Annotated in this window: 48 protein-coding genes, 1 tRNA gene and 2 pseudogenes (1 of these 51 running past the window's edge); 22 read left to right on the forward strand and 29 right to left on the reverse strand. The window is 41.6% G+C overall.

Annotated features, from left to right (window positions below; genetic code table 11):
- Window positions 1-467 precede the first annotated feature (467 nt).
- The 7 genes from V7L12_RS23120 (at window position 468) to V7L12_RS23155 (ending at window position 7,239) form a co-directional block, all read left to right on the forward strand.
- The gene (locus V7L12_RS23120) at window positions 468-740 is read left to right on the forward strand and encodes a hypothetical protein (protein WP_012410874.1); all 273 of its coding nucleotides are present in this window, start codon (window positions 468-470) and stop codon (window positions 738-740) included.
- A gap of 13 nt (window positions 741-753) precedes the next feature.
- Window positions 754-1,431: an ABC transporter ATP-binding protein gene (locus V7L12_RS23125; protein ID WP_292857778.1), complete on the forward strand. Its 678-nt coding sequence runs from the start codon at window positions 754-756 to the stop codon at window positions 1,429-1,431.
- Between the two features lie 259 nt (window positions 1,432-1,690).
- Entirely contained in the window at window positions 1,691-2,239 is a 549-nt protein-coding gene (locus V7L12_RS23130; RefSeq protein ID WP_335087883.1) for an NYN domain-containing protein, read from the forward strand.
- 147 nt (window positions 2,240-2,386) lie between these two features.
- Window positions 2,387-2,458: transfer RNA gene (locus V7L12_RS23135), tRNA-Asn, on the forward strand.
- A 663-nt stretch (window positions 2,459-3,121) separates the two neighbouring features.
- Window positions 3,122-4,195, forward strand: a complete 1,074-nt coding sequence (locus V7L12_RS23145; protein ID WP_335087885.1) for an AAA family ATPase — start codon at window positions 3,122-3,124, stop codon at window positions 4,193-4,195.
- 2 nt (window positions 4,196-4,197) lie between these two features.
- Entirely contained in the window at window positions 4,198-6,762 is a 2,565-nt protein-coding gene (locus V7L12_RS23150; protein WP_335087887.1) for an ATP-binding protein, read from the forward strand.
- A 141-nt stretch (window positions 6,763-6,903) separates the two neighbouring features.
- Window positions 6,904-7,239, forward strand: coding sequence for a hypothetical protein (locus V7L12_RS23155; protein ID WP_335087889.1), 336 nt, complete (start codon window positions 6,904-6,906; stop codon window positions 7,237-7,239).
- Here the strand turns inward: V7L12_RS23155 and V7L12_RS23160 are convergent.
- The gene (locus V7L12_RS23160; RefSeq protein ID WP_335088004.1) at window positions 7,236-8,075 is read right to left on the reverse strand and encodes a M56 family metallopeptidase; all 840 of its coding nucleotides are present in this window, start codon (window positions 8,073-8,075) and stop codon (window positions 7,236-7,238) included. The genes V7L12_RS23155 and V7L12_RS23160 overlap by 4 nt on opposite strands.
- A complete protein-coding gene (locus tag V7L12_RS23165; RefSeq protein ID WP_292721488.1) occupies window positions 8,075-8,494 on the reverse strand; it encodes a BlaI/MecI/CopY family transcriptional regulator in 420 nt (139 codons plus the stop codon). The genes V7L12_RS23160 and V7L12_RS23165 overlap by 1 nt, the downstream gene beginning before the upstream one ends.
- Window positions 8,495-8,958: 464 nt before the next feature.
- Here V7L12_RS23165 and V7L12_RS23170 point away from each other — a divergent pair, with 464 nt between their 5' ends.
- Window positions 8,959-9,699 carry a 2-phosphosulfolactate phosphatase family protein gene (locus tag V7L12_RS23170; RefSeq protein ID WP_335087891.1) on the forward strand — a complete coding sequence of 247 codons (741 nt, stop codon included), beginning with the start codon at window positions 8,959-8,961 and terminating at the stop codon, window positions 9,697-9,699.
- An 87-nt stretch (window positions 9,700-9,786) separates the two neighbouring features.
- Here the strand turns inward: V7L12_RS23170 and rfbD are convergent, their stop codons facing one another.
- From rfbD to V7L12_RS23245, 17 genes and pseudogenes are all read right to left on the reverse strand, one after another.
- Complete coding sequence (rfbD, locus tag V7L12_RS23175; RefSeq protein WP_335087893.1) at window positions 9,787-10,677, reverse strand: dTDP-4-dehydrorhamnose reductase; 891 nt, start codon at window positions 10,675-10,677, stop codon at window positions 9,787-9,789.
- 209 nt (window positions 10,678-10,886) lie between these two features.
- Entirely contained in the window at window positions 10,887-11,432 is a 546-nt protein-coding gene (gene rfbC / locus V7L12_RS23180; RefSeq protein ID WP_335087895.1) for a dTDP-4-dehydrorhamnose 3,5-epimerase, read from the reverse strand.
- Window positions 11,433-11,546: 114 nt separating this feature from the next.
- On the reverse strand, window positions 11,547-12,623 hold the full coding sequence (locus V7L12_RS23185; RefSeq protein ID WP_335087897.1) for a glucose-1-phosphate thymidylyltransferase: 1,077 nt from the start codon (window positions 12,621-12,623) through the stop codon (window positions 11,547-11,549).
- A 91-nt stretch (window positions 12,624-12,714) separates the two neighbouring features.
- Entirely contained in the window at window positions 12,715-13,809 is a 1,095-nt protein-coding gene (locus tag V7L12_RS23190) for a glycosyltransferase family 4 protein (RefSeq protein WP_335087899.1), read from the reverse strand.
- Window positions 13,809-14,990 (reverse strand): glycosyltransferase family 4 protein, encoded by a 1,182-nt coding sequence (locus tag V7L12_RS23195; protein WP_335087901.1) that lies wholly within the window; start codon window positions 14,988-14,990, stop codon window positions 13,809-13,811. Before V7L12_RS23195 ends, V7L12_RS23190 begins: the two co-directional genes overlap by 1 nt.
- A gap of 8 nt (window positions 14,991-14,998) precedes the next feature.
- A complete protein-coding gene (locus V7L12_RS23200; RefSeq protein WP_335087902.1) occupies window positions 14,999-15,973 on the reverse strand; it encodes a GDP-mannose 4,6-dehydratase in 975 nt (324 codons plus the stop codon).
- Window positions 15,970-16,158, reverse strand: a pseudogene (locus V7L12_RS33320) (GtrA family protein); the annotation flags it as partial. The pseudogene V7L12_RS33320 and the gene V7L12_RS23200, both read right to left, overlap by 4 nt.
- Window positions 16,159-16,296: 138 nt before the next feature.
- Window positions 16,297-18,705, reverse strand: coding sequence for a glycosyltransferase family 4 protein (locus tag V7L12_RS23205; protein ID WP_335087904.1), 2,409 nt, complete (start codon window positions 18,703-18,705; stop codon window positions 16,297-16,299).
- A 75-nt stretch (window positions 18,706-18,780) separates the two neighbouring features.
- Window positions 18,781-19,092: a glycosyltransferase gene (locus V7L12_RS23210; RefSeq protein ID WP_335087906.1), complete on the reverse strand. Its 312-nt coding sequence runs from the start codon at window positions 19,090-19,092 to the stop codon at window positions 18,781-18,783.
- Window positions 19,093-19,212: 120 nt separating this feature from the next.
- The gene (locus V7L12_RS23215) at window positions 19,213-19,860 is read right to left on the reverse strand and encodes a class I SAM-dependent methyltransferase (RefSeq protein WP_335087908.1); all 648 of its coding nucleotides are present in this window, start codon (window positions 19,858-19,860) and stop codon (window positions 19,213-19,215) included.
- A 32-nt stretch (window positions 19,861-19,892) separates the two neighbouring features.
- A complete protein-coding gene (locus tag V7L12_RS23220) occupies window positions 19,893-20,936 on the reverse strand; it encodes a glycosyltransferase family 4 protein (RefSeq protein WP_335087910.1) in 1,044 nt (347 codons plus the stop codon).
- Window positions 20,937-20,961: 25 nt separating this feature from the next.
- Window positions 20,962-22,515, reverse strand: coding sequence for a class I SAM-dependent methyltransferase (locus V7L12_RS23225; RefSeq protein WP_335087912.1), 1,554 nt, complete (start codon window positions 22,513-22,515; stop codon window positions 20,962-20,964).
- A gap of 129 nt (window positions 22,516-22,644) precedes the next feature.
- Window positions 22,645-23,943: an ABC transporter ATP-binding protein gene (locus tag V7L12_RS23230; RefSeq protein ID WP_335087914.1), complete on the reverse strand. Its 1,299-nt coding sequence runs from the start codon at window positions 23,941-23,943 to the stop codon at window positions 22,645-22,647.
- 155 nt (window positions 23,944-24,098) lie between these two features.
- Window positions 24,099-24,944: an ABC transporter permease gene (locus V7L12_RS23235; RefSeq protein ID WP_335087916.1), complete on the reverse strand. Its 846-nt coding sequence runs from the start codon at window positions 24,942-24,944 to the stop codon at window positions 24,099-24,101.
- 396 nt (window positions 24,945-25,340) lie between these two features.
- Window positions 25,341-25,463, reverse strand: coding sequence for a hypothetical protein (locus V7L12_RS33325; RefSeq protein WP_334820196.1), 123 nt, complete (start codon window positions 25,461-25,463; stop codon window positions 25,341-25,343).
- Between the two features lie 124 nt (window positions 25,464-25,587).
- Entirely contained in the window at window positions 25,588-25,740 is a 153-nt protein-coding gene (locus tag V7L12_RS33330) for a hypothetical protein (RefSeq protein ID WP_442947914.1), read from the reverse strand.
- A gap of 202 nt (window positions 25,741-25,942) precedes the next feature.
- On the reverse strand, window positions 25,943-26,101 hold the full coding sequence (locus V7L12_RS23245; RefSeq protein WP_442947915.1) for a hypothetical protein: 159 nt from the start codon (window positions 26,099-26,101) through the stop codon (window positions 25,943-25,945).
- Window positions 26,102-26,258: 157 nt separating this feature from the next.
- On the opposite strand from V7L12_RS23245, the gene petP reads away from it, so the two are divergent.
- The 4 genes from petP to V7L12_RS23265 all read left to right on the forward strand — a co-directional run bounded on the left by petP (window position 26,259) and on the right by V7L12_RS23265 (window position 29,331).
- A complete protein-coding gene (gene petP / locus V7L12_RS23250; RefSeq protein ID WP_292777446.1) occupies window positions 26,259-26,450 on the forward strand; it encodes a cytochrome b6f subunit PetP in 192 nt (63 codons plus the stop codon).
- A 121-nt stretch (window positions 26,451-26,571) separates the two neighbouring features.
- Complete coding sequence (locus V7L12_RS23255) at window positions 26,572-27,672, forward strand: Get3/ArsA fold putative tail anchor-mediating ATPase NosAFP (RefSeq protein ID WP_335087918.1); 1,101 nt, start codon at window positions 26,572-26,574, stop codon at window positions 27,670-27,672.
- 214 nt (window positions 27,673-27,886) lie between these two features.
- Window positions 27,887-28,933: a chlorophyll synthase ChlG gene (chlG, locus tag V7L12_RS23260; RefSeq protein WP_335087920.1), complete on the forward strand. Its 1,047-nt coding sequence runs from the start codon at window positions 27,887-27,889 to the stop codon at window positions 28,931-28,933.
- 110 nt (window positions 28,934-29,043) lie between these two features.
- Window positions 29,044-29,331, forward strand: a complete 288-nt coding sequence (locus tag V7L12_RS23265) for a hypothetical protein (RefSeq protein WP_292865929.1) — start codon at window positions 29,044-29,046, stop codon at window positions 29,329-29,331.
- A 122-nt stretch (window positions 29,332-29,453) separates the two neighbouring features.
- On the opposite strand, the gene V7L12_RS23270 is transcribed toward V7L12_RS23265, so the two are convergent.
- The 4 genes from V7L12_RS23270 to V7L12_RS23285 all read right to left on the reverse strand — a co-directional run bounded on the left by V7L12_RS23270 (window position 29,454) and on the right by V7L12_RS23285 (window position 33,612).
- A complete protein-coding gene (locus tag V7L12_RS23270; RefSeq protein WP_335087922.1) occupies window positions 29,454-30,407 on the reverse strand; it encodes an MDR/zinc-dependent alcohol dehydrogenase-like family protein in 954 nt (317 codons plus the stop codon).
- A gap of 108 nt (window positions 30,408-30,515) precedes the next feature.
- Window positions 30,516-31,088: a hypothetical protein gene (locus V7L12_RS23275; protein WP_335087924.1), complete on the reverse strand. Its 573-nt coding sequence runs from the start codon at window positions 31,086-31,088 to the stop codon at window positions 30,516-30,518.
- Window positions 31,089-31,301: 213 nt separating this feature from the next.
- Window positions 31,302-32,108, reverse strand: a complete 807-nt coding sequence (locus V7L12_RS23280; RefSeq protein ID WP_335087926.1) for an inositol monophosphatase family protein — start codon at window positions 32,106-32,108, stop codon at window positions 31,302-31,304.
- A gap of 70 nt (window positions 32,109-32,178) precedes the next feature.
- Window positions 32,179-33,612 carry a BCD family MFS transporter gene (locus V7L12_RS23285; protein WP_335087928.1) on the reverse strand — a complete coding sequence of 478 codons (1,434 nt, stop codon included), beginning with the start codon at window positions 33,610-33,612 and terminating at the stop codon, window positions 32,179-32,181.
- Between the two features lie 275 nt (window positions 33,613-33,887).
- On the opposite strand from V7L12_RS23285, the pseudogene V7L12_RS23290 reads away from it, so the two are divergent.
- The 4 genes and pseudogenes from V7L12_RS23290 to V7L12_RS23305 all read left to right on the forward strand — a co-directional run bounded on the left by V7L12_RS23290 (window position 33,888) and on the right by V7L12_RS23305 (window position 37,088).
- Window positions 33,888-34,682 (forward strand): annotated as a pseudogene (locus V7L12_RS23290) (Rpn family recombination-promoting nuclease/putative transposase).
- A gap of 223 nt (window positions 34,683-34,905) precedes the next feature.
- A complete protein-coding gene (locus tag V7L12_RS23295; protein WP_335087930.1) occupies window positions 34,906-35,331 on the forward strand; it encodes a hypothetical protein in 426 nt (141 codons plus the stop codon).
- Window positions 35,332-35,678: 347 nt separating this feature from the next.
- Window positions 35,679-35,903, forward strand: coding sequence for a hypothetical protein (locus V7L12_RS23300; RefSeq protein WP_335087932.1), 225 nt, complete (start codon window positions 35,679-35,681; stop codon window positions 35,901-35,903).
- Window positions 35,904-36,140: 237 nt separating this feature from the next.
- A complete protein-coding gene (locus tag V7L12_RS23305; protein ID WP_335087934.1) occupies window positions 36,141-37,088 on the forward strand; it encodes an aldo/keto reductase in 948 nt (315 codons plus the stop codon).
- A 10-nt stretch (window positions 37,089-37,098) separates the two neighbouring features.
- On the opposite strand, the gene V7L12_RS23310 is transcribed toward V7L12_RS23305, so the two are convergent.
- The 3 genes from V7L12_RS23310 to rimO all read right to left on the reverse strand — a co-directional run bounded on the left by V7L12_RS23310 (window position 37,099) and on the right by rimO (window position 41,030).
- Complete coding sequence (locus V7L12_RS23310; RefSeq protein ID WP_335087936.1) at window positions 37,099-37,677, reverse strand: Uma2 family endonuclease; 579 nt, start codon at window positions 37,675-37,677, stop codon at window positions 37,099-37,101.
- A 222-nt stretch (window positions 37,678-37,899) separates the two neighbouring features.
- Window positions 37,900-39,429: a DEAD/DEAH box helicase gene (locus V7L12_RS23315; protein WP_335087938.1), complete on the reverse strand. Its 1,530-nt coding sequence runs from the start codon at window positions 39,427-39,429 to the stop codon at window positions 37,900-37,902.
- Between the two features lie 281 nt (window positions 39,430-39,710).
- The gene (gene rimO / locus V7L12_RS23320) at window positions 39,711-41,030 is read right to left on the reverse strand and encodes a 30S ribosomal protein S12 methylthiotransferase RimO (protein WP_334820229.1); all 1,320 of its coding nucleotides are present in this window, start codon (window positions 41,028-41,030) and stop codon (window positions 39,711-39,713) included.
- Between the two features lie 755 nt (window positions 41,031-41,785).
- Between rimO and btpA the strand changes: the two genes are divergently transcribed.
- The 3 genes from btpA (at window position 41,786) to V7L12_RS23335 (ending at window position 46,562) form a co-directional block, all read left to right on the forward strand.
- Complete coding sequence (btpA, locus tag V7L12_RS23325; RefSeq protein ID WP_322670041.1) at window positions 41,786-42,634, forward strand: photosystem I biogenesis protein BtpA; 849 nt, start codon at window positions 41,786-41,788, stop codon at window positions 42,632-42,634.
- 112 nt (window positions 42,635-42,746) lie between these two features.
- A complete protein-coding gene (locus V7L12_RS23330; RefSeq protein WP_335087940.1) occupies window positions 42,747-43,730 on the forward strand; it encodes a vitamin K epoxide reductase family protein in 984 nt (327 codons plus the stop codon).
- A gap of 627 nt (window positions 43,731-44,357) precedes the next feature.
- Entirely contained in the window at window positions 44,358-46,562 is a 2,205-nt protein-coding gene (locus V7L12_RS23335) for a CHASE2 domain-containing protein (RefSeq protein ID WP_335087942.1), read from the forward strand.
- 1,125 nt (window positions 46,563-47,687) lie between these two features.
- On the opposite strand, the gene nadB is transcribed toward V7L12_RS23335, so the two are convergent.
- The 3 genes from nadB to V7L12_RS23350 form a co-directional block, all read right to left on the reverse strand.
- Complete coding sequence (gene nadB, locus V7L12_RS23340; protein ID WP_335087944.1) at window positions 47,688-49,364, reverse strand: L-aspartate oxidase; 1,677 nt, start codon at window positions 49,362-49,364, stop codon at window positions 47,688-47,690.
- Window positions 49,365-49,513: 149 nt separating this feature from the next.
- Complete coding sequence (gene psbU / locus V7L12_RS23345; protein ID WP_334720788.1) at window positions 49,514-49,942, reverse strand: photosystem II complex extrinsic protein PsbU; 429 nt, start codon at window positions 49,940-49,942, stop codon at window positions 49,514-49,516.
- 568 nt (window positions 49,943-50,510) lie between these two features.
- Complete coding sequence (locus V7L12_RS23350) at window positions 50,511-51,290, reverse strand: DUF3120 domain-containing protein (RefSeq protein ID WP_334821606.1); 780 nt, start codon at window positions 51,288-51,290, stop codon at window positions 50,511-50,513.
- Window positions 51,291-51,737: 447 nt separating this feature from the next.
- Here V7L12_RS23350 and V7L12_RS23355 point away from each other — a divergent pair, with 447 nt between their 5' ends.
- From V7L12_RS23355 to V7L12_RS23365, 3 genes are all read left to right on the forward strand, one after another.
- Window positions 51,738-52,562, forward strand: coding sequence for an undecaprenyl-diphosphate phosphatase (locus tag V7L12_RS23355; protein ID WP_335087946.1), 825 nt, complete (start codon window positions 51,738-51,740; stop codon window positions 52,560-52,562).
- Window positions 52,563-52,845: 283 nt separating this feature from the next.
- Window positions 52,846-54,171, forward strand: a complete 1,326-nt coding sequence (locus V7L12_RS23360; protein ID WP_335088006.1) for a TIGR03279 family radical SAM protein — start codon at window positions 52,846-52,848, stop codon at window positions 54,169-54,171.
- Between the two features lie 1,109 nt (window positions 54,172-55,280).
- A protein-coding gene (locus V7L12_RS23365; protein ID WP_335088007.1) for a family 10 glycosylhydrolase crosses the window boundary here: on the forward strand, window positions 55,281-57,671 show its 5' portion. The gene runs 441 nt beyond the window's last position; the window shows 2,391 of its 2,832 coding nt (coding positions 1-2,391); the start codon lies at window positions 55,281-55,283; the stop codon falls past the right edge of the window.

Here is a 57,671-nt window from a genome sequence, read left to right on the forward strand (position 1 = left end):
ACGAATACGAAGCGATCGCGCTTGAGCCAGTCGTCGAGAACGTCAAACCACCCTCTACTGGGGGCGCGTCCAACTGCGATGGTCATTAGAGCAAATCTCCAAATGTTTATAAGTACAGGTTGTATCTCTATTATAGACGACCATAAAAAAGCCTTCTATAAGCAGAAAGTTAACCGGGTTGTTAACCTAGTTTACAATTTTTTACACACCTTTAATCATATTAGGTGTAAATTGCTAATTTTTCTAGGGGTTTTCTCATAAAAATTAATTTTTGATTCAGATGAGGTGATAAATGAGGAGCAGAGGAGCAGTGGAAGAAATAACTAATGCCCAATGACGGCAGTTGCTCCACTTGGGAAACCCCAAGACCGCACTGCCTCCCTCATTCCCCATGCCCAATCCTCATTTCCCTACAATCACTCAGCTGACGCTAAAATGAGTCCACAGTTAAATTTGATTATTGCTAAATGTTTACCATCGATTTAAGCATCAGAAACACTGCTTTCCCGATCTCAGTACAACGTAAGTCAGCAGAGGATGCTGAGGCTGTCTATCAGCTAATTTTGGCAGCAATCCGTTCTGGGAACCCTGACATTGTAGAACTCAAGTGCGAGGGCAAGACAGAGAAAAAAATTGCTGTCCGCGCTAGTGAAATTTCTGGGGTGCAGATTGTTCAGAAAGATGGTACAACCCCTGGTGGCGGCAGACCACCTGGCTTTTTCGCTGTAGCTGCTGAGTAACCAAGGTTGACAAATGGCTCAAGTGGGCATTGAGGTCAAGGATTTAAATTTCAGTTGGCCTAATGGAGAAAAAGTTATCAAATCTTGCTCTTTAGAAGTACCCAAGGGTGAGTTTTGGATGCTCTTGGGTACAAATGGCAGCGGAAAATCTACTTTACTGAGACTGCTGGCAGGGTTATTAGCTCCTGAATCTGGCGAAATTCGGCTTTTGCACCCTGTTGGCTTTGTCTTCCAAAATCCGGATCATCAACTGGTGATGCCAACGGTTGGTGCTGATGTGGCTTTTGGATTGGTAGAAGAAAAGTTGCCACCTGCTGCTACTAGAGCCAGGGTTGAGGAGGCGTTAGGGGCGGTAAATTTGCTTACCCTGCAAAGACGCCCTATCTATGCACTCTCTGGGGGACAAAAACAACGAGTCGCGATCGCAGGTGCGATCGCCCGTCGCTGTGAAGTTCTATTATTAGATGAACCCACTGCCTTATTAGATCCAGATAGCCAGTTGGATTTAGTTGCTGGTGTGCGTCGCCTTGTGAAAAGTCGAGGTATTACAGCCCTTTGGGTGACACATCGATTAGATGAGTTAAATTACTGTGACGGCGCTTTCTTGCTAGAAAAAGGCTCTCTGGTTGATAGTGGTGAAGCCCAACGTCTCAAACAACGTCTGATGGAGGTACACAGCGAAGCCTCTTAATTGAGTGCTGAGTGCTGAATAAATAAGTAAATAAGTAAAATTCATTGCATTCAGCACTCCTGAAGACTACTAAAAAAGAACTGTAACGCGCCTTTTAAACAAAGGCGCGTTTGAAGTTGGTACGTCTAATCTGAGGTTTGAGTTTTGTGAGGCTACGGTATTTTTTATTTTGTGTAACATAATGTTACATACAATGCATCAACTATTATAAAACTTATGAATGAATTTTGTTAACTCTAGAAAATTGTGATTAAAAACCATGCCCCGTTCCTTACTCCAAGCCGTTTTATTAGTGGACGGCTACAATATCATAGGCGCTTGGCCTTGCCTTAAAAAAACGCGTGATAGCGTTGGATTAGAGGCAGCACGGGGTGAACTTGTGGAAGCGATGACTAGTTATAGTGCGTTTCAAGGTTACACAACTCAGATAGTTTTTGATGCTCAATATCAGAACACCTCTAGTAATAAAGAAATTATTACTGAGCTTTTATCTGTTTATTACACTGATTTTGGGCAAACAGCAGATACTTATATTGAAAAATCCTGCGCTTGTTTTCGCCAGCAAATAGCTCAATCTTTGATTTCTCGTGTGATTGTTGCTACATCAGATCGGGCACAGCAGTTGATGATACAAGGCTATGGGGCTGAATGGTTGTCAGCACAACAACTCTGTGGGGAAGTGGAAGCCACTGTCTGCCGGATGCGACAAAAGTATCATACGCGCAAACAATCTAAGAGTAGGTTTTTAGCTAATGCCATTGATGCAAAGGCGCGGCAGCGTTTGGCTGAATTACGAATGGGATTGTAGTAGATATTTAGTATTTAATAGTCTCTGCTTAATTTCCTGAATAGATTTTGGCTGTAAAAATTATCTAAATTAAATATCTAAAAAAAATATTGGCGAAACTACTTGCCAAATCCTATTTTTAGCCCTAAGATTATAAATCGTGAGTGATCCTCAGTAGCTCAGTGGTAGAGCGATCGACTGTTAATCGATTGGTCGCTGGTTCGAATCCAGCCTGGGGAGTTTAGCAATTTTGGATTTTAAATTTTGGATTCTAGATTATCCATCAGAGATTTATGGTCGCTTGACTCGGCTGTGAGGTTTCTGAATCATGGGTCTTTTGGTGCTTGTCCTCAAAAAGTGCTGGAGTTTTAACAACGTTTGCGTAGACGCAAAGCGGCTTGTCGTTAGATATCGCAGCTCGAACAGGAACCCTTATGCTTTTTTGGTAGAGGGTGGAAACCCCTGTTGGATAATGCTAGAAGCAAGCTAGCAGTGTTTGTGGGTGCTGATGTCCAGGATTTAGTATTTTTATGATATTCAAGTACAGTGATGCCGTGACAGGAAAAACCTCGGCTGTTGGTAAGGATTTCGGCGCAAATTTACAATACTTAATAAATATTTTTCTCAGATACCACGTTTAAGGCAAGAGACGCGATGAATCGCCGTCTTTACAAATTGGTCTTTCGTAGAGACGGCGATTTATCGCGTCTTTGTGATATTTATCGCATCTTTAGGAATCTAGAATTTTCATCAAAAAACCTTAACTGAACTGTATTGAATGTGGCTTGTCATAATATGGCAAAAGCACATACCCAAGAAGCAGATCGCAAGGACATTATCGGGCTAGTGGTATTCTTTTAGGTGATTGCACTTAAATTGCTGAAACTAGGATAAACGCTTTACATGACTTCTGGAGCGCCGCCTGTCAATCCTTTTGTGGCTGCGGGGATGATTGAAGATCCCAGGCTGTTTGTCGGTCGTAAAGATGAATTACACGCGATCGCATCTCGGATGAAGGGCGATCAGCCTACAAGTATAAATATAGTTGGTGAGAAGCACATTGGTAAATCTTCGTTGCTGCATTATTTTGTTCTGACTTGGCAGCAGCGAGTATTAAACAACAGCAGTAGTTATGTGGTAATTTACCTAGCGTTACGGGGTGTAGATTGCCAAACTGAAACGGGTTTCTATGAGGCTGTAGCTGAAGGTTTACTGAGTCACGTTCCGGGATGGCAACTACAACTGCGAAATCCTTGGAAGACTAAACCGCTTAATCGTCAAGCATTTTCAGATGCGGTTAAGCAATGGAAACAGCAAGGAAAGCTACCTGTCCTCTGTTTGGATGATTTTGAAAGCCTTTTGAAATATCCCGATAAATTCGATAATGGATTTTATGACAATTTGCGATCGCTGATGGATAGCAACGCCTTGATGCTAGTGGTGGCTTCCCGTAAACAATTGGATGTTTATGCTAACGAGCATCGGTTTGTCTCTAGTTTTTTCAATATTGGTCATACGATTTCTTTGAAAGAACTAACTACAGATGAGGCTATTGAACTGTCGCGCTTACCAACTCGCTCTACAAATGGTGCAGCTTTGAGTGTAGATGAACAGAGTCATGCCCAGCAATGGGGCGATCGTCATCCTTACAAGTTGCAATTGGCTGGTTACTATTTGTGGGAAGCACGTCAACAAGGCAAGGCAATCAAGTGGGCAAAACAGCAGTTTAAACAACAGCTTACTAAAGGTACATCTAAAACAAAAGGAGAGCGGTGGCAATTATTACTAGGTTGGTTATGGGATATACCTTTGCGTCTCGGTCGTTTAGCCACATTCATTGGCACGAGTTGGGATGATGTTCAAAACAGAATCATCGGAATAGTGATTCTGGTTGTGATTGGTTTGGGTCTGGTGCGTGTGCTGACCCTACCTCAAGTACAGGAGTGGTTGGGAAAAATTTTTAACTTTGTGAAATAGTGATGAGTAACACGCCTTCAACATCAGGCTTTTGGAATTATGTGGCTGAATGCGTGCGCCTTTTGTATTGGAGTTATTTCAAACCTTTTACCTTTGAACGCTGGCTGCGAAATATTCATCCAGAACTGAAGCGGACAGATAACCCTTTTGCTAAACGAGTTGAGTTTCGCACTAACCCCCGCCTGCATTGCTATGCTGGGCAAGTTTGGTGGCTAACTGCTGTAGTCCCAATGTTTGCTGTGTTACTGGTGGCACCAGTTTACATTCTGATTAGTGGTGAATCATTTAACTGGTTTAAAAGCTGTGTTTTTTTGGTGGGCTGGTTTATAGGAAGGTTTGTAGACCGTGGTGGTAATAAAAATAGGCTAGTTCTTTTCCTTATTGCTGTCCTTAGTATATTTTTGGCATCTCAATTTTTCTCAGAGGTCGCGTTAGTCGTGGTGTTTGGCGTCGCGTTAGGCGCGGCGTTCGGCATGGCATTCGGTGCGACGTTCGGTGTGGCGTTAGGCGCAGCCATAGGTGTGGTGTTCGGCGTAGGAGTAGGTGTGGCGGTAGGTGTGGCGGTAGGTGTGGCGGTAGGTGTGGCATTCCGGGTGATCTTAGGCGTGGCGGTAGGTATGGCGTTCGGTGTAGGGGTAGGTGTGGCGTTAGGTGTGGCGGTAGGCGCGACTTTCAGCATGGCGTTAGGCGTGGGCGTGGGGTTAGGCGTGGGGTTAGGCGTGGCGGTAGGCGTAGTAGTAGGCGTAGTAGTAGAAATGGCGGAAGGCGTGGCGGAAGGCGTGGGGTTAGGCGTAGGGTTAGGCGTGACGGGAGGCATGGCGGTAGGCATGGCGGTAGGCGTGGTGGGAAGTCTGGCAGGAGGCGTAGCGGGAGGCATGGCGTTGATTTTGGGTGTGTTGCGTGTTTACTTCTGGTTGCCAGAATTACTGTGGATACTCACATTGTTCTTATTGTCTCCCAATGAAAAACGGGTAAATTGTTTGCGATATTTGCCCCCTCGCTTTGATGAATTGATTATTTTGCCTCTGCCTTTCATGGATGTGATGATTGTAGAAGCTTATCGAAAGAACCCAAATGCTGCCTGTGAAACTATTAATTATCTAATTACATCCACTAATCAGCAAAAAGTTGCAGCACAGGCAATTTCTGGTATTGCTGTAGATATTCTCAATATTTGTCAGAAGTTGAGCGATATTGTGGAGATTGCCAACCAACTAGCGTGGATTCCCTCACCACCACCAAAAGAACTTGGCGTTGTACTGCCCCAATTTTTGGAAATCAGCCAGGATGTACGGGCATCAGAGGAAGCAACTTCACCTTATCGTAAATATGAGTTATTGAACATTCCCATCAATGCATTACGCCAACTGGGGCAAAGTCTAGCTTTTGATGCTCGCGTTGCTGTCTCTTTTGGCAACACTACACAAAGCTGGCTGACTATATTAGAAACGGCGCAGCGCACTTTAAATGAACAAGCACAGCAATCAAAAGAAATTCGACAAGTTTATATTGCTGGTAACTCACTAGACTACGAAACAGCGAAAGATCGTTTCAAAGGGCGAAAGGACATATTTGAGGAAATAGAATCTTTGACACTTTCTGAGCAACCGCCAGTGTTGTTACTCTATGGAGGGCGGAGGACAGGAAAAACTTCAGCGCTGAAATATCTACCTTACAGAGTACAAGCAAATATTGTACCTTTGCTAGTAGATTTACAAGGAGCAGCAGCAGCTACAACGTTAAAAGGATTGGCTGAAAATTTATCTCAACAAATTATCGAAGCTGCACGGCGATTACCCCGCAAAATATACTTGCCTAATCCAGATGCCAAGAAACTAGCTGAAGATCCATTTCCAGCGCTGCAAACTTGGCTAGCAGAAATAGAACGCAGCAACTCTGGTAAGCAATTTCTCCTCTGTTTGGATGAATATGAACGCCTGGGTGAGGTAGTGAAAGCAACAAGCAGCCGTGCGCCACTAAATTTTATCCGTAACTTGCTGCAATATCAACGCAAGTGGATTTTACTTTTTAGTGGTTCACAGGAGTTATCTGAACTTGATGATTACTGGAGTGACTATCTAATTAACACCCGCGCTTTGCGAATGACTTACTTGCACGAGTTAGAAGCCCGCGATTTGATTCTACAGCCAGTAGAAAACTTCCGTGATATCTATGAACCAACTGCTGTAGATGCAATTATCCAAGTTACTCGCTGTCAACCTTTTCTCGTTCAGTTGGTGTGTTATGAGGTGGTGGAGTTGCTAAACCGCGATATCAGAAGAAACAGGCGAGAAGCACATACAGCAAAAGCTACTGCACAGGATGTTAAAGAAGTTATACCTGTTGTGCTGGAGCGAGGCAATCAGTATTTTCGGGAATTATGGACCAGTTTAGCAGATAGCGATCGCTCTCTCCTGCGCCGGATAATCCACGGCGAAACTCCCACACAGCAAGACAAAGGCGTTGTCCGCAAACTAACGCGAAAAGAAATCTTGACTCAAGAAGGCAATGCCTTTCAAGTGCCTTTGGTGCAAAAATATATAGAACAGTTGCTAGAAGAAGAGTAATATAACAACCCTATAGTGGTTCTCGCTTGGGTGCAGTACAGTTTTTACCTCTCTCCAAACCTCTCTCCTAAAAAGAGAGAGGCTTTGAATCTTACTCCCCAACGCTAGAAGGGAAGGGGCTGGGGGTTAGGTCTGTATTCCATGCAATTGGGAACCGCTATATTCAAAATTTTCATCGCTACAGGGACAACGGATATCGCTACAGGGACGACGGATGTTGCTACAGGGATGACGGATGTCACTACAGGGATGACGGATGTCACTACAGGGATGACGGATGTCACTACAGGGATGACGGATATCGCTACAGGGATGACGGATGTCACTACAGGGATGACGGATATCGCTACAGGGACAACGGATGTCACTACAGAGACGACGGATGTTGCTACAGGGACAACGGATGTCACTACAAGGATGACGGATGTCGCTATAGTCGCAGTTTCGTGCTATCGCAACTGGCTAAATCCAACTTAACTATGAAATATCACAGACAGTAGAGGCAGGAACGCCAACAAAAAGCCATGCCAGGATTGCAATTGAGCTTCTGGGGTTGTTTCTGGTGGTGCTAATAAAGCTTCTACTCTTTGTTCTAAGCGATCCGCACCAGAGGAACCTAATGCAGCACAGCAAATTTCCGATAAGACGGGACTGCTACTAACTACTAATAAAAGTGATTCTGCTAACACCAGAGGGTCTACCTGCAATGCTGCATAACCGTCAGCACGGAGTTCGCGCAAAGCTAACAATTCTTCCCACAAAGGCTCTGTATTCGGCAACCATGCTGTGCAAGAACGCACCCAACCCAGCCAAAAAAACCAGAACGTATCCCTATAATAGTGATGCCCTTGCTCATGGGCCAAGACGCTTTCTAAATGAGCGGGTGAGAGAGTTTGCACTAATCCTTGGCTAACCACTAGTTCTGGTTGCCAAAAACCGATTTGACCTGCAAATAGCGCCCCCGTTTGCAACAGTCTGGCTCGTCTATCGCCAATATTCACTAAGGGGCAGTTACGCGCAGATTCTACAGACTGCCAACCTTGAAAAGCAAGTTTAATGCATGAAATGGCAAAAAATGCCAAATAAATTAATGCTAGTAAATAGCTAATTGAGCCTGTATACATTCCGCCCATTTGTCCTTGAGGCCCCATGAACAGCACAGCGATCGCAGTCATGAAAATTAGCAAAGGCGGAAAGAGAAACAAAAATAGCGATCGCTGCCACCGTAGACTCCAATTAGCTTGGCGTTGATTCCAGGAGGATCTTAACCACCAGGCAACTGCCAAAGCATTCAAAATCATTATTAGATGCATCATTGTTCCTCCCTGGCTTGGCGTGCAGATTGAATGCGTTTAGCGATCGCTGCTATTTGCTCGCTAGCGGCTTCATCCAGACTATCAGCAAAAGCAGCAACAACATCGGGATTCCCCACCGCCAAAAATCGCTGTAACTGCTCGTGAGCTTTGATGACTTCTGATTGCTGCTTACTCAGCATTGGCCGCCAATAGAATGCCCGCTCTTTCTTGTCACAAGCCAGCCAACCTTTATCAGTGAGACGACGTAAGACGGTGGTGACAGAAGTATACGCTAATTCGCGGTTGGGATCGGCGAGGATGCGATCGTGTACATCCTTGACTGTGGCTGAACCAAGTTCCCAAATGATATTTAAAATTTCCGCTTCCAACGGCCCTAAAGATAGTTGTTTCGGGCGGTAGTCGGGTAAAGGTGCCATAGCAATTTCAATGGGGAGTGGGGAGTGGGGAGTGGAAGAGACGCGATTAATCACGTCTCTACTGGGGAGTAGGGAATGAATCAATATTTGTCCCTTTGGGCTGTAACCTTGAAACTGTAACTTTTTCCCCATTTAGAAGGTTTGTTCTTGTTTTAGATTACAAGATAGTGCACCAAGTCTGAAAGTCTAAAATCATAAAAATGGGCTTTTTGAATATTGATTAGGGATTGAAAATTGGGCATCGGGCATTGGGCATTGGGCATTGGGCATTGGGCATTGGGCATTGGGTATTGATTATTCTCCTCTGCTCCCCTGCTCCCCACTCCCATCTATGTATTGAATAAGATACATTTTGTATTTTGATGGTAAAAAATTTTCCTGGAGCAATTGTAACTATAGTTAGTGACACCAACTAGGTAGAATGTTATTTGCGACAGTATTATTAAACTAAGTGTATCCAGCGCGTGAAGCTATTCGTATACCACACTCCTGAATTGACTCCAACGGGTAAAGCGCCAGAATGTGCGATCGCAGTCGATGTCTTGCGAGCCACTAGCACAATTGCGACAGTTTTGGCATCTGGAGGCGAAGCTGTACAAGTATTCAGCGATTTAGATCAGTTAATTGAAGTTAGCGAAAAATGGCCTGCTGAAAAACGTCTGCGGGCTGGAGAACGCGGTGGCGCGAAAGTAGCTGGTTTTGAGTTGGGTAACTCTCCCCTCGACTGCACACCAGAATTAGTCCAAGGGCGGCGTTTGTTTATCAGCACCACAAATGGTACTCGTGCTTTACAACGGGTACAAGACTCCCCAAATGTATTAGCAGCAGCCTTGATTAACCGGGCGGCGGTGGTGCAATTTCTCCAAGAGTTGCAACCAGAGACAGTGTGGATTGTCGGTTCTGGTTGGGAAGGCAGTTTTTCTTTAGAGGATACAGTTTGTGCCGGTGCGATCGCTCATAGTATTTTGCAACAAACCCAGTTGTCACCTGAAGAACTCGCTGGGAATGATGAAGTAATTAGTGCGATCGCTCTTTACTCTCAATGGCAAGATAACTTATTAGGATTACTTCATCAAGCTAGTCATGGCCAACGATTGTTACGCCTTGACTGTTTAGATGATTTAAAATATTGTTCTCAAACTGATATTTTAGATGTTTTGCCCATACAACATGAAACGGGAGTATTAAAAAGTCAAAAGAAATAGGGAATGGGTGACAGGGGAGCAGGGGAGAAGTTGCAGTAAGTTTTTCCCTCTGCCCCTCTGCTCCTTTGCACCTCTGCCTCTTGTGCCCTATTCCCCATACCCAATTTTAAAATCTGTGAGCATTTGTCGGAGTCTTTGTCGCCAATGGAGGGGATAAGTCCCTAAAATGGCAGAAATTTTTCCACAAGCAAGGACGGAATAAGCAGGGCGACGGGCTGGTGTCGGATATTCGGCAGTTGTAATGGGGATAATACGTTCAACTTTCAAAGGGAAGCCTAATTGTTGTGCTTCTTCAAAAATAGCAACGGCAAAGTCATACCAGCTAGCAACGCCGCTATTAGTGTAGTGATAAATGCCGCTAATTTCTGGGGTTAACTGGGGAATTATCTGGGCTATAACTGCCGCTATATCTTGTGCCCAAGTCGGGCTACCAATTTGATCGGCGACAACACGGAGTTCTTGGCGTTCTGCACCTAGTCGCAGCATGGTTTTGACAAAGTTACTTTTGCCAAAAGTTCCATAAACCCAAGCAGTGCGGAGAATGAGATGATGGGCGCAAGTTTCCTGAATTGCTTCTTCTCCAGCGAGTTTGGTTTTACCATAAACACTCAAGGGATTAGTTGTGTAGGTTTCTTGGTAAGGGCTACAGCCATTGCCATCAAAAACGTAATCAGTTGAAATAAGAATTAGAAAAGCTCCTAATTTTTGGCTTTCTTGGGCAAGAATTAGGGGTGCAGTAGCATTAATAGCGGTAGCAAGTTCGGGTTCACTTTCGGCTTTATCTACAGCAGTATAAGCGGCGGCATTAATGATGATTTGCGGCTGCTTGGATCTGATAACTTTGCGGAGGGTATCAGGTTGAGCAAGGTCTACTGTTGGGCGTGCTACTGAGATAATATCGCCATAAGATGAGAGTATTTGTTGTAGTTCCTTACCCACTTGACCGTTGCTACCAATCAGCAAAATTGATTTACTCATTTGTCACTTGTACTGAGCGAAGCCGAAGTATTTGTCATTTGTCCAAGAGAAGCCACGCCCACTCTTTAACGTGGTTTGAATTAGTGCGATGAAAGACAAAGTTTTTCCGCCCACCATAAAAGTAAGCTTAGGGTATCACAAGAGACGGGGTATGTACAAATGACCAATGACCAATGACCAATGACCAATGACCAATGACCAATGACTACTTAATCAAATACTTCAGCAGTTCTGAAAGATTTACCAGCTTGGTCTTTAGCTGATAAAATCGGTGGCGCACTCAGGGGCCAATCTATCGCTAAATCTGGATCGTTCCAAAGAATTGTGCGATCGCTTCGGGGCGCGTAGTAATCTGTAGTTTTGTAGAGAACTTCGGCTATTTCTGAAACTGCAAGAAAGCCGTGAGCAAAGCCTGGTGGTATCCACAGTAGGCGTTTGTTTTTAGCACTGAGTTCATAACCTACCCACTTACCGAAGGTAGGCGAACTTTTTCTAATGTCTACGGCTACGTCGAAAATAGTGCCAACAAGAGCACGAATGAGTTTACCTTGGGGTTGTTGGATTTGATAGTGCAATCCACGTAGGACGTTTTGTTTAGAGCAAGAGTGGTTATCTTGGACGAAGTTTGTAACAATCCCTATCTCTTGAGCAAATCTTTGGTGGTTGTAAGCTTCAAAAAAGAAACCGCGATCGTCTCCAAATACTTGGGGTTCGAGTTGGATAACTTCGGGAATTTTGGTATGTACAATGCTCATTAATATTACAAGTAATGTGCCACAGTCTTAATTCTGAGAGTAATTTAATACTTGTATTTTACAGATATTAGAATTAAGATTTTGACTGTGGTTTTTTTGTTTTGAATAATTAAATCACGTTAGTTCAATTTGACAGTCATCGCCAATCATAAATCGCAAGGCTTTAGGGCGACGAGGTGCAAGACTCAATTGTGCCCTTTGTCCAATCACGCTATCAATAATGCGCTGATGGATTCCGGCAATTTTAGCACCTTCTAAAATAACGCTGTGTTCTAAATCAGTATCAATAAGTGTGACATTGTTAGCGATACTACTATAAGGGCCGATAAAGCAGTTTTCTAAATGACAATTGCTACCAATGACTACTGGCCCCCGAATTGTGCAGTTAATTACTTTAGATTTTACCCCGATTTGGACTCGTCCAATAATCTGACTTTGGGCATCAATTTCGCCCACAACTGATGCTGTCAGATAGGTATCGAGAATCAATCTATTAGCTTCTAGTAAATCATCTTTTTTACCAGTATCTAACCACCAGCCTTGGAGATTGTGGGCTATGACCTGCTTTTGCTGATTAATGAGGTATTGAATAGCATCAGTGATTTCCAACTCGCCTCTGGTGGAAGATTGGATATTGGCGATCGCATCATAAATGAGGTGAGAAAAGAAATAAACCCCTACTAATGCCAGATTTGAAGGAGGAACTTTGGGTTTTTCAATTAACTGTAATACCCGTCCTGTTTCATCCACCTGAGCCACACCAAAGGCACTAGGGTTAGTAACTGAACGTAAGAGAATCAAAGCATCTGGCTGTTGTTGGCTAAATTGTTCCAGAAAGTAACGTAACTCACCTAGTTGAATCAGGTTATCGCCCAAGTACATGACAAAGGGAGAATCTCCTAAAAAGGGACGAGCGACTTGGACGGCGTGAGCAAGTCCAAGTGGCTGCTCTTGTATGATGTAGGTGATGTTTGCTCCAAAGTTTTCTCCATTTCCGGTTTTCCCTTGGACTTCTGCCCCGGTTTCTGGACTGATGATGATGCCAATATCAGTAATACCAGCCGCGACCATTTCTTCAATGCCGTACCATAAAACAGGTTTGTTAGCAACTGGGACAAGTTGTTTTGCCCCGCTGTAGGTAAGGGGACGTAAGCGTGTGCCTTTACCGCCAGAAAGAATTAGTGCTTTCATAAGGATTTAGGATTAATTACAAGTCATTAGTCAAGATAATCTGAAAACTTGACACAATCCCAAATCATTGCATTTCAATTCTGGCGTTAGTTTATAGGTAACGAGATAACACTTCGGCGCTTGCTTTTCCTGTTTTTTCCCAACTGAATTTTTGAGAGTGAGTGATACCTTGGCTAGAAAGGCGCGATCGCAATTCCGAACTAGTTGCGATCGCCTGCATCGCCTCTGTAATTTCTCCGGTGTTATAGGGATTGATCAGAATCGCCGCATCGCCAGCCACTTCAGGTAAGGAGGAGAGATTGGAGGTAATGACGGGAGTACCACAAGCCATTGCTTCGAGGACAGGTAAACCAAAACCTTCCCAGAGACTGGGGAAAACCAGAGCGATCGCTTGATTGATGATTTTTGGCAATTCGCTGTAAGGAACATAGTCAAGGAACTTCACCTGATTAGTTACACCCAATTCTGCAACTTGCACTTTTAAAGTAGGGGTGTAACGCGAATCAATTGGCCCTACTAACCATAGTTCATAGTCTTTGCAGTTAGGTAACGCCGCAAAAGCACTGATGAGTCGCTGGATGTTTTTGTAAGGATCTTGGCGTCCAATGTAGAGAAAGTAGTTGCTGGTAGGTAGATTGAGAGGAAGGAAGTGAGTGCGATCGTGCGCTAAAGGAATTGGAGTAATTTTACTGGCGGGAATTTGGTAAAAATCGGTGATATCTTTAGCCGTAGTCTGGGAGATGCAAATAATGTGTTGTGCTTGCTTAAGAACTTGGGGAGTGTAGTAGTGGTGGTAGGCTGTGAGTGGTGAGAAGCGTTTGGCAAAACGCAATGGTATCATGTCAAAAGATGTGACAACAAAACGACAGTCAGTATAAAGGGGTGCTTCCGGTAGCGGGGAGAATAAAAGACTAGATTTGAGATTTTTATATATTTGTGGTAATTGAAATTGTGTCCAAATCAGGCGCTTAAAATGACCTTTTGTGCCGTGGTCTGGTGTTAAGTTTGACGGAATTGGATAGTAGTCAAAATCAGGATATTTTTGCGCTAATAATAGCGTGGGTTGCAAAGATTTTAAATAAGGAAAAAGGTTTTGAGCATAGTTGCCTATACCCGTTGGTTTAGACAATAGAATAGATAAGTTAATAATTAATTGTTTGGCAGAGGTATTATCTACTATTTTCATTAAATAATGGTTCTGTAAGCGTTTAATGTTTCTTTTGCCGTTCTTTCCCAAGAAAATAATTTTGCTCTGGCTTTCCCTTTATTAATTAACTCTTGGCGTAACTGGGAATCACTGATTACTTTCAGGATAGCTTCGGCTAGTTGAACAGGATCACTGGGGTCAATTAATATAGCAGCATCTCCTGAAACTTCTGGTATTGACGAAGTATTAGAAGTAACAACTGGAGCGCCTAGCGTCATTGCTTCCAATACGGGTAAACCAAACCCTTCGTAGTGAGATGGATAAACAAAGACATCAGCTTTTGAATAAAATAATGCTACTAATTCATCAGATAAGTAGTCAAGATGATGAATTTGGCTTTTCCAAGGTGAACTCTCAATGTCAGCAAATATTGGATCGTAATTCCAACCTTTTTTACCAATTAATATTAATTGATGTTCAATTTTGTATTTTTTCTTTAATAAATTAAAAGCATAGATAATAGCATTAATATTTTTCCTTGGTTCTATTGTACTAACAAAAAGTATATACGGGTTTGAAAAATCGTAATTAACCTGCTTTTCTAAAGCCGCAATATTTTTTTTATCAGATAAATAATTAGGACTGTAGCGACTAGCTAAAGGAGTAACATAGACTTTTTTGGGATCTACTTGTAAATACTCAATAATGTCTTTTCTAGAACTTTCTGAAATTGTCAAAACTAGGTCTGTCCATTGTAAACATCGTTTAACTCTTTCTGCATATCTTTTTACAACTGAATCTATATAATTTGGATATTTAATAAAAGTTAAATCATATATATTCATTACCTTTAGACTATTATTACAAGGATAAACAGAGTAATTTGTTCCATGTAATATATTTGGGTAATCAAAACATTGTTCAAAATATGTTTGGAAATAATATAGAAGTAAATTTGAAACTGGAGTTGATGTTAATAATAAATCCGAGACTCTGACAGGCATAGGCAGTAAATAAATATGAGAATATTCATTTAAACAAGTAGGTATAGTTACTTTGCCTAGAAGCCAATTTTTGAAGCCTGGTTGATAGGCAATACCCAGTTGAAACTCTTCTTGAAACTGTAAAGCATTAAGTGAGCGAATTAGATTAGCAACATAAAAGCCAACTCCACTAGGTTTTGGAAATACTGGGGTGGCATCAACTACAATTTTTAGCATCAGAATATTTAAGCTCCGTTTTTGCTCATTTTTTTCAGGTCATAATCAACCATAACCTCAACCAATTGCTCAAATGAGTACTGAGGCTGCCAACCTAACTCCGTCTTAATTTTATTAATGGAACCAACTAACTGGACTGATTCATCAGGACGATAAAAAGCAGGATCAACCAAGACATAATCTTGCCAGTTTAAACCAACGCAGTTAAAAGCACACTCAACGAGTTCTTTGACAGAGTGAGTTTCACCACTGGCGATGATATAGTCATCAGGATGTTCTTGCTGCAACATCAGCCACATAGCGTAAACAGCATCCTTGGCATAGCACCAGTCACGACAGGCATCTAGGTTGCCTAATTTTAGTTCATTTGCCAAACCCAGTTTAATTTGAGCAGCTGCGTGCGTGATTTTGCGAAATACAAATTCTGTTCCACGTCGAGGTGATTCATGAGTATAAGTAATACCACAGCAGTTGTAAAGGTTGTATTTCTGCCGATAGTTGACAGTCATCCAGTGAGCGTATGCTTTGGCAACACCGTAAGGGTTGCGCGGACGAAAAGCAGTACGTTCGGTTTGGGGTGATTCGTCAGGCTGACCGAAGACTTCACTACTGGATGCTTGATAAAATCTTGCATCTGGTTTGCAACGACGAATGGATTCTAAGAGGCGAGAGACGCCGAGGGCCGTATATTCAGCAGTGAGAGCAGGTTGTGTCCAAGACAGAGGAACGTAGCTTTGAGAGGCGAGATTATAAATTTCATCAGGTTGAGCTTCAGTAATCACATCCATTAATGATGACTGATCTAAAAGATCACCAGGAAGGATTTGGATATCGCCAGAAAGGTGATTGATGCGCTCAAGATTACTGGAACTTGAGCGGCGGACTAAGCCAAAGACTTGATAGCCTTTGGTTAGTAGTAGTTCAGCAAGATAAGAGCCGTCTTGTCCAGTTAGTCCAGTAATGAGGGCTTTTCTAGATGTCATGATTTGAACGCCCAACGAGAATTAAGCATAAAATTACTGATTGGAATAATAATTGATACTATTTGACCAACCATATACCATAAATGCAAAAAAGTGACTGTTATGAGCATAATAGCTGTATTTAAACCGAAGCCAATTAAACAAACTGTAATATAGCGAACTAAGGACTTGAGATGTTTAGTTTTGGCTTGAAAAGTCTAGTGGTAATTAAGGTAGTAAGAAATTATAATTATTAATTACTAAATATCAACTTCTTTGTAAGGGATACCAGCATTACATATTATCCAGCGTATTACAGGTTTATGAGGTGTAGTAGCAGCAATTTAGTCTTTAAAATTAAACGATTTACCGGTAATTTCGTGAATAAAATTATTAGCGATCGCCTGCCAATCAAACTTTTCTTCGACATATCGTCTAGCAGACTCAACACGCATCTGCTTAGTTGCTAAATCTTCACATTTTATGTGAGCGATCGCCTCAGAGAATTTTTCTAGCTCCACAACTACACAGTGTTTACCATCCTCAATTCCTAGCCCTCTTGCACCAATTGGTGTAGAAATGACAGGAATTCCAGATGCAAAGTACTCTAACATTTTTAAATTAGTTCCTGAGCCAAAAGTGACTGGGTTAAGTGCTACATCTACTAATTCAAAAGCAGTATCTTTCGTTTCTTCATCTACTGCTCCCATAAAGCCAACATTTGCAGGTCGTTGTTCATCCCGAAACGCCAAACCCACACTACCAATCACCAGGAAATTAACATTGGGAAGTTCCTGAGCCATTTTAAAAATGTGCCGCACCGCCTCTAAATTAGGACTGTGCCAACTGCCTAAAAATATTGCAGTAAAACTTCCAGCTAAACCTAACTTTTGTTTATTTAAATAACGTTTTTCCATCTCGACATAATTAACTTTTTCTAAATCTACGCCGTTAGGAACTTCAATAATTTTGCTTAAATCTACACCATACATTTGATGGAGGGCTTTACCATCATCGATAGAGCAAACCATGATTAGTTGACTTAGAAAACAACATTCATTTTCAACCTTGCGAGTTATCTCTAGTAACTCATGCCCCATCGTATTATTTGGCAGGATACCTTTTTTTAGTTCCACTTCTACATCTTGAGCTTCATACCAAATTGGTTTGTTAGTTAATGCTTGAATTGCAGGCAAAAGGTAAGGATGGCAAGCAACCACAAAGTCTGAAGATTCTACAGATGCTTTTAAAGCTTCCATATATGCAGGAGTTAAATGGTACAGTTGTGGCATAATTACATCTGTAACTGGTACTCCAACCTTTTGTTCAATTAGCCATTCTTGCTCTTGATGTTTCTGTGACTTGGGAATTCGCGTTTCATATAAGTTAGGAGCAATTTCACCTCTAAATACATCTTGATCGGCATTTGTAAATGTTACTAGCTCAACATCAAATTGACTAGCTAGATGCCCATACAGATGAAATACTCTGCTTTGTCCACCTCCTCTGGGAGGAAAAACAGGAAAGGTCAAAGCCACTGTAATTTTTTTGCGTTTTTTGACAACTGGATTAGATAAAGATGTAGATATAAATGACTTAGTTTCACCCAACAATTGAGCAACTGTATTTTGCCAGTTAATTTCTGCAACTAGCTTTCGACCTGTCAGACCCATCTGCTGTGCTTCATCTCGATGTTCGCACAGATAATCAATCCGTTCAGCCAGTGCTTGTGGGTCAGGTAGGACTGAATATCCTGTCTCACCATTGATGACAAACTCATTAGGTCCACCAGCATCTGTTGTAGTCAGCACTGGTTTACCGCTCATCATCGCTTCTATGGTCACTAGCCCATAATCTTCATCGTACGGAACGTAAGGAACAGCTAAGGAATCGGCATAAATATTTGTTATTTCTTGGTCATTGACAAACCCCAGAAAAACAATCCTTTCGTCTTCTCCTGCCAATTTTTTCAGATAGTCAGCATCAGGGCCTGTTCCAGCGATCTTCAATTGAATATTTGTTTTCACATACTTCATTGCTTGGATTAACAAGCTGATACGTTTAGCACTGTCTAAACGACCAACTGTGAATAGATAGTCACTACTACCTTTACGAAAAGATTGGATATTTGAGGGTGGATATATAACTTCTACAGCACTTCCTAAAGGAAAATAAGTTTCCCGTTTGACTACATTCCTAGAAATTGCAGCATACTTCTTAATTGCATCAGTTGCTAAACCTATCCCATCAAGAAAATGAACAAGCTCTCGTATTAAAGGCCCAGGAAACTGAAACGCATCTCCTGGGCAATTTGAGCTAAAGCGCAGCCGTTCTAATCTTTCAAAAAATTCTTTTAAGGCATTCCTATTTCCCTGATTGCTTCTTAGAAACTGTTGTAAAGTAGTAATTTCTCGATTTTTTGAACTATAACTTTCTGAGTATCTAGTAAAATGATATGTATCATATAAGCCGCGTAAACGATGCAGCATATAACAGATATGATTGGGATGCTGTACCATCCATCCCGGATACTTACCAGATATTACTAAATCAAAGTGAGTCAAATCTAAGTTGGAAAAACTTCTGTAGCTATCTATGAGTTCCCAGAAATTCATTTCTGGACTTGGCAATTTAATTAAATCTGCCTGATGAGGAGTATCTTGGTTTATAGATTTTAACAGTCCCCACCAAAGATTTTCAGCCCCACCAATGCAAAATGGAACAGGGCTAGGAGCAATAATGGCTATTTGCATGATTTTTACAGATTAGCTTTTTATTTCTTTTGCATCCAAAAACTACAGCCGGGCTTTTCAACATCTGGGAATTTGCTATAGGACATTTTCTAGAACATTATCCCACGATATGTTTAGCGTTCGGTATCTTTCTAGTCCTGCCATCCCCATTGCAACAGAACTTTGTTGATGAAAGTATAAATCATCAATGGCTTGTGCGATCGCCTCTGGTTGTGGGTTAATAACAAAAGCTGTTTCTTGGTCAATTACAAACTCTACTGCTGCTCCTGAATCATTGCAAGTAATTACTGGTTTAACAGCTAAGATTACCTCTAAGGTGACATAACCATAATCTTCCTCATAGGAACCAAAAAAAACACCTAGACAATGAGCATAGAAGCCGATCATTTATGTGTCTGAAAGCCTTCCTATCAAACTTAATTCTCTATCAAAGATTTTCAGATCCACCAAGATAAAATGAAACAATGCTAGAAGCTATAATGACTATTTGGATATTGATTCTAGAAATTATTTCTTTTGACAAGTCACTTCAAATAACCAATGGTCTTTTGTTTCAAACTTAATCTTGTTAAATCCAGCTTCTTCTAAATAATGCTCTAACAGAATCTGCGTGAAACCAGTCAAATGCCAATCGCCATTATAAGCTTGCGTTCCATACATACACTGAACTAATACTTTTTGCTCTTCGATAGATTGGTTTGATTTCCAGGAAAAAAGCTTAAGTAAACCAATCAAGTCAGGAACCCTAAGTTTCAGAATCCCTCCAGACTTAAGTAATCTTGACCATTCAGCTAATGCAGGCTCAGTGTCTAATCGAGGGAAATGTTCAAGGCAATCTTGAGCAATTATTTCTTCATAAAATTCTGACGGGAGCATATCTAGTTTTCTAATATCGGCTACCAAGTCTGGGTTATGAAAATCCTGGAAGTCAACATTTAAGTAAGCTGAACGAATATCAAATCCACACCCGATATTTAATTTACGTGGATATTGTAAGTAATCAAATTCACTAAGATTTTTATACTCAATCTTGTCTACACTAGTTTTTGGTAAAGTGTTAGACTGATAAACCACCTTCTTAATTCCGCTATTACTAGCATATAAGTTAGAGAAGTTAGCAATAATCTTGGAAGTAAAAGATTTGAGATTGTTCATACCCTTTCGCTGCCTTAAGTGTTTTTAAACAATTATTTATCTAGAAGCTTGTTTATGACATTCTCCCAGGATATGTTTAGCGCTCGGTATCTTTCCAGTCCTGCCATCCCCATTGCAACAGCACTTTGTTGATGAAAGTATAAATCATCAATGGCTTGTGCGATCGCCGCTGGTTCTGGGTTAACAACAAAACCTGTTTCTTGGTCAATTACAAACTCTACTGCTTCTCCTGAATCATTGCAAGTGATTACTGGTTTAGCAGCCAACATTGCTTCTAACGTGACATAACCATAATCTTCGTCATAGGAACCAAAAAAAACCCCCAGACAATGAGCATAGAAGCCGATCATTTCTGCGTCTGAAAGCCTTCCTATCAGACGCACTCGCTGATTAACATCTAGTTGATCAATCAGATTTTTCAAAGCCATCTTCTGTCCTCCATCTCCAGCCAGCAAGGCTACAACTGGAGATTTGACATACTTCATGGCTTTAATTAATAAATCTTGTCTTTTCAGTCCCTCTAACCTACTTGGAAAAAAAATGTACGGTTCTGCTGGCGCATTATAAAAATTAGTATCTAGCTTTGGTGGATGATAAAGAGTGATTGAACTAATTTTATTAAAATGCTGAAGACGCTTTGAAACTGTTTTTCCTATAGTAAAGAGTTTATGAAAACTTTTTAAGGCTTGGGTATCACGTTGAATAATATCTTGTCTAAGTGCCTTACCGTCAGATGTCGTTGATAAGCCTTCAGCAAAAGGAGTATCCCAAAGGTCATATACAGCCCGATGTTGATGAAGAATCCAAGCAACTTTATTAGGGTGCTGCAAGTAAAAGGTGGGAAACTTAAGACAAATGACCAAATCCATAGTGTAGCCATTCATATACTCAAAGTTCTCACTAGCCCAAATATCCATGCTGCGCTTAACTTCACTTATTGGAGCGAAACAAAAAGGCATGGATATCTCTTCCACTTGATGACCTGCTTCACGAATGGCTTTTACCAAACCATTTGTTAATATTTCTGCACCACCACGTATAAAAGGTATTTGAACTGTAATAACTCCTATTCTCATTCTTAAAAGTTGTAACTCCTAGTTTTTATGCCTTATAAGCTATTAGTACCATGTCGCGGGAAACCTTAACATATTCATTTAAATCATCAAATTTTATTTGTAATGAATTAACAAGATGCACTATTCCATCAGTTTGTTCAAAAAAATATGATTTACTATTAATTAGCCCTCTTGACTCGGCTAAAAAACTAATTGTATCAGGATGAATCGGATTTTTATGTGTGGGATCTCTGTAAAAATCTCCTGAGCCTACTAATATATTTCTAGTATTTGGTGTCTCAAAAACTACTAATCCACCTTGCTTCAGTACCCTGACTGCTTCATCAAATAACTGAACTAGCGTTTCAAATGGGAGATGCTCAATAATATGAAACCCCGTTACAGCACCCAAACTGCTATCAGGTAAAGCTCGTAAATGGGCAATAACATCTGCTTCTATCACCTCAAGTCCTCTAGAGCGACACTGCTCCAGCATTACTCTGTTGATATCTATACCCCTTGCTGTGTATCCCGACTCTCGCAGCAACTCTAACCATTCACCTCGTCCACAACCCACATCTAAAATAGGGGAGTTTAACCTACCAATTTTTGCTTCTTCAATCAAAGGTAAATATACTTTCAATCTATTAAGAATTTGCTCACGGCTACCTCGAAACTGGTCTTCAAAAGCAACGTAGAAGGCATCTAATAAATGTTGGTCTTCATTGAGAAAAGTATGCATTTGCTGTTGATTAAATGGTTGTGGCAACCGCCCCCGTGCTTCTTCTAAAAACAAGGCAATCATACGCTTCTGCTGCATTAAATCATTTTTGAGATAATTGTCGTTTCTGATATGGCGCTCATCCATTCCTTGAATATAAGTCTGAAAGTTGTTTAACTTTTCTTCAATATCAGTCATACAATTATTTGCAAATTCGTTAACGGTATTCAAACTATGATCTATACCTTGAAAACGAATATCCATAACATCTAAGCACTGATCTATTCCTTGGAAGTGACTATCAACATTAATCAAGCACTTATCTATTCCCTGGAAGTGACTATCAACGTTAAACAAGCGCTCATCTATTCCCCGGAAGTGACTATCAACGTTAACCAAGCGCTCATCTATTCCCTGAAAGTGACTATCAACGTTAACCAAGCGCTCATCTATTCTCTGGAAGTGACTATCAACATTAACCAAGCGCTCATCTATTTGCGTCTTTAAAGTATTAATTTGTTCTATTAGCTGGCGATTAACTGTTACAGACGCTTTCAAAGCAAGAATTAAATTTAAATTGACCTCTCTTTGATCTTTAAATAAAAAATTAATAAGTTTTAGAATGAATTTTTGTAGTTTTGAGCTGAACTTAAAAGGAAAGCGATTAAGTTTATCAGGCCACTTTGTGCGTGCACAAGCTCTAACTTCTGCATTTATAAGTAAAGATTCAATATATCCAATTTTTGAGATTAAATATGTTATATCTGCATGATTTTTTGTAGCTAATGGTTGAGAATATACTTGGCGTTTAGTTACCTCTTCGCGGATCTTTTGCATTAACTCATCGATATTAATTTCAGGGTTATTATAATCACGCATAGTTTAATTTACACAGTATATTAAAATATTACATTTATTAGATTATTAGCTCAAATTCAATTGCTATGAATCTATTTGTTTCAAATTAGCAATTTAAACTCATAATAAAAATTAGTTTTCTTTTACAAGTTAGCCCCCTATTGTGTGATTTACTGGAATATTAAATTCGACAGTTGCTCGCAAATCTACTAAGCCATCACAAGAAATACTGTTATTAACTTCCAATACTACTAGTTCATCGACCCAATCATAACTTAATCCTTCTTCAGAATGTATTCCCAGTGTAACTGTGTAAACTCCTTTATTCATATAACAGGGAATTTTAAACAATACTGTTAATTCCTGATTTTGATTTATTTCTGGTAGTTTAATGTTTAATAAATGAGTATTAATTCCATATATTACCAAACCCATTAAATTCCTAATTGAGATACCTACAATTAAGTCTGATAGTTCTGCTTTCGCTTGCAATAATACACTGATTTGGAATCTTTGTCCCGTTTCTAATTTTGCTATTTTTTTACCTTTTAAATCAATAAGTTGAACATTTTTAATAATAGCTAATTTATTGCCATGCCTATGTAAACTATCGTCTGGATTATTTTTGACAAAATCATCTATTAATTCAATATTATTTTGTTGAACTAATGTTCTATCTTCAGATTTATTATTTTCAATTTCTACTTGATTATCGTCTGAGCTTAATAAAGCAATATAATGATTTACAACCTCTTTAGGTCTACCTATTTCTAGCATTTTTCCATGATTCATCAATATTGCACTGTTACACAACATTTTGACGCTGCCAGAATCATGAGAAACAAATAAGATAGTCACTCCTTGTTCTTTAAGCTGACGAATACGCTTCATACAGCGAGCTTGGAATTTCGCATCTCCTACAGCCAAGGCTTCATCTACGATTAAAATACTCGGTTCTGTATTAGCAACTACTGCAAATGCTAGTCTTACTACCATGCCACTGGAATAGGTTTTTACGGGACGCTCAAGAAAATCGCCAATTTCAGCAAAAGAAGCAATTTTGTCAAACTTAGCTTGTATTTCTGCTCGGCTTAACCCTAAAACTTGTCCATTAAAAAATACATTTTGCCGTCCAGTAAACTCAGGATTAAACCCACTACCAAGTTCCAATAATGCTGAAACCCGACCATTTACGTACAATTTACCTATAGTTGGTGTCAGCGTTCCGGCAATAATTTGTAGCAGTGTACTTTTGCCAGAGCCGTTTTGACCAATGATGCCCACAGTGTCACCTTTAGGAACCTCTAGGCTAATATCCTGCAATGCCCAAAACTCCTGAGCGCGGCTTTTAGCAGGTAGCAAAAGTTCTTTTAGTCGATCTACTGGTCGAGCATACCGCTTATAGCACTTCGAGATATTCCTCAGCGAAATTGCAATCTCTTCACCCATATTACTGCACACTTACTATTAGTTCATCCAGACTGCACAACTATTATCAACTAATCAAACTTTCTACCCTTTTTTGAATCATAGCGCTATGGTGTACTGTATAGTTAGCCTTGCCATTAAGCTGATTTAAGATTCAATGGATCAGTAAAAATTCCTTACAAAACATCGGCAAACGCTGGACGTAAACGTTTATACACGGTAAAGCCGCAACAAAATATGACCGAGGCAATCATAGAAGCTACTCCCCATTCGCCCCAATGCTTCACCTCCCCAACTAAAACTATGTCACGATAAACTTCAGCGATCGCTGCCATTGGATTTAACCAGAATACCAAACTCTGCCACTGCTCTGGAATTGCTGATACTGGATAGACAAGCGGTGTTGCATAAAACCAAACATTTAAAATTACTACTAAAGTCTGCGGGATATCTCGCAAAAATACCGTTAGTCCTGCTGCTAAATAACCCAACCCTGCTGTCAGCAATAACTGCGTTAACCAAACCAAAGGTAATAGCGCCAAGGTAGCATGTAAAGTATGAGTATTTACCGCCACGAAAAAAATCAATGCCATTAAACCAAAGGAACTCTCAATGAATGTTGATAAAATTGGCACGAGCGGTAACAAACCTAGAGGAAATACAACCTTCTTGACTAAATTCGGCTGTCCTACGACTGAAGTAGCAGACTGTATCAACCCCCCCGAAAAAGCAATCCAGGGAAGCAAACCCGCAAATAGCCACAAACCAAAGGTGAAGTTATTTTCTGGCAAACTTTTGATACTCAACTTCACTCTTAGCACAATCGAAAACACATACGTGTAAATCAGTAATTGTGATAGCTGATTTAGTAAAGGCCACAAATTACCTAAAATAGAACCTTTATACCGTGCCTCTAAATCCCGACGTACCAAAGTTCTCAGCAAGTCAAACTTTGCCCAAAACCTTTCATTTATCGGCAGTATGCGCCTTAGACTCTCTGTTTTCCGTACAAATCCTCGCATTGTTCGTAACAATTCCCCTTCCTCGCTCACTACTTACACACCCAATTTTTTCTATAAATCTTTATAGCGATGAAAGTACTCTTGTCTTCCTTGAAGAATACATCATTACTAAAAAATATTACCTAAATTGTCTTGGAGATTATACAATAAATCTGCTATTGGTAAGTGTATTTTTACTTAAATCTAATTATGTCGGCAAGACTGCTTTCTTTGTTAAGGATGCAAATGTTTGCTTAACTCAAGTTATCTGGAGCAACTCCTTGCGAGCGCAAATACTCTACTAATAATTTATCAGCCTGTTAGTGTTCTTGTTGTAATGGTTCATCGTCTGAATTGGAATATTCAATCAATGTTAGGATTGGCTATTTTGATGTTTTTAGTCATAGCTACCTTTTCCTAGGGTAGGTTGTTTGGATCAATTCCTTGCGATCGCAAATATTCTGCCAATCGCTCTGCCCGTTGATATTCTTGTTCAGCCCGTTGGCGCTCTTGTTGTGCTTGTTCTCTTCGCGTCGGCATCTAACCTGTTGCATTATACCAACACAACCACAAACCTGTTGTCTGCTGATAAGAACCTTGCCAAAGACCTAATCCTAGTTATAACTCTTGCAACCGGTTCAAATCGCTAGCAAGTAAAATTTCTTCAGATGAATAAATTGACAAGTCCACTGAGCAAGTCCGCCTGAATGCGGTGAAATTCATCTGGCAAACCTAATTTCCCTACCAATTTACTTGGTAAATCATACATCGTAGGCATTGTTTCTTGTGGCGAACGGCGTGGATCTGTTTGATACATGACTACTACCTTTGTTGCTTAACTCAACCTATCTGGATATAACTCTTAGCGATCGCAATTGTGCTTCCGATGCCTGTCGTTGCGCACAATAGCAATTTCCTTTGGTGGAACTACGCGATCGCTATTTCGGTGTCTTTGACCAAAAAAAAGTCTAAACCGTGAAAATCTCGATTTCGCAGTTGCTGACGGCTAAAATAGATAGTTAGATTCGCACATCATTACAGTCATGCCAGAGCCACTCAAGGGAAGTTACTACCAGCAGTAGCTGCATATACAACGAAATTTCCATCTCCGGCTCATCACTTAACAACCGAGCTGCATCAGGCATTTGCTGTTTTAGCTGTTGCGCTGTGACAAACATGGGTATGTACCTGTTTGGTTGTTGATTTAATTTTAAGCTGTTAAGTCAGGAGTTAGGAGTTATTCTTTCTCATCTCCCCCATCTCCACTGAATTTATGAAAGCAGAGTCACGGATTCCGCTACACTGAGACTTGGTTTATCTGAATTGTAATCAGGCATGGAAATCGGACAAAAGGTTAAAGTCTTTCGTTTGCGCGATCGCGTTTCTCCACCAGTTGTAAAAAAACTCGGACAAGTGGGTATTATCCAAGGCTACAAAGTCACCGATGGTGCTGGGATCGGTGTAGTGGTGCTGTTTGACGATAATTATTCCACTTGGTTTTTTGAAGATGAAATCAAACCTGTGTAGTAGTGAAAGAACTTAGATCCGGATTTTTCTTGGCATCTGAAATTTCAAGCACAGGTTGAGAGTCTTTGTTGAATGTTAAGTTGGAGTTGAAAAGCTCGGCGGTGAAAATAGGAATCAAGTAATGGCTCTAATATTGACATTTTTGGGCAAAGGCGGCACCGCTCGTACCAAAATTGCGATCGCCGCCGCCAAATTATTGGCAAGTCAAGGCAAGCGCGTACTTCTAGCAGGACAAGCAGAACCAACGTTGCAAATCCTGCTGGGTAGTCCCATTGCTGCCGATCCCCAGGAAATCGCTCCCAATTTGCAAGTAGTCCAGTTTCAAGCATCTGTACTGCTAGAACGCAACTGGGACGAAGTGAAGAAACTTGAGGCGCAATATCTCCGTACGCCCATCTTCAAAGACGTTTTTGGTCAAGAACTGGTAGTATTGCCGGGGATGGACAACGCCCTAGCACTGAATGCTATCCGCGAATATGATGCTAGTGGCAAATATGATGCGATCGTCTACGATGGCACGGGCGACTCTTTAACGCTGCGAACGTTGGGTTTGCCAGAATCTCTGAGTTGGTACATCCGGCGATTTCGGCAATTATTTGTCAACTCCGATTTGGGGAAAATGATTACTGAATCACCCTTGATTCAGCCGCTGATTAGCAGTTTTTTCAATATCAACTGGACAGCAGATAACTTTGCAGGGCCCACTAACCAAGTCAATAATTTCTTAGAAAAGGGGAGAGCCGCTCTTGCCGATCCCAAGCGTCTCGTTGCTTTCTTAGTGACTACAAAAGATCCGATTGAAGTAGCAAATGCTCGTTATTTATGGGGTAGCGCTCAACAAATCGGTTTAACTGTCGGTGGTGTTCTGCTTGTGTCTACCGAGACAAATGTCAATCTGTCAGAGGAATTTATACCCCTACCTGTGAGTGTTGTTCCCGACTCGCCCACAGGTGACTGGCAACCACTGATAGACGCTCTACCCAACTTTGAAGCACAAGCTTTACAGGCTCCCAAACCAATTGAAATAGACATCCACAATCGTCAAGTACGCTTATTCTTGCCAGGATTTGACAAAAAGCAGGTCAAGCTTACCCAATATGGGCCAGAAGTCACGATAGAAGCAGGAGATCAGCGGCGCAATATTCCCTTACCCCCGGCTCTGAGTGGTAGACCCGTTGTTGGAGCAAAGTTTCAGAATAATTATTTGATAATTTCGTTTTAATTTATGGGAATGGGGAGTGGGGAGTGGGGACTGGGTACTGGGGACGGGAAATAGGGAAGAAACTTAATCACCAATGCCCAATGACCCATGCCCAATGACGCCAGTTGCTTCAACGGATAGCGCAGCGTTAGCGAGTACTCGAGCGTCGGGAACCTCCGCAACGCACTAGCTCCCCAATGCCCAATGCCCAATTCCCAATTAATTAGTAAAAATTATGTCAGAATCAACTCCCATTACCCCAGACCCGAACCCATCTGAAGCACTAGACTTAGTGGCAAATAATGCCAATCAGCAAGCGAACGCATCTGCCGATCGCAGTGCGAAAACTAGGCAGATGTTGGGGATGAAAGGTGCAGCGTCTGGCGAAACTTCGATTTGGAAAATTCGTTTGCAGCTAATGAAGCCGATCACCTGGATTCCCCTAATTTGGGGCGTAGTCTGTGGTGCGGCTTCTTCTGGTAACTATACTTGGACGCTGGAAAATGTGTTGAAGGTAGCAGCCTGTATGTTACTGGCTGGGCCATTGATGACAGGTTACACCCAAATCCTCAATGATTACTACGATCGCGAAATCGATGCCATCAATGAACCTTATCGCCCTATTCCCTCTGGGGCAATTGCCCTACCCCAGGTAATTATTCAGATTTGGGTATTACTGATTGCTGGTATTGGTTTGGCATTTTTGCTGGATGTGTGGTCTGGTCATGAATTCCCGACAATTACAGCGATCGCAATTATCGGTACTTTCATCGCCTACATTTATTCTGCACCTCCCCTGAAACTCAAACAAAACGGCTGGCTAGGCAGCTACGCCTTGGGTGCAAGCTATATTACCCTACCTTGGTCTACAGGACACGCTTTGTTTGGGGAACTCAATTCCACAATTGTGATTTTGACAATGTTCTACAGCTTGGCTGGATTGGGTATTGCCATTGTCAATGATTTTAAAAGTGTAGAAGGCGATCGCCAGTTAGGATTAAATTCATTACCCGTAATGTTTGGCATCACCACCGCAGCATGGATTTGTGTAGTGACAATTGATGTCTTTCAAGGATTGATTGCAGCTTATCTCGTCAGCATCCACGAGAATTTGTATGCAGCAATACTAGTACTGTTAATTATCCCGCAAATCACCTTGCAGGATATGTATTTCCTACGCGACCCTGTGAAGAATGATGTTAAGTACCAAGCCAGCGCCCAACCTTTCCTGGTTCTGGGAATGCTGGTAACAGGTTTAGCACTAGGTCATGCTGGCGTTTAACTTATATTTTTATAAAGAAAAAGTTAGGAATTAAGAGTAAAGGCAGAGACGCTCCGCCTCCGGTTAAGAGAGAATATACTTTTAACTCCTAATTTGTATTAGGACATACTGTGTTAGAACTGATGTCTTTTCTTCTTCATGGGATTCAACCTTTATTAGTCCCGATTTGCTTTATCGTTGCTTGGACTGTAACTATTCTCGCCGTTTTGAGTCTCTGGTCGGCGGCGCGAGATAGTGTAACTACAGCCAAGCAAATGCATCAAATACCCTGTACTGGCTGTCAATTTTTTACCGATAATTACCGTCTTAAATGCACTGTACGTCCATCTATTGCCAATACAGAAGAAGCGATCAATTGTTCTGACTATCAACCGAAGACGAATCCTTATCTGTATTAGGGACTGGGGACTGGGCACTGGGAACTGGTGGAGATGAGGAAGACAAGAGGACAAGAGGAATAACCCATGCCCAATGACAAATGACAAATGACAAATAACAAATGACAAATGACAAATGACAATTAACTAATCTCTAATAATACCTTTAAAACACCCCGACTCTGAGCGTGTTCAAAAGCTGCAAGCCCTTCAATAAGAGGGTAGGTGGCATGAATCAGGGGTTGCACGTCAACTTTTCCTGTGGCTAGTAACTGGAGGGCTGGAGCAAAGGGGCCACAACGGGAGCCGATGAGGGTGATTTCATCCACTACTAAAGAAGAAGCATCTAGGCTGAGGTTGCCAGCATAAGTACTTTTCAGTACAAGAGTACCACGGGGACGTAGGGCGCGGCGGGCGATCGCAAATCCTTCTGGGTTCCCGGTGCATTCTACTGAGATATCAAAATATCCATCTGTAACAGCGTCGGCTAGACTTGTTTTTATCCCCCGTGCCTCTAAGTTAGCCAGTTTATCTCGATGACGCCCCACAGCTAAGAGTTCACAGCTAGTTAGGGCTAGTGTCTGGGCTACCAACTGCCCTAGTTTACCATCTCCAACCACTAGCACCCGATCGTTTGGATGCAATGGCACTTGCTGCTGAATTTCCAAAGCTGCTGCTAAAGGTTCGGTAAATGTTGCTACTTCTGTCGGCACATTCTCAGGTACGGGATGCAGGTTCTGCACCGGCAAACAGAGATATTCACTAAAAGCTCCGTTGCGATTGACAATACCAAGAACCGTACGATTTTCGCAGTGAGTTGGTTGTCCACTACGACAAAACCGACAATGCCCACACACAGCGTTGATTTCTCCAACTACGCGCTGGTTCACTAAGTGTTGTGGCCCTTGTTCAACGATGCCAACAAATTCATGCCCCAAAATACCAGTGTAAGGATAGTAGCCTCTGAGTAGTTCCAGGTCAGTGTTACAGATACCTGCACGCAAGACGCGTACCAAGGCTTCTCCCTGTGGTGGTTCAGGAACGGGAATATCTGTACGTAATTGCAACTGGTTGTTTTCGAGCCAAAGTCCTTTCATTTTTCTTCACGTCCTTTGCCTAATTATGTTGTCACAGCACTTTGATAAATTTTTATAAATATTTATAAATATATATACGAGTGTACATCTGTACTCTTACAATCACACCTATATCTCTGTAGAAGGTATTTCTTTAATTCTAGTTACATCAACTTTGCTTAACCAAGTAACTAAGTCGTCTGAGCCAAGTGCAATCTCACTTCCCAAGGTTTTGATATAGAGAAGTCCATCACTAATAATTAAATCTCTAATTGGATACCATGAATCTCGTGTTCTAATCAGAAGTTCCAACGGAATCCCTGGTCTGGAAGTATACTTGCAATATTTCCACCAAGCTCGCCATAGAATGACACATTTAGTACAATTCATCTGATAACCTTTGGGAACTTCGCAGTATTGATACTGATAGAAACCCCGACTATCTACTTCTCCTTTGAGGATATAACTATATTCTGCTAATGCCTGATTTATCAATTCCCACTGGGTTGATTTTGGAGAAATCGAGAATTCAGATTGGATGTTAGATAGTTGAGCAGTGGCAATTACGCCTTCGGATTTTGCTGTCAGTTGGTTGGTTTTATACACTGTTTGCGCTGTCAAAACAGGATTTGACAACAAAACGTCTTTTTTCTGAATAGAGTTTTGTACAAACTCTCGAATTAAATCTAGATTAGACAACATAAAATTTTTTATACTAAATTAACCAGTGTGATGAAAGCCACAACACTACTTAAATTAATAACTACACTGTGGTGCTTACATTAGGATTATTACCAGCTTTATTTATACTCAATTCTTTGTTTGACTAGGGTTTTGTTAAGTTTAATGTCGGGTATGCTATTGTCCACTAGGCTGGTTGAGAAAATCACTATTTACAGGTGGATGAGCTGCAAATTAAATTTTTATGCCTTCGAGAAAAGGTTGAAATACCGAAACTAATTCGGGACGACTAACTACAAGGGTGGGAAAAGAGCGATCGCTATAATCTTCTCCGGGTGACAATGGAAACGGCTCTGATTTCAGCGATGACCAGACCCCACCAGCAGCCTGGACAATTACCCAAGCCCCGGCTAAGTCCCAAACTTTTGGTGTCGCCTCAATACCACCGAGAGTAGCCCCAGTGGCAACTGTCAAAAAGTTATAGCTAGCCACACCCAACATCCGAATTTTGCAGGGAAAGCCGTTCTGGATAACTGCGGTGCTGCGGGAACAGAGGTTAAAAAAGTGATTGTTGCTGGGACTATCTATACTAGTGTGGATGGGGTGGTTGTTGAGAAATGCTCCTGTTGGTGTTTCTAAACCAGATGAACCTGCCCAGAAACCATGAAAAGCTTGATTCAAGGTTGGTGCGTAAACATAACCAAAAATGGGTGTGCCTCGATACAGTAAACCCAGAGAAATTGTCCAGATGGGAATGCCGCGTGTGAAGTTGGTTGTACCATCTAGAGGGTCAATTACCCAGCACCACTCCGTACCGGGAAATGACTTATCGCTCTCTTCGCTCAAAATGCCGTAGCCAAGAAAACTAGAAGCGATCGCATCCCGAATTTCCTGATCTGCCCATTTATCTGCTTGCGTCACCAAACTACCATCAGCTTTTTGGTCAGCCTGTACTTGTCCAAAATCTTGCATTAGCTGCTTGCCCACTCTGGTAGTGGTAGTTTGGGCAAAATCAAGAATTGTTGTCCAAAAATCATTCATTGGTTATTAGTCATTTGTCATTTGTCATTTGCCCCATGCCCCATGCCCCATGCCCCATGCCCTATACAGTTTAATCTAAATCGCTTTCTAAAACAGATGCGATCGCTTGCTTGGTACTGGTTTGAAATTCTGTGACGTTCACCCGATTCAGAAACCAAATTGACAGTACCATTCCCACAGCTTCTAGAGCAAATACTAGTCCATAAGCTAACTCTAGGCTAGGTAGCAGTTTGCGCCCCACATCCAAAACTGTACCTCCGATTACTACCGCCACACCTCTAGAGAGTGACTGCGCTAACCCCCATGCCCCAATAAACGTACCTGCGGCTTCTGCTGCTGTGAGATCCAACATCAAGCTAATTGCTGCCGTTGTTAAGAAACCTGTGGCTAAACCGAACAATACCAAACCTAGTTTGAGAACTGCTGCATTAGCTGTGAATCCTGATATACCTAGCAATATTGAACAGAATGCTACCAACATACAGCCTAGACGTGCAGTTCTGCGTTTACCCAAACGCGGGACAATGTAAAAGCCAGTAACCCCGTAGGCAATCAGTAGACCCGTTCCATAAAAAATATTTAATTTGGTACTTTCTGCTAGGGGCATTTTAAACACTTGACCGGCATAAGGTTCCAAAATCGGGTCTTGCATAAACAAACTGATAGTCATCACCAATAAAAAGGTGAAAAATATACCTGTTTGTGGGCTAGCTGTCAATATTTTCCAAGCATTGCCTAGAGTAATGCTGTCTTCCCGGTTCACTAGTGTGGAACGAGTTGAGTATTGGGAGTACTTTTTTTCTACGCCCAATGTCGCTGCGATCGCTAAACCAAATACAATTGCTGGGACGATAGTAAACAATCTGTTGATTGCTGGCTGCAAGGTTTCTACGGTTGCTTCTGGCGTTAACTGTTTCAGCAAGCTGGCACTAATAATTGCCCCAACAATAATCCCCACCATTAGCATCGACCAAACCACACCGACTACTTTAGAACGGTTATCTTCTTCAGATATATCCACCAACAAAGCAGCAAAGGCAGTACCGCTAGCACAAATTCCTAGACCATACACAGCGAAAACTAAAGCTAAAAGACCTGTCCAGCCTATTGTTTGGGTTGTCCATACCCAAGTACCTGCACTATTTCCAGCAACATTCATCTGCCACATTACTTGTACAGCTAAAAATGCTGCGATCGCAAATATTGCCGCACCCACCCAAACATAAGCTGTACGGTGGTATCCCCATAACGGCTTGGCATCGGAAATCTGGCCGAACCAGACACGGGAAGGAGCAACAAATAAGGGTAGTGCTAGAACTATTGATACTAGCGTCGCCGGAATTGCTATTTCTTGAATCATGACTCTGTTGAGTACCCCCAGAGTCAAAATGGACATCATGCTCAACCCCATTTGAAATAAACCCAGCCGAAACATGGTCAGTAGGTTTACCCTTGGCACAGATAGGGATTTTGTTTTGGTATCAAATACTTCACCACTTGCCATAGCTACTTTTCTGTATGGTTTATAAAATTTAATCTCTCTCTCTTTAAATAAAGATAAACCCTACCCGCTCCAAATCAGTGGACGAAAAGTGGAAGTTGCGATGGCGTTCCGCCCGCCAGAGGCAATCGCACTTCTTTGGCAAGGAATTATACACCTTGATTAGCGTATGCTTCAGCCGGGTTAGGATTAATTTTTATGGCTTGGTTGTAATCTGCGATCAGATAACGAGAGAATTTTAGGATGAAGTAGTGAAACGAGATTCCATTTACTATTAAATTTTTAAGCGCTTTCCTGGGTTACTCTTTGAACTAGTTGATAATCCTCCTCTGTAAGGGCAAAACTATCGATTTGAATCAGTTGAAGTCAAAGAAACCGCTTTTCGCATGGATGGTGTGTTTTTACCTCCAGAGGATGCAACATCCAGAGTGATATTTTTTGCTGAAGTTCAATTCCAAAAAGATGAAGCCCTCTACCATCGGTTCTTTACCGAATCGCTGATGTACCTGAACCGAAATCGTTTTCAGTACGATGACTGGTTCTGTGTGGTAATTTTTTCATCACGCTCTTTGGAACCAAGCGACAAAAAAACTCATCGAATATTTCTCAACAGCGACCAAGTGCAGCGAATCTATTTAGATGAGTTAGGCGCGACTAATCAGCAGCCAATAGGCATCAACTTGATGCAGTTGACTGTAGCATCGGATGAAGTGATGGCACAGCAAGCTCGTCTATTGATTGAGCGGGTAAAATTAGAGGAAACGGACACACTGCCGCAAAACGAAATAATAGATATCATCACCACAATCGCCGTTTATAAGTTTTCTTCGTTGAGTAGAGAGGAAGTTGAAGCTATGCTGGGACTGACTTTGGAGCAAACAAGGGTTTATCAAGAAGCCAAAGCCGAAGGTCGAGAAGAAGGTCGAGAAGAGGGTCGAGAAGAACGGGAAGCTGAAATGTTGAAACTTACCGTACCTCTGTTACTAAAAACAGGGATGAGTGTGGAGCAGATTGCTCAACAACTCAATGTTGATATAGAAGCTGTCGAGATTGCCGCACAGTCAACCACATAGAATGGACATTTAATTAATTACTAATAACGCTGCATTTATTATCAATGGTAGGCAAAGTCCAGTAATATCAAAGGTTGTGAGAGCCTCTTCTTCGCATCTTTTTAGGAAGTCAAGGGGTGGCTAACAGATGAGAAAATCTTTGAATCTAATCTAAACTTACAACTACTAATCTCTTTAGTTGGGTATTCTAGAAATTCGTCAACGGGATCAGAAACTCAAAAAGATGGATAATACCCTTAAAAAATTAATCAAACAGCTTCATACTAAACGTTTATCTGATGATGTAGCTAATGAAATAATCAAACTTGGTAAACCTGTATTTGATTATCTATTAGCAAAAATAGATGACCCAAGACTCACTGAATATCAAGTTATAAATTTACTGCGTATTTTATATCAAATGAAATATCATAATATTACACAATTCGTTAATAAACTTTTATCCATTACTCAAGATAAAAGAATTGATGTGCGCTCAACGGCATCATTTTTGTTAATTTGTTTATTTCGGATAAAAAAAGAATTTCCTGAGTTAAACATTCCCTTACAACGAGAAGTGATAGCACAATTTCTTCACAAGTCTTTAGCAATGGAACTACATCAAACGATTGGACAACAAGTAGAAAGTTTTATTCAAGATAAGATTTAATTTAAGAGCTAATTTATTTACTTGAATTAATAGTAGCAAAACTGGAAACCTGATGACAAAGACAGAGTAATGTTGTTTGTTAAGGTTTAGCAACATTGAGGCGAAAGGGCAGTAAATAAACAATCAAGCAATTGACATGAAAAAATTTTAAATTAAATTTAATAGTAATACTTACTAAAGTTATGATATTGCGCTGTAACTTGATCAAACGCAATCAAGCTACATAAAAATATCAATGTGAAAATGTGGTTTTAACTACGCTATTCCATTGAATTAGTAAGATAAACTTGCCGTATGTATGTCCTCAAACTACTTACCTTCATCTAGTTACAAAAAAGGCATAAGCAATGAGTAAAGAAGCAGTCAAAGTAATATTATGGGAAGAAAATCAAAAAGATTTTCTAAAAAAGCTCTATGATCTCCAATTTGCTCCCAGAGTAGGAGAGGAAGTTTACCTAAAAAAGGAAAGATGGAAAGTAACCAGAGTTGAGCATGATGTAGAAATTAGTGAGATTAATGTCTACATGGAATTAATCAAAAAAGCCAAACAGGATAAATCATCTAATTCATAAATACAAGTAAATAACACTCAACTATTATTAAAGGGAGGTTATTAGCCTCCCTTGATTCTGAGAATAGATATATTGTCAGGTGTAATTTGTAAATCTTTATGCAAGCCGCGATGTCTACGACGGGTTACGCCTACGCAACACAAGATTTGCAGCCAAGTGGTGGCGATCGCACCGTATTTTGTCTATAACGATACACTATAAAAGTAAAGAAATGTAAATAAATTAAATTTTGCAACCGTGGAAAACATCACATTGGGGCAAAATGGCCCAGCTGTTACACCTTTGTGCATAGGCACTTGGGCTTGGGGTGATAAACTATTTTGGAATTATGGCGATCGCTATGGGCCAGAAGAGTTACAAGAGGCCTTCACAGCAGCCTTAGAAGCTGGTATTACCTTCTTTGATACTGCTGAAGTCTACGGAATGGGAAAGAGCGAGAAATTTTTAGGACAATTTCTGCAACAGACACAACAACCTGTGCAAATCGCTACAAAATTTGGCCCCCTACCGTGGCGATTTACAGCCCAATCCGTCTCAGATGCTTTAACAGCCAGCCTCAAACGCTTGCAATTAGAACGAATCGCCCTGTATCAAGTTCATTGGCCTTTTGCCTTCTTTTTAAGCCAAGAAACTTTGATGAATGCCCTAGCGGATGAAGTGAAGCGGGGCAGAATTGCCGCAGTCGGTGTGAGTAATTACTCAGCAGAGCAAATGCGAGACGCACATCAAATATTGGCGACCCGTGGAGTGCCTTTGGCTGTAAATCAAGTGCGCTATTCTTTACTCAGTCGTCAAATTGAAAGCAAAGGTATTATCACAACTGCCCGTGAGTTGGGTGTGACTATCTTGGCTTATAGCCCTTTAGCACAGGGATTACTTACAGGAAAGTACAGTATTGATAGTGCTGAAACCCCCACTGGTGCGAGGAAAATAGACCCACGATTTAAAAAAGAAGGTCTGCAAAAAATTGCCCCAGTTATATCTTTGCTACGCAACTTCGGGGAAAAATACGATCGCACTCCTGCTCAAGTTGCTCTCAACTGGTTAATTGCTCAAGGGAATGTTATTCCTATTGCTGGGGTGAAGACAGCCGAACAGGTGCGGCAGAATGCTGGTGCTTTGGACTGGAGATTGAGCGACGATGAAATTGGAGAATTAGAACAAGTTAGTCGTCTTTGGCTGTAGTATTTCTAAACTACTCAAACACAGGCGGCCAAAGTTCTGACACTACTAGCTCCCAACCTGGTAATAAGTCTGGTAGTGTCAGTTTGTTATTATCCTGCAAGAGAATTGGTTCTTGGTTGAGTCGATAAACGGTGAGCGTCAATTTGTCAGGATCAATTAGGATACCAACTGTACATCCAAGTTGTAGAAATAGCTGAATCTTTTCTACCAATGGTTTGATGTGGTCTGACTTAGATTTTATCTCTACCATCAAGTCAGGCACTAGTTCCACAAAGTCACGCTTGCTTGTTTTTAATCTATCAGCACGAACAAAAGATACATCGGGAGCGCGGAGATTTCGTTTTTCATTATCAGCTTCTTTCCCGTTTTCAGTTTCTAATGTAGGCAAAATAAAACCAGCGCTAGAACCAGTCACCCGTCCTAGCCTCTGTGGGCGTACCCAGTTGCCAAGTAATCTAACTAACTCAGCGCCTATTTCCTCTGACTCATAATCTGATGGCCCCATAACAATTATATTTCCGTCTACCAGCTCCATCTGCCATTCTGGATGCTCTGCTTGTAGTTGCTCTAAGTCTGGGATAGTGAACATAAGACCACGAAGAATGCATCTTTAATTTATCTTCCTACAAACGGGTAGAAGAAATTATCCAAAAAGCCAAAAAGTCAAGAGCTAAAGCCAAAATCTTGACTGGAGGCGGAGCGTCTCCGGCTCCGCTCTTAACTCTCAACTCTCAATTTTATATTTGGATTTTGGATTGCAGAAAAAATCTAAAAATCTAAAATCCAAAATTGATTAACTTCTAACTGTTGACTAAGAAGCTGATTCTCTAGCTGTAGGTGAACCTATCTTTTTACTAGGAGATACAGAAGAATCCTGCCCACTTGTCCGCAGTTTTGGCTTGGGAGAAGAATGTCTTTCTTCACCATTGTTGCTATCTGATTTCCATGCAGAACGGGGACGATCGCTGGAAGATTCACGACGTTTGCCGAGTCTTGGTTTGGGAGCAGAAGATTCCTCTTGGGGAATTTCCACGTCTGAACTCAACCAAGCGGGACGAGTTTGATCGTAAGCGATTTGCAGTGCAGCTGCGGCGATCGCTTGAGCATCGTATTCTTCAATTAGTTCGCTAACAATTGGTAAGAATGAAGCCAAACGCTCACCTGTCAAAGCTTCCCGCACCTGCTCTTGCAATTTCAGGATGTGTCGCGCTTCAATCTGGGCGCGTGTAGGAATGGTCAGCAATTGCCAACTTTGGCGGTTATGACGTTCAAATGTTTGCTGTTTGCGCCGTTCAAATGGTTGTACTAAAGAAATCGCTGTTCCTTCTTTACCAGCACGACCAGTACGACCAATGCGATGGACGTAAGTTTCTACGCTATCGGGTAAGTCGTAGTTGATCACATGGGAGAGTTGATCGACATCTAACCCTCGGGCTGCAATATCAGTTGCTACCACCCAGCGAACTTGACGGTTACGGAATCTGACTAATAACCGTTCCCGTGCTTGTTGAGACAAGTCACCGTGGTATTCATCGACACTGTGACCAGCCCCTTGTAACTGACTGGTGAGTTCTGCGGCTGTGCGTCTGGTGCGGACAAAGATTAAAGCTGTTTCTGGATCTTCCATTTCCAGAATTGGCTGTAAAGCTTTGGCTTTTGTCCAGTGGCGAGGGATCAGGTAAGCTACCTGATTAATCTTGTTAGGAGCAGCTTTTGGTTGCTCAACAGTGACAGTTGCAGGCGATCGCAAGAACTTGTTCACCAACATCCGAATCGATGGTGGCATTGTTGCCGAGAATAAAGCTGTTTGGCGATCTACGGGCGCTTGCGAGAGGATTTTTATCACATCGTCGATAAAGCCCATGCTCAACATTTCATCAGCTTCATCCAATACAAACCACTTGACTTGATCGAGCTTTAAACAGCCGCGATCGAGCAAATCGATCACCCGTCCTGGAGTACCCACGACCATGTGAACGCCACGTTTGAGTTGTAACATTTGACGGTCAATTGATTGACCACCGTAGATTGCTAACACCCGCAATCCTTCATTACCGATGAATTGGGCGATCGCATCGTGAACTTGCATCGCTAATTCACGAGTTGGTGTTAAAACTATGGCTTGCACGGCTCTTTGATTAATATCTAGCCGTTCTAAAATTGGCAGTGAAAATGCTGCCGTTTTGCCTGTTCCAGTTTGAGATTGACCTACCACATCACGACCGACTAGCAATTGGGGAATTGCTTGCACTTGAATGTTGGTTGGTTCGGTAAAACCAATTTTTTCTAGTTGTTCGACACGTTCTTGGGAAATGCCTAATTCTTGAAATGAAAGAGTCATTAATTCGTCCTAAATTTTATCTAAGGATTTTTGGATTAGTCATTTAGTCATTAGTTATTAGTCATTAGTCATTAGTCATTAGTCATTAGTTATTGGCTAGTTAGTCAGCCAAGGGCGATAGCAAAGCCTCAAATCTTGGAGAAGCTATGCCCACGAGTGAGTCCCCGAATTTCAGGTAAACCCTCATGAAAACTGCCATTAATGCAGCGTTGAGCTTGGGATAAGGGTGAATCTGTAAGGGTCATTTAACAAAAGACAAAGGACAAAAGACAAAGGACAATTTAGTTATTGACTACTTGACCATAGAGGTCGTATGTATCAGCGTGGTGAATCGCTATTGGCACGATGGTTCCTAACTTTGCCTGGCCTTTGACATACACCAGACCATCAACCTCTGGGGAAAATCTACCTGAACGACCGATTAATTCACCACTTTCAGGATTTTCTTGCTCAATCAGGACATCGACTATTTTGCCTACTTCCTGTTGATTTTTCTTTTGAGAAATCGGTTGCTGGAGTTCCATCAGTTGGTATCGGCGATCGTCCATCACCTCTTGGGACAACTGATTTGGCAACTTATAAGCTGGAGTTCCTTCCTCAGAGGAAAAGGTGAAGACACCAACATGATCGAATTCATGCCGCTCGACGAACTCTAGTAGATGCTCAAAATGCTCGCTTGTTTCTCCTGGGAAACCAACAATAAATGTTGTCCGCAATACGGCTGTTGGTAGCGCCGTTTTGATGCGATCTATAATCCCATCATTTACGCGCCCTTGCCAAGGGCGGTTCATGGCGCGGAGAATCTCTGGATGAGAATGCTGCAAGGGCAAATCCAGATAAGGCAGGACGTTGGGTGTTTCTTGGATGGCCGCGATCACATCTGGGGTCAGTCCCGTAGGATAAGCGTAGTGCATTCTGATCCACGGTATATCTACTTTCCCCAAAGCACGAAGTAATTCGGCTAATTTTGGCTGACCGTAAATATCTAGACCATAATTAGTCGTGATTTGGGAAATTAAAATAATTTCCTTTACCCCTTGACTAACTAACTGCTCCGCTTCGGCGACGATAGATTCAATAGTACGCGATCGCTGGTTTCCTCGAAGATGAGGAATTATACAAAATGCACAACGATAATCACATCCTTCCGCAACCCGGAGGTAAGCAACGCCCTCGGTTGTAGTGCGATAGCGCGGTGTAGTTTCGTCGGCAATGTAGGTTGGCTCTATACTAACCTGTTTGACCCGCTCGCCTTGTTCTACACGCTCAATTACATTTACAATTTTGTGATAATCGCCTGTACCCACAACAGCTACTGCTTCAGGCAACTCCTCCAAAAGTTGTTCTTGGAAGTGTTGCGCCATACAGCCAGTGATTACGATCTTTTTATTTGCCTCTGCCAGTTCTACTAAAGTTCTGACAGATTCTTGCCGGGCCGCTTCAATAAAACTACAAGTATTAACAATAACGTAATCTGCTAACTCTTCATTTGTATCTACACCGTAGCCTGCTTCTACGAGCATTCCCAGCATGTGTTCTGTATCAATTCGATTTTTCTCGCAGCCCAGGTGAGAAATGGCAATCGTTGGCTTGTCACCCATATTTTGAAAATATCTTCATTTTTTTCTTGTAGTCAATATTTTGGTGCTAATTTCGCTTTTTTCCGATCGCTATCCTTCTAATAACAGTACGATGGCAGATTTTCACTGTCAGTAACTGTCCGTAGAATTATGACCCTATCAATAATAAAAATAGAGGTCATGTTATGATATTTTTATCAATCTGTTCCCCAGGGTAAATTGAAGTGTCTTTGGGTACATTTGACACTTGTAATGTTTTTTAACAATTCGCCTATTGGTATTTTACATTACCACAGCGTATGCGTTGTTAACCTACCCATCGGGAAGCCGCCCAAAGGGCTTGTTGTGAGAAGTCGCTACCCTCAGGGAAATCGACGAAAGCGACTACGCCTATAAAGCAGTAATGCTACCCTGGCGATTGGCAAGTCCTACGACAGTGCGCGGACAAGACGCCTAAACCACGGAAAGCTGCCTTGCGTCTAGTGAGTGGCAAACTCCTCTTGTAGCCAGGTTTTATCTTAACATATCTTATGGGAGGTTTGACGCCAATTTCCATCTGAGGAAAGAGGCAATAAACCGACTATCATAAAACACATTTGACTAGTTAATGAAAAGTCAAGAGTCAAGGGTCAAAAGGAGCCAGTCACGTGCGGGGTTTTCCCCGTTGAAGAGCCACCCTTATATAGAGGTTCCCGACCTTCAGGGGAGTGGTGTTGAGCTGGCGTTCAATAGTCGAAAAATTCTGGACTCTGGACTCCGCGAGGCGGATTAAAGACGTGGACTTATATCAGATATTTAAAACTCGCTCACCAATTATTGGCGTGGTTCACCTGCTACCACTGCCTACCTCACCCCGTTGGGGAGGTAGCCTAAAAGCGGTGATTGACCGTGCCGAACAAGAAGCCGCAGCCCTGGCAAGTGGAGGGGTTGACGGTCTGATTGTGGAGAATTTTTTCGACGCGCCGTTTACCAAAAACCAAGTCGATCCAGTGGTTGTGAGTGCCATGACTATTGTGGTGCAGCGGATACAGAATTTGGTGACTTTGCCTATAGGCTTAAATGTATTGCGAAACGATGCCAAAAGTGCAATAGCGATCGCTAGCTGTGTACAGGCACAATTTATCCGCGTCAACGTCCTCACAGGGGTGATGGCAACTGACCAAGGATTAATTGAGGGAGAAGCCCATCAACTACTCCGCTATCGACGGGAGTTGGGCTGTGATGTTAAAATCCTGGCCGATGTGTTGGTGAAACACGCCCGTCCTTTGAGTTCTCCAAATCTCACAGTCGCCGTGAAAGACACCATTGAAAGGGGTTTAGCAGACGGAGTGATTTTATCTGGTTGGGCTACTGGTAGTCCTCCTAACTTAGAAGATTTGGAACTAGCTTGTGGCGCAGCAAATGGCACGCCAGTGTTCATCGGCAGTGGGGCTAATTGGGAAAATATTGATACATTGATGCAAGCAGCAGATGGTGTAATAGTTTCCAGTTCCCTGAAACGTCATGGACGCATAGAGCAACCAATTGACCCAATTCGCGTCAGTCAATTTGTGGAAGTTGCCCGTCGCAATTGGAACTCCAAAGGTGAAAGCAAATCAGCAGAACAAGTGAAGTTACATTCTTGAATGGGGCATGGGGCATGGAGAGTGGGGCATGGGGAGAAATAATTAATACTCAATTGACCAATGCCCAATGCCTAATCCCCAATGCCCAATGCCCATTAACCAATAACAATTTATGATTCGCCGCCGTTCTACTCCTTGGATTCATAAATGGTCACGTCCATTGATTGCCGCGATCGCTGGATGTGGTGCCCTGATAACAGGTTATCTCACTATAGAAAAGTTAACCGGAGGCAGTGCCGCTTGTGTGGCACAGGCTGGTGCTAAGGGCTGTAATGATGTGCTTTCCAGTCCTTGGGCAACGGTTTTTGGTCAGCCATTAGCTTTGTTTGGGTTTTTGGCATATACCAGTATGGTGATATTGGCTTTGGCTCCCTTGGTATTCAACTCAGGGGAAAACAATAATCGCAAACAATTGGAAAATTGGACGTGGTGGCTGCTGCTGGTAGGTGCGATCGCTATGTCTGTCTTTAGCGGCTACTTAATGTATGTGCTGACATCTCAAATCAAAGCTATTTGTCCTTACTGTATCGGTTCAGCTTTGTTTTCCCTGAGTCTTTTGGTACTAACGATTATCGGTCGGACTTGGGAGGATATTGGACAAATTTTATTTACCGCCCTGATTGTCGGGATGGTAACGCTGATTGGTACTTTAGGCGTCTATGCTGGCGTGAATCAATCAGATGCTACACCTGGAACTCCTGGACAACCCACAAAAATTACCTTTACTCCCAAGGAAAACCCCAACCCAGCGTTCGGTTGGGAAGTTACCACTACTTCTGGTGAGGCAGAAATAGCCTTAGCACGCCATCTGGCAAAGGTAGGTGCAAAGGAATACAGTGCTTATTGGTGTCCTCACTGTCATGAACAAAAGCTGCTTTTTGGTAAAGAAGCTGAGGAAATAATCAATAATGGTATTAAGGTAGAGTGCGCCCCTGATGGACTCAAAGCTCAACCAGAACTCTGTAAAGCTGCAAAAATTGAAGGTTTCCCCACTTGGATCGTTAATGGTAAAAGCTATAGTGGAGTCCAAAATTTAGAGGAACTAGCGAAAGTTTCTGGTTACACAGGGCCTCGGAACTTCAAGTACTTTAAGTAAAGTATCTACACTGACCTTCAGTAGTTCACACCCCATAGTCAACTGGATGAATACAGTAAAATCTGTTTCCAGTTGGCTTTTTTGTTTTTGGTAACAGATAATAGGTCTTATCCAATGCCCAATTACCAATTTTCCTGCTGCTTTTATCTGCAAATACTTAAGCTCAAGGAAATTAGATAAGTACATTTACTTAAAACCGATGTATATTCTAATTTATTTTTATAACACTTGAGAGCCACCTTGGGATGTAATCATGTCAGGCTCGAACCAAGAGGTGTGTCTGTTGGAAGTTAACGTAATTCTCAGTAAAATACTTAATCGATCGCAAATGTGAGTTTAATTGAGTAAGCTCTACCAGACAAGGCTTTGAGAGTTAAATTTACTGAACTCACTTTCAACAATATTTATTAATCTGTGCTGATAGCCACAAGAGTCCCAGTTGCCCTTTAGTCAGATAATTGGCCTCAATATATGGTAATACATCACAAACTACCACGATGTCTTAAAGAACCTTGCTGAGTTGAAAAAATTTTTAGAAACTCTATTTAGCTCTTACTTGAGCTATGTTAGTCCGATAGTTAATAGCTATAAGAAATAGAGAATATTTCTGCCTACTAGGTAATGGGAATGAATCAGCAGCTAGGCAAGCGTTTTGTGAAGTTAATCTTTGAACTGAAACAATCGCTTGGTCGAGGACACAGAGAATTGATTACTGCGGCCAGCGTTGCAGTCTGCGTCCTGCTTTTGCACTCCATTGGATTATTGCAATCTTTGGAGTTGGCGGCTTTGGATCAATTTTTTCGCTTACGTCCAAATGAACCGCCAGAAGAGCGTATTACCATCATAGGGATTGATGAGGCCGATTTAGACGAAGTAGGTTCGTGGCCAATTCCAGATGCGAATATTGCCCAGTTGTTGCAAAAATTAAATGTCCACAAACCCCGTGCTATTGGCTTAGATATCTACAGAAATTTACCAGTAGAGCCTGGTAATCAAGAACTGCGTAATACTTATAAGTCAATACCCAACTTAATTGGTATTGAACTACTAGCAAATGACAACAACAAAAACTTTAGTGTTTCGCCTCCACTGGGACTGAATCAGGATCAAGTGGGCTTTAATAACGTGCTGTACGATCTTGATAGTAAAGTACGTCGCAGTTTGTTGTATTGGCACGTTAAAAATCAAGTACACGAAAGTTTTGCCCTGAAGTTGGCTTTATTGTATTTAAAGTCAAAGGGAATTACTCCCACGAAAGCAAAAAGCAACCCTGAGTATTTGCAATTGGGTAAGGCAGCATTTACTCGTTTTGAGGCTAATGATGGTGCTTATGTAGGAGCTGATAATAGAGGCTACCAAATTTTGAGCAATTTTCCCAAACCCAAATGTCAAAGTTCGTCTGGAGAATTTTGTAGTTTTCACCAAGTATCAATGAGAGATGTACTGGCAGATAAAGTCAAAGCAAACTTAATCAAAGATCGGATTATACTTATTGGCTCCACTGCACCCAGTCTCCAAGATTTTGTATTTATTCCCTACTCCAGCAGTGTAATGAGTACGGCAAAGCCTGTACCTGGTATTCAATTGCAGGCTTATTTTATTAGTGAGTTAATCTCTGCTGCTGTTGATGGAAGACCATTACTCAAAGTTTGGCCTGACTTGGTGGAATACTTGTGGGTTTTTGTTTGGTCTTATCTGGGAGCCGTGACCATATGGCGGATACGACATGCAACTAGGAGTATCTTCTGTATCCTAGTTTCTTGCTTTGTATTGACCGTGAGTGCATACCTGGCTTTCTTGTACGGTTGGTGGATACCACTCATTCCCTCAGTAGTTTGCTTTGGCACTTCAGCTATTTGGATGACTAGTCATATTGCTCACATGCAGGAAGAGTGGAAACGTTCCAAAGAATTTTTGCATCACGTTATCAACACGATCCCCGATCCAATTTTTGTGAAAAATGAACAACACCAGTGGATTGTTTTAAATGAGGCGTATTGTCGATTTATCGGTTATCCAAATAAGTTTTTAATTGAAAAGTCAGACTATGACTTTTTCCCAAAACACGAAGCTGATGTGTTTCGACAACAGGACGATCTTGTTTTTCGGACTCAGCAACCCCAAGAACATGAAGAAGAATTTACAAATGCCGATGGTAAGACTCATCTAATTGCCACTAAGCGATCGCTTCACAAAGACTCGGCTGGTAATTTCTTTTTAGTTGGTGTCATCCGGGATATTACTCAGCGCAAGTTGATCGAAGAACAGCTTAAGCGTACTGCTGCTGAACTATTCCGCTCTAACAATGAATTAAAACTCAAAGAAGACCACTTACGTTATTTAGCGTATCACGACCCCCTGACCAGTTTATCCAATCGCAAATTTTTTGTCGAACAACTTTACGAGTCCTTACATTGGGCGCAACACAACAACTTGTTGCTGGGACTGCTGTTTATTGATCTAGATGGCTTTAAGCAAGTTAATGATACTCTGGGGCACGAGACAGGCGATCGCTTGCTAATAACTATTGCTGGACGACTCAGCAACTGTTTACGCTCTAGTGATACAGTTTCTCGTTTGGGTGGCGATGAATTTACTGTGATTTTACGGGCAATTCCTAATGTCCAAATAGCTGCTAAAGTCGCCGAAAAAATTTTAAACAGTATTACCAAGCCAATTGTTTTGGACGGCTATCCAATCCGAGTCACTGCCAGTATTGGCATTAGTGTTTACCCATACAACAGTCAAGATAGTGAAACTTTGATGAAACAAGCTGATACAGCAATGTACCGTGCCAAGCGCCTGGGTAAAAATCGCTACGAGTTTGCTTGATTAGTCAAGAGTCAAATCTCCAGATTTTTGAACTCTAGTTACAATTTTTACCTTTAAATTAGGAATTTAGACTGGAGATACGTCTAAAACACTGTCTTGAAGAAATATAGCGTATATCCTGCGAGGTAATTTTTTAGCCAATATGTAGACCTAGCAGGGCTTTTTGGCTTGAAGACTAAACCTCATAACTTATGTCAGAAAACAATTAGTCATCAAAGATGATTAGAAAAATAAATTTTCAATGTAAACTTAATTTTTATAAAAATTATACTTATATATATTCGGTAATTACGTAGTTAAGAGGTTTAAAAATCCTTTTAATAGGAGAAAAATATGTTTTTTTATCTTTACAGATATTTATTCATCAAATCTAAACTATACAACCAAATAAGTATTATTTCATATTTTTCTTAACTCCTGATTCAGTAAACATAGTGTTTATACTTAGTAATATCAAGATATTATTAATAAATAGTGAACTAAGCAAAATATTTACAGCAAATCATTGACATATCTAACCTGAGACTGATGTAAAAACTGCCTATTAACAGTACCACTTAAGTATAAAGATTATTTAATATCGGCAGATTAAGGTTAATCGACAAGCGAATACCACAATAAGTTGTACACTACCAGCAAGAATTTCATAAAGTTAAAATACTTTTTTCAAAAAGCCCAGTAAATATACGGTAGTAAATAAAAAATACATTTTAGAATAAAAACTTAGTAAAATTACTGATAGATATGAAGACTAACTTCCGAATCACAAAGTTTATGATATTCTGCATAGGTGCTTATATACTGCTCCCAAAAATTGCCGCTTGCACAGGTATATTCAGTACTGCAAGTGCTAATTCTTTTGGTCCTACTAGCAGTAACACCTTAATCGTGCGCAAGGTCAATTCTCAAAATTTAAAAGACATATATATTCCACCAAATTATGGTGGTCCCGACAGTCATAATGGTAGCGGCACCCGCTGATGGCATTTTTGATTTTTAGATTGTGGTAGAGTAGCGTGATCAGGTAGCTACCGTCTTGGACACCACATCTTTTACTTAGCGGCTCATTGCAAGATGTTGTGCTTAGGGTTGCGAAAACTGTCAGGCTCTTTAACGGTAGTTTATTTAAGACAATAATGGAGATTTCCACCAATGATTTGTTTGTATAAGTGTATGGACTTGCCAATTTGAGTCTGGTTGAGGATAATCTAAATGGAAGTGTCCGCCTCGGCTTTCGGTTCTAAAAGCAGCACTTTTGAGAATTAAATCAGCTACATCTAATAAATTGCGGGTTTCTGCCCAAAGTCCCAATTGCCGTTCAACATCTGGTAGGTCAAAACTAGCGGGTTCTACTGGACGTAAAGCAAGCAAGAATTGACTTAAAGGCAAGGCAGCGAAATCTTGCTGCCAAGATTCAATAGTAGCGATCGCAGTTTCCAGCCTTGATTGCTCTCGACAAATACCAGCACTTTCCCACACTAGACGCGGTAACTTCTCCCTGAGTGCTTCTAGCTGTGCTTGTTGGATGTGCCACTCACTAGCATCAGGATTAAATTTCCGTAATGGTAGCACTGGTGTTTCTGAGGGCAACCTAATATTTTCTAACTTAATATTAGCCATCTGGGCCCCAAACACAATACATTCCAACAGGGAATTACTGGCAAGGCGATTTGCCCCATGCACCCCGGTACTAGCGGTTTCACCCACGGCGTACAAACCAGGGATATTTGTGCGATTCATCAGATCCGCAACAATTCCACCCATCCAGTAATGGGCGGCTGGCGCTACAGGAATTGGTTCGTGGAAGACATCAACGCCCCAATGCTGACAAACTTTGATGATGTTAGGAAAGCGGTGACGAATCTTGTCAGCAGGGATGGGGCGCATATCCAACCACACATGAGCAGTAGCCAAATCAAGGGCGGTACGTTGTAAATGGCTGAAAATTGCTCTACTGACAACATCTCTAGGTGCAAGTTCACCCGCAGGGTGGTAGTCAAAGGCAAAACGTCGCCCTTTATTATCGATGAGATGTGCCCCTTCACCGCGTACAGCTTCGCTGATCAGAAAGCGATCGGCACCAGGTTTAGTGAGGGCGGTGGGGTGAAATTGGACAAATTCTAAATCGCGGAGGATAGCCCCAGCCCGATATGCGATCGCTACCCCATCACCTGTACTCACAGCCGGGTTAGTGGTTTGGGCAAATACCTGACCACCGCCACCGGTTGCTAGTACCACAGCACCAGCTCTTACCCAGGTGATTTTACCTTGATAAAACAGGCTAATTCCCTGACAGCAACCAGTTTCGGGTTCAATCCACAAACTCAAAGCCAAAGCTTGCTGAATGACTTGAATATTTTGGCGACGTAATACTTGAGCGGTGAGGGTAGTAGTAACTTCCCTCCCTGTAGTGTCAGCAGCGTGGAGAACACGGCGGCGAGAATGGGCGGCTTCCAAAGTTAAAGCTAAAGCTTGACCATGACGGTCAAAAGCGACCCCCAAGTTAACTAGGGATTGAATACAGCTAGGGGCATGTTGGGCGAGAAATTCAACAGCAGTGCGATCGCATAAACCTGCACCCGCCAGGATCGTATCTTCAATGTGCAGTGTTGGAGAATCTTCTGGGGCGAGCGCTGCGGCAATGCCACCTTGTGCCCAATCGCTGGCGGATAAAGCAACGGTTTCTTTGGTAATCAAACCGACTCGCAAGGATTCTGGCAGACAGAGCGCTGTGTATAGTCCAGCAGCACCAGCGCCGACTACTAAGACATCAAATTGGCTGGGAATATCTATTTGAGACAAGGTAATGGGTAGGGGGAAGTGAGGAGTTAGAAGTTAGGAGTTAGGAGTTTTGAATTTTTAACTCATAACTCCTAACTCCTAACTCATATCATCTCCCACTCCCTAGAATCAGGAGTGGGCTGCTATTTGCTACATTAACTGCAATTCAGTTATCTGTAGATACCGTTGTTAAAGCGATCGTCTCCTTCATTGAAGGCAGGCTCTAGTTCTGTCACGGTGAATTTCTCGAGGTTGGCTTGCAGAGTTTGTTTTTGGCGATCGCTTAATCCTGGAAGATCCAATACATCCTCTACCTTTTGGTAGGGAGCATTGGTGATGATTTTCTTAGCTAGGGTGGGATAAAGCCCTGGAAACTGTTGAAAAGCTCGGACATTGGTATTATTCAAATCAATTTTTTTCCCAAACTCCGTTCCTAGTTTAGCGTCTGCCCGATTCTGCCGCTCAATTGCCAGAACTGGGACTTGGGGAAAAGCAAAACTGTTGAAACTAGCAGCTTGGGCTATCTGAGTTGTTCCCAACCATCCCCAGCAACTAAGTAACAAGCTAAACACTGTTAATAAACGCGCCAATCCTTTCACGATTTTTCTACCTCTTTCCATCAAACAGAAATAAAAGTTTTAAGCTAACAACAGTTATTAGTCATTAGTCATTAGTCATTAGTCATACTCTGCGGGAAGCCGCTAATGCCTCTACGTGAGAGCGCCAAGGACGAAGGACAAAGGACAAAGGACAAAAGCTGATAGCTTAGTCAACACAGCAGTCATCAGAAACTAATATACAGCGTATTAATATCCACAATATTTACCGTTACTGGGTTTGACTATACTTTTGCCAAAAATTTTCATCATGGAAAGAGTGCCTGCATAGCTGCGATAGCGTTGCATCGACGATCCCGGTAGCATTCCCAGCTAGACGAAATCTTTTCGGGGTGGCTGATTCTACCTTCTAAGCAGACACCAAACTGCACGATTTCTAAGATCGAAAACCTTACCAAAAAAGACTTGATGCTGATGGATTTTATGTAATATTTCTTAACTAATTAATCATCTACAGCATCATTTTTGATGTGCCGTAGATTGGGCTGGGAAAAGTTTTGGAAAGAGAAGCCTACACGCTCATTGCAACATATAGTGTCTCCTGCCTTCTTCAGGCTGCGATCGCAGCTAACAAAAATAGGCTGTCTACTAAAATTGTACTCAAAACTGCTCCACCAAAGGCATACCAGTGTCTTTGATTTCGACCTAAAGCTGAAATTCCTACTGTTAATAGCACTACAGCGAGAATTATCGCCCAAGTTTGTCCCCAAGGTGCTTGTACTTGCATGAGAGCATTTTGTAAGATTTGTGGTACTACATCTGCATCTACTCTCATGATTTGCCGCCAATAGGGCATTAAATCTACTATATAAAAATATACATCTGTTAAAACTGTACCGAGTAAAGAACCTAAATAAAACCAGTTACCTACCTTGCCCCAATTCTTCGCCAGACACCAACAAGCAAACGGTAAACCGATAAACTCCACTGGCAGATGCCATAAAGGTTCCCAACGTAACCAGCCCCAGTAAATCGCTCCTGCTAACCAACTCCAGCTAAACCCCAAGAGCAAATCCCCCCAGACATAAGTTGCAGGACGTGACATTAAGGCAAAACTTAGCCACACCCAAAATCCTGTCAGCGCTAAACTCAGACTTGGTAGCGATCGCACTATTGGCGCTTCTATAAATACTGGCACTGTTACCAAAAACACCGCCGCCGCAAACACTAACCAACTTTGTCGGGCAAAAATAGATAAGGGTAAAGAGGGAGAAAGGGAGAGTGTAGATTCCAATTGCCTGAGACCCTTCAGCCCAGTATCAGCTAAATCCAACTCGGTATCAATAGAAGGGGTAGAAACGCTGTAAGAGGACAGTGTATTATTAATCAAAGTTTTTAATATTTGTTACTAAACTTCATCTTCTTTAAGATATCACACTTTAAAATCCCCCCCTGGGGCATTGTAATTATACTGAAATTTTCAGGAGCCTTGGCGCAAACCAAACAAAACATTCTCTGCCAAAGGAATCCATTAAAGTTGCACTATGTATATAACTGCTCTGTAGTTCTTTGTAAATAGGGGATTACAAAGAAGTGAGAGTAAAATTTAACAGTTAAAAGTGAACTGACATCAGTCCGCTAAATATTAAAGTTTGATGAATTTCTCAGATTGCGTTGACTTATTGAGGTGGGTGTAAGAACATAGTCAGCGTCTTCGATGATGTTATCGATGGGTAAAATTGAGTTTTCTACAAGATTGGGTGCAATAGAGAGTATATAAAACAACATCATCATCCTAAGAATAATGTCTAAAACACGAAAAAGGTATTAATTGCAAATGGAGTTTATTCAAGCTTTTATTTTGGGTATTGTTCAAGGTATTACAGAGTTTTTGCCAATCAGTAGTACTGCACATCTTCTGATTTTTACCAAGCTATTTGGTTGGAAAGAACTAGGTTCTAAAGATTTTGTTGATGCAATTCAATTTGGCAGCGTTATCGCAATTGTGGGGTATTTTTGGTCGCTGATTTATAGTATTACCAAAGGTGGAATCGAAGCATTAAAAGCCAAAGACTGGGAACGCGAAGAATGGAAAATTCTTGTCGGTATTGTAGTCGGAACAATGCCTGCTTTAATTTTCGGATTTCTTTTGAAAGATATTTTACCTGAGAGTGCATTAATTATTGGCATCATGTCAATTATGATGGCACTTATACTAGCTTTGGCAGAAAAAATTGGCACTCGTAAGCGAGGTTTTGAGTCATTGCAGATTCGGGATGGTATTTTAGTTGGATTGGGACAAACACTTGCTTTGATTCCGGGCGTTTCTCGTTCTGGCTCGACGTTGACGACTGCCTTATTTTTAGGATTAGAACGCGCTACAGCAGCAAAATTCTCATTTTTGTTAGGGTTTCCAACTCTTACCATTGCGACGCTGTATAAAAGCTTGAAAATATTCAAGTTGTTTCAAGCTCACCAGTTGCCAGATAACATTGTTGCACTATTAATTGTAGGAATTATTTCAACCTTGATTTTTTCCTACCTATCAATTGCATTTTTGATCAAATACTTAGCAACCAAAAACACTTTGATTTTTGTATGGTATAGATTAGCATTCGGTAGTGCGATCTTACTAGCGATCGCAGCAGGTTGGAAAGGATAATAGTTATTAGTCATTTGTTATTAGTCATTTGTCCTTTGTCCAAAGCAAATGACTATAGCGACCGCTCGTTTGTATGCAATACAATCTAACCTCACTTCCATTCCTCTCTCCTAAAAGGAGAGAGGCTTTGAATTTTACTCCCCAACGCGAGTAAGGAAGGGGCTGGGGTTAAGTCTGTATTAGACTCAACTAAGAATAAGAAACGCTATAATGCCCAATACTTCGACTTCTCTTCGAGACGCTACGCGAACGCTCAGTACAAGTGCCTAATGCCCCATTCCCCATGACTACCATTCATCCTGCCCGAATTACCAAGGTTCTTCCAGACTCAATAGCCGCAGAGATTGGTTTTGAAGCTGGGGATGCGATCGTTGCAATCAATGGTACACGTCCCCGCGATTTAATTGATTATCAATTTTTGTGTGCTGATGAAGTCTTGCAATTAGAAGTTTTAGACGCTGCTGGTAAAACTCATAGCCTGGAAATCGAAAAAGATTACGACCAAGACTTGGGGCTAGAATTTGAAACTGCCCTATTTGATGGCTTAATTCAGTGCAATAACCGCTGTCCATTTTGCTTTATCGACCAACAGCCACCAGGTAAGCGCACCAGCTTGTACTTTAAAGACGACGATTACCGCCTAAGCTTTTTGTACGGCTCTTATCTTACCCTGACCAATTTGCCAGAAAGAGAATGGCGACGGATTGAACAAATGCGCTTGTCTCCGTTATATGTTTCTGTTCATGCTACGGAGCCAGAAGTTAGAATTAGACTGCTGAAAAATCCCCGTGCGGGACAGATCTTGCAACAACTCAAGTGGTTTCAAGAAAGACGCCTACAAATTCATGCTCAAGTGGTTGTTTGTCCTGGTATAAATGATGGCGAACACCTGGAGCAAACCTTAAAAGATTTAGCATCCTTTCATACTGGTGAAGTGCCTGCGGTAGCATCGGTGGCAGTTGTGCCAGTCGGATTGACAAGGTTTCGACCTCCAGAAGACGAACTCATACCCGTAACTAGAGAAAAAGCCAAAGAAGTGATTTCTCAAGTGCGAACACTTTCGCAAAAATTTCGGCAAAAGTTTTCCTCTAGCGTCGCTTGGTTAGCTGATGAGTGGTTTTTGATTGCAGGTGAGGAATTACCGAGCGAATCTGAATATGAAGAGTATCCCCAAATTGATAATGGTGTTGGTTCAATTCAGTTGTTTATCAAGCAATTTGCAACTGCTGCAACAGAATTACTACCGCCAAAAGTTTATCCTCAGAGAAAATTAACTTGGGTAGTAGGCAACGCAGTAGAAAACGCCTTTGAACCTATATTGAAACGGTTAAATTCTGTTGAAGGATTAAAAGTAAATATGCGTGCTTTATGTAGTGATTATTGGGGACAGAGTATCACTGTCACGGGATTACTAACGGGTCATGATTTGCTATTGAACTTACAAGGGCAAGATTTAGGAGACGGAATTTTATTGCCAAATGTAATGCTCAAACATGGCGAATTAGTATTTTTAGATGATATGAGTATTGAAGAATTAGCCTGTAAATTGGAGACAAAAATTTTACCAGTAGGAGGAGTTGAAGATTTAATCAATACCTGTATTCTTTAAGCTGTTTTTGTTAGCTCTTTAGTCTATAGCAGTTCCCAGGTGGATGAAGCACATATCAAAACCTCACCCCCAAACCCTTTTCTTGCTAAGAAAAGGGTTTGGGGGTAGGGTTATCTGTCGTAAACATTTTTTGAATTAGTGTAAGTTCAAGCTTTTTAAGTAAAATTATTTTTTTTGCAGCCAAACATTTGGATGTTAAATCCAAAATTGATAAACTTTAATTAATTGTAAAAATATTGCTTACTTTTACATCAATGCGATTCAGCTAAGGGTTATTGCTGTAGAAAATTGGTCTTTCGAGACGCGATAAATCGCGTCTCTACATCAGGTTTTTGTTGCTCATTCTGAACTGTATTGACTTTGAGATTTAATAAATTTTGGTAGTTGTAATTGCGACTGTTGAAATTATTGTCTTCTCCCTATTTAAAATTTTCTAGACAAACTCATGATAAATTATTGTTAATTTAACTCTGGCGATCGTCAAGAGTACTAATTAGACCTTATTGCAAAAATACAAAATTTGCCCATCCTGCGGGATCTTGCTACATCCCCCAACCCCTTCTCCCAAAATTGTGATCGGGGGAGCCGAGCCAATTTCAAAGTCCCTCTCCTCAGCTTGGGAGAGGGATTTTGGGTGGGGGCTTTGAGATGCACTAGTATTACTTTTTTAACTCACAAAAACCCTGAAAAACAGATAATTAGAACAAGAGTGGCATTTTTTATTTTAGGTTGAAGTGAAAACTCTCTGCAATTACGCAAAAGCCTATAGGAATTGGTAAATGCAAAATTTTCTAAAAAACTAGCCACTAATGGAATTAAAATCACAATGTAATAGCTAACAATTTCTATAGAATCGCCAGGGAAGTTGAGTATCCATCTTGGCATTTTTTACTGGTTTTGATAGGCTAGATTGATGAAGGTCATTCACTAAGTACTTCTAAAAAAAGCTTATAGGAATTCTATTTGATTTTTGAAAAGCCAAATATTAGCTTTACTTAATCTAGGTGATGCTCTCAGTAAAGTTACTAGGAATCAAGCTAGAGTCCTATATTGTGTACTAATGAATTCTGACTAATAACTAAATTAATTAATAATGAAGTGAGGAGTCACTGGTGAATTATCAGGAAAACCAAAAAGATATAAGTTTAAAAATTAAAGAAGCTAGAAAATTATTTATTTTAAGTTGTGAAATTGTAGTTTTAAATTTTTTGAGTATTTTACCAGTAACGGCGGCGACTGAAGAACCTGTATTGAGCGTAGTATATGGCCAAGAAAATGCAAATCAATGGAGAGGGATAAGCGATCGCTTACAGACAATAGGGGTGAAATATTGTGTAATTTCCCTAAATGATGTCAAGAGTGGGGCAGATTGGGGCGATCGCCGGGTATTATTTTTGCCAAACGTCGAGACATTAACACCAACTCAAGCGATCGCTCTAGAAGACTGGATGAGTAGGGGAGGACGTTTGATTGCTAGTGGGCCTGTAGGTAGTTTGTCATCGCCAGGAGTACGGCAGTTATTGCGATCGCTCTTGGGAGGTTATTGGGGATTCAGCCTTAGTGACACAGAACAGATTCAAGCTGCAAAAACCAAGATCCCAGAATGGACAAATCAAACTGGACTCTTTGGTAAAGTGCGCGGGGGTGTTGTGATTCCTAACGATATGGGCACTGAATCTCCTGCTGTTTGGAATTCCAAAGATAATCCGGCTGCAGTAGTGACAACTGAGCGTTCTACCTTTTTAGGCTGGCGCTGGGGAACAGATACAGCCTCAGCAGCCGAGTTAGATAATGCCTGGTTAAAAACTAGTGTCAATCACTATTTGACAGCACTAGCGCCATCAAATCGTACCAAAAAAATAGCAGGAGGTTCCCAAAGCTGCTCTACGACTGTGGCGGCTGCACCCTTAGTGCAAGGGAGCAGAGAGGTAGGGAGGCAGGGGAGCAGAGGGGTACAGGGGCAGAGGGATAGTTCATCTCCCTTATCTCCCTCATTCACTCCTCCTAAAACTGCGACTGCTCCCATACCTAGAGCGTTGCCTATGGTCAAACCCCCAAGTTCTCAGGAGGCTATTGACCAATTAGAACAAGCGGTGCGTTTGGATGTTGCACCCAACTCCAATGAGCCGATTAATCACAACCAAGCGATCGCTCTCCAGCAAGAACTAGAAAATCTGATTGGTCGGGTGGAAAGCGCTCATTTAGCGGTATTAGCTAATGCGGCTAATGTTGGTGAAGCGATATCTGAGGAAAAGCAGTCTTCTAGGCATTTGAACACTTATACCCCTCAATCTCTCAAAGAGCAGCCAACACAATTGGCGTCAACCAAACTGGGGGCGCTAGCCATGAGTAACGAGCAAGCTTTGGCACAGGTAAGGGTAATTGCCAAAAACTTACCGCAATTGATTGCCCAAAAAAACTATGCTCTAGCTCGTCAGCAATGGCTGGCCGCTAAAACGACTTTGTGGCAGCAGTTTCCTGTCGATCGGAGATTGGCTCAACCAGAAATTCGGGCAGTTTGGTTAGATCGGGGGACGATTGTTCGTGCTGGTAGTAAGGCAGGACTAGCCCAGATTTTTGATCGCCTCGCCCAAGCCGGGATTAATACAGTCTTTTTTGAAACTGTTAACGCTGGCTATACAATTTATCCGAGCCAAGTCGCAAAAGAGCAAAACCCATTAATTCGTGGGTGGAACCCATTGGAAGAGGCGGTGAAACTAGCCCATGAGCGAGACATGGAATTACACGCTTGGGTTTGGACTTTTGCTGCTGGCAATCAACGTCATAATGAAATTCTCAACCTTAATCCTGATTATCCAGGCCCAGTACTGGCGGCTCATCCCGATTGGGCAAACTACGATAATCTGGGCAACATGATTCCCGTTGGTCAGACTAAGCCATTCTTCGATCCAGCCAACCCCGAAGTGCGGCAATACTTGCTCAAGCTGTATGAGGAAATCGTCACTAAATATAACGTGGATGGTCTACAGCTAGACTACATTCGCTACCCTTTCCAAGACCCATCAGCAGGTCGAACTTATGGCTATGGGAAAGCTGCAAGAGCGCAATTTCAGAAACTTACTGGTGTAGATCCAGTGAATATTTCTCCTAGCCAAGCAGACTTGTGGCAAAAATGGACAACATTTCGCACCGAGCAAGTTGATAGCTTTGTCGCCCAAGTATCACAGCAGTTGCGACAAAAGCAACCGAATTTGATTTTGTCGGTTGCAGTATTTCCTTTGCCAGAAATAGAGCGGATTCAGAAAATTCAACAAAATTGGGAAACTTGGGCAAGGCGGGGGGATGTAGATTTAATTGTTCCCATGACTTATGCTCTGGATACTTCTCGGTTTCAACGACTGGCCCAACCCTGGATTGCCTCTAAACAATTGGGAGCTACCTTGTTGGTGCCGGGAATTCGCTTACTTTCTCTGCCAACAATCGGGGCATTCGATCAACTCCAGTTGGTAAGAGACTTGCCAGTTAGTGGTTATGCACTA

Source organism: Nostoc sp. (genome assembly GCF_036918245.1).
Classification (GTDB): domain Bacteria; phylum Cyanobacteriota; class Cyanobacteriia; order Cyanobacteriales; family Nostocaceae; genus Nostoc.

Bases quoted from the DNA above. Each gene is read 5' to 3' on its own strand.
- V7L12_RS23120 (WP_012410874.1), top strand. From the start codon at position 468: ATGTTTACCATCGATTTAAGCATCAGAAACACTGCTTTCCCGATCTCA.
- V7L12_RS23125 (WP_292857778.1), top strand. From the start codon at position 754: ATGGCTCAAGTGGGCATTGAGGTCAAGGATTTAAATTTCAGTTGGCCT.
- V7L12_RS23130 (WP_335087883.1), top strand. From the start codon at position 1,691: ATGCCCCGTTCCTTACTCCAAGCCGTTTTATTAGTGGACGGCTACAAT.
- V7L12_RS23145 (WP_335087885.1), top strand. From the start codon at position 3,122: ATGACTTCTGGAGCGCCGCCTGTCAATCCTTTTGTGGCTGCGGGGATG.
- V7L12_RS23150 (WP_335087887.1), top strand. From the start codon at position 4,198: ATGAGTAACACGCCTTCAACATCAGGCTTTTGGAATTATGTGGCTGAA.
- V7L12_RS23155 (WP_335087889.1), top strand. From the start codon at position 6,904: ATGCAATTGGGAACCGCTATATTCAAAATTTTCATCGCTACAGGGACA.
- V7L12_RS23160 (WP_335088004.1), bottom strand. From the start codon at position 8,075: ATGCATCTAATAATGATTTTGAATGCTTTGGCAGTTGCCTGGTGGTTA.
- V7L12_RS23165 (WP_292721488.1), bottom strand. From the start codon at position 8,494: ATGGCACCTTTACCCGACTACCGCCCGAAACAACTATCTTTAGGGCCG.
- rfbD (WP_335087893.1), bottom strand. From the start codon at position 10,677: ATGAGTAAATCAATTTTGCTGATTGGTAGCAACGGTCAAGTGGGTAAG.
- rfbC (WP_335087895.1), bottom strand. From the start codon at position 11,432: ATGAGCATTGTACATACCAAAATTCCCGAAGTTATCCAACTCGAACCC.
- V7L12_RS23185 (WP_335087897.1), bottom strand. From the start codon at position 12,623: ATGAAAGCACTAATTCTTTCTGGCGGTAAAGGCACACGCTTACGTCCC.
- V7L12_RS23190 (WP_335087899.1), bottom strand. From the start codon at position 13,809: ATGAAAATAGTAGATAATACCTCTGCCAAACAATTAATTATTAACTTA.
- V7L12_RS23195 (WP_335087901.1), bottom strand. From the start codon at position 14,990: ATGCTAAAAATTGTAGTTGATGCCACCCCAGTATTTCCAAAACCTAGT.
- V7L12_RS23200 (WP_335087902.1), bottom strand. From the start codon at position 15,973: ATGACATCTAGAAAAGCCCTCATTACTGGACTAACTGGACAAGACGGC.
- V7L12_RS23205 (WP_335087904.1), bottom strand. From the start codon at position 18,705: ATGCAAATAGCCATTATTGCTCCTAGCCCTGTTCCATTTTGCATTGGT.
- V7L12_RS23210 (WP_335087906.1), bottom strand. From the start codon at position 19,092: ATGATCGGCTTCTATGCTCATTGTCTAGGTGTTTTTTTTGGTTCCTAT.
- V7L12_RS23215 (WP_335087908.1), bottom strand. From the start codon at position 19,860: ATGAACAATCTCAAATCTTTTACTTCCAAGATTATTGCTAACTTCTCT.
- V7L12_RS23220 (WP_335087910.1), bottom strand. From the start codon at position 20,936: ATGAGAATAGGAGTTATTACAGTTCAAATACCTTTTATACGTGGTGGT.
- V7L12_RS23225 (WP_335087912.1), bottom strand. From the start codon at position 22,515: ATGCGTGATTATAATAACCCTGAAATTAATATCGATGAGTTAATGCAA.
- V7L12_RS23230 (WP_335087914.1), bottom strand. From the start codon at position 23,943: ATGGGTGAAGAGATTGCAATTTCGCTGAGGAATATCTCGAAGTGCTAT.
- V7L12_RS23235 (WP_335087916.1), bottom strand. From the start codon at position 24,944: ATGCGAGGATTTGTACGGAAAACAGAGAGTCTAAGGCGCATACTGCCG.
- V7L12_RS33325 (WP_334820196.1), bottom strand. From the start codon at position 25,463: ATGCCGACGCGAAGAGAACAAGCACAACAAGAGCGCCAACGGGCTGAA.
- V7L12_RS33330 (WP_442947914.1), bottom strand. From the start codon at position 25,740: ATGTATCAAACAGATCCACGCCGTTCGCCACAAGAAACAATGCCTACG.
- V7L12_RS23245 (WP_442947915.1), bottom strand. From the start codon at position 26,101: ATGTTTGTCACAGCGCAACAGCTAAAACAGCAAATGCCTGATGCAGCT.
- petP (WP_292777446.1), top strand. From the start codon at position 26,259: ATGGAAATCGGACAAAAGGTTAAAGTCTTTCGTTTGCGCGATCGCGTT.
- V7L12_RS23255 (WP_335087918.1), top strand. From the start codon at position 26,572: ATGGCTCTAATATTGACATTTTTGGGCAAAGGCGGCACCGCTCGTACC.
- chlG (WP_335087920.1), top strand. From the start codon at position 27,887: ATGTCAGAATCAACTCCCATTACCCCAGACCCGAACCCATCTGAAGCA.
- V7L12_RS23270 (WP_335087922.1), bottom strand. From the start codon at position 30,407: ATGAAAGGACTTTGGCTCGAAAACAACCAGTTGCAATTACGTACAGAT.
- V7L12_RS23275 (WP_335087924.1), bottom strand. From the start codon at position 31,088: ATGTTGTCTAATCTAGATTTAATTCGAGAGTTTGTACAAAACTCTATT.
- V7L12_RS23280 (WP_335087926.1), bottom strand. From the start codon at position 32,108: ATGAATGATTTTTGGACAACAATTCTTGATTTTGCCCAAACTACCACT.
- V7L12_RS23285 (WP_335087928.1), bottom strand. From the start codon at position 33,612: ATGGCAAGTGGTGAAGTATTTGATACCAAAACAAAATCCCTATCTGTG.
- V7L12_RS23295 (WP_335087930.1), top strand. From the start codon at position 34,906: ATGGATAATACCCTTAAAAAATTAATCAAACAGCTTCATACTAAACGT.
- V7L12_RS23300 (WP_335087932.1), top strand. From the start codon at position 35,679: ATGAGTAAAGAAGCAGTCAAAGTAATATTATGGGAAGAAAATCAAAAA.
- V7L12_RS23310 (WP_335087936.1), bottom strand. From the start codon at position 37,677: ATGTTCACTATCCCAGACTTAGAGCAACTACAAGCAGAGCATCCAGAA.
- V7L12_RS23315 (WP_335087938.1), bottom strand. From the start codon at position 39,429: ATGACTCTTTCATTTCAAGAATTAGGCATTTCCCAAGAACGTGTCGAA.
- rimO (WP_334820229.1), bottom strand. From the start codon at position 41,030: ATGGGTGACAAGCCAACGATTGCCATTTCTCACCTGGGCTGCGAGAAA.
- V7L12_RS23330 (WP_335087940.1), top strand. From the start codon at position 42,747: ATGATTCGCCGCCGTTCTACTCCTTGGATTCATAAATGGTCACGTCCA.
- V7L12_RS23335 (WP_335087942.1), top strand. From the start codon at position 44,358: ATGAATCAGCAGCTAGGCAAGCGTTTTGTGAAGTTAATCTTTGAACTG.
- V7L12_RS23355 (WP_335087946.1), top strand. From the start codon at position 51,738: ATGGAGTTTATTCAAGCTTTTATTTTGGGTATTGTTCAAGGTATTACA.
- V7L12_RS23360 (WP_335088006.1), top strand. From the start codon at position 52,846: ATGACTACCATTCATCCTGCCCGAATTACCAAGGTTCTTCCAGACTCA.